This is a genomic window from Paenibacillus sp. LjRoot56, assembly GCF_964253335.1.
Classification (GTDB): Bacteria; Bacillota; Bacilli; order Paenibacillales; family NBRC-103111; genus Paenibacillus_E; species Paenibacillus_E allorhizoplanae.
In genome coordinates, this window is the sequence record NZ_CAXURV020000004.1 from 288,358 (window position 1) to 346,028 (window position 57,671).

General features: G+C 43.7%; 55 protein-coding genes, 1 pseudogene, 1 riboswitch and 2 other annotated features (2 of these 59 only partly in view). Of the genes and pseudogenes, 12 read left to right on the top strand and 44 right to left on the bottom strand.

The window, feature by feature from the left end; all coding sequences use genetic code 11:
* From ACSQ8O_RS26970 to ACSQ8O_RS27000, 7 genes are all read right to left on the bottom strand, one after another.
* A protein-coding gene (locus tag ACSQ8O_RS26970; RefSeq protein WP_436244179.1) for a response regulator transcription factor crosses the window boundary here: on the bottom strand, positions 1-565 show its 5' portion. 896 nt of this gene lie to the left of the window's left edge; 565 of the gene's 1,461 nt are visible here — the first part of the coding sequence; its start codon is at positions 563-565; its stop codon lies off the left edge, out of view.
* Positions 543-2,333 carry a cache domain-containing sensor histidine kinase gene (locus tag ACSQ8O_RS26975; RefSeq protein WP_436244180.1) on the bottom strand — a complete coding sequence of 597 codons (1,791 nt, stop codon included), beginning with the start codon at positions 2,331-2,333 and terminating at the stop codon, positions 543-545. Before ACSQ8O_RS26975 ends, ACSQ8O_RS26970 begins: the two co-directional genes overlap by 23 nt.
* A 269-nt stretch (positions 2,334-2,602) precedes the next feature.
* Complete coding sequence (locus tag ACSQ8O_RS26980) at positions 2,603-3,712, bottom strand: GNAT family N-acetyltransferase (protein WP_436244181.1); 1,110 nt, start codon at positions 3,710-3,712, stop codon at positions 2,603-2,605.
* A 47-nt stretch (positions 3,713-3,759) separates the two neighbouring features.
* Positions 3,760-3,840: riboswitch (ZMP/ZTP riboswitch) on the bottom strand.
* Positions 3,841-3,911: 71 nt separating this feature from the next.
* Positions 3,912-4,520, bottom strand: coding sequence for a LysE/ArgO family amino acid transporter (locus tag ACSQ8O_RS26985; RefSeq protein ID WP_436244182.1), 609 nt, complete (start codon positions 4,518-4,520; stop codon positions 3,912-3,914).
* Positions 4,521-4,564: 44 nt separating this feature from the next.
* Positions 4,565-5,470: an aminoglycoside phosphotransferase family protein gene (locus ACSQ8O_RS26990; protein ID WP_436244183.1), complete on the bottom strand. Its 906-nt coding sequence runs from the start codon at positions 5,468-5,470 to the stop codon at positions 4,565-4,567.
* 50 nt (positions 5,471-5,520) lie between these two features.
* Positions 5,521-5,703, bottom strand: coding sequence for a hypothetical protein (locus ACSQ8O_RS26995; RefSeq protein ID WP_436244184.1), 183 nt, complete (start codon positions 5,701-5,703; stop codon positions 5,521-5,523).
* The gene (locus tag ACSQ8O_RS27000; RefSeq protein ID WP_436244185.1) at positions 5,693-6,127 is read right to left on the bottom strand and encodes a DUF3221 domain-containing protein; all 435 of its coding nucleotides are present in this window, start codon (positions 6,125-6,127) and stop codon (positions 5,693-5,695) included. The genes ACSQ8O_RS26995 and ACSQ8O_RS27000 overlap by 11 nt, the downstream gene beginning before the upstream one ends.
* A 155-nt stretch (positions 6,128-6,282) precedes the next feature.
* Here ACSQ8O_RS27000 and ACSQ8O_RS27005 point away from each other — a divergent pair, with 155 nt between their 5' ends.
* Positions 6,283-6,711, top strand: a complete 429-nt coding sequence (locus tag ACSQ8O_RS27005; RefSeq protein WP_436244186.1) for a DUF1801 domain-containing protein — start codon at positions 6,283-6,285, stop codon at positions 6,709-6,711.
* A gap of 101 nt (positions 6,712-6,812) precedes the next feature.
* Here the strand turns inward: ACSQ8O_RS27005 and asd are convergent, their stop codons facing one another.
* The 3 genes from asd to ACSQ8O_RS27020 form a co-directional block, all read right to left on the bottom strand.
* On the bottom strand, positions 6,813-7,898 hold the full coding sequence (asd, locus tag ACSQ8O_RS27010) for an aspartate-semialdehyde dehydrogenase (protein WP_436244187.1): 1,086 nt from the start codon (positions 7,896-7,898) through the stop codon (positions 6,813-6,815).
* A gap of 158 nt (positions 7,899-8,056) precedes the next feature.
* Positions 8,057-8,317 (bottom strand) — a binding site (T-box leader).
* A gap of 66 nt (positions 8,318-8,383) precedes the next feature.
* Positions 8,384-9,466 carry a hypothetical protein gene (locus tag ACSQ8O_RS27015; RefSeq protein WP_436244188.1) on the bottom strand — a complete coding sequence of 361 codons (1,083 nt, stop codon included), beginning with the start codon at positions 9,464-9,466 and terminating at the stop codon, positions 8,384-8,386.
* 116 nt (positions 9,467-9,582) lie between these two features.
* Entirely contained in the window at positions 9,583-10,029 is a 447-nt protein-coding gene (locus ACSQ8O_RS27020; RefSeq protein WP_436244189.1) for a hypothetical protein, read from the bottom strand.
* A 6-nt stretch (positions 10,030-10,035) separates the two neighbouring features.
* Between ACSQ8O_RS27020 and ACSQ8O_RS27025 the strand changes: the two genes are divergently transcribed.
* A complete protein-coding gene (locus ACSQ8O_RS27025) occupies positions 10,036-10,164 on the top strand; it encodes a hypothetical protein (RefSeq protein ID WP_436244190.1) in 129 nt (42 codons plus the stop codon).
* A 64-nt stretch (positions 10,165-10,228) separates the two neighbouring features.
* Here the strand turns inward: ACSQ8O_RS27025 and ACSQ8O_RS27030 are convergent, their stop codons facing one another.
* From ACSQ8O_RS27030 to ACSQ8O_RS27065, 8 genes are all read right to left on the bottom strand, one after another.
* Positions 10,229-10,912 (bottom strand): TetR/AcrR family transcriptional regulator, encoded by a 684-nt coding sequence (locus ACSQ8O_RS27030; protein ID WP_436244191.1) that lies wholly within the window; start codon positions 10,910-10,912, stop codon positions 10,229-10,231.
* Positions 10,902-12,059, bottom strand: coding sequence for an FAD-dependent oxidoreductase (locus tag ACSQ8O_RS27035; RefSeq protein WP_436244192.1), 1,158 nt, complete (start codon positions 12,057-12,059; stop codon positions 10,902-10,904). Before ACSQ8O_RS27035 ends, ACSQ8O_RS27030 begins: the two co-directional genes overlap by 11 nt.
* A gap of 165 nt (positions 12,060-12,224) precedes the next feature.
* Complete coding sequence (locus tag ACSQ8O_RS27040) at positions 12,225-13,505, bottom strand: serine dehydratase subunit alpha family protein (RefSeq protein WP_436244193.1); 1,281 nt, start codon at positions 13,503-13,505, stop codon at positions 12,225-12,227.
* A gap of 152 nt (positions 13,506-13,657) precedes the next feature.
* On the bottom strand, positions 13,658-13,966 hold the full coding sequence (locus tag ACSQ8O_RS27045) for a hypothetical protein (protein WP_436244194.1): 309 nt from the start codon (positions 13,964-13,966) through the stop codon (positions 13,658-13,660).
* Between the two features lie 277 nt (positions 13,967-14,243).
* On the bottom strand, positions 14,244-14,789 hold the full coding sequence (locus tag ACSQ8O_RS27050; protein ID WP_436244195.1) for a VanZ family protein: 546 nt from the start codon (positions 14,787-14,789) through the stop codon (positions 14,244-14,246).
* Positions 14,790-14,826: 37 nt separating this feature from the next.
* A complete protein-coding gene (locus ACSQ8O_RS27055) occupies positions 14,827-15,696 on the bottom strand; it encodes a M15 family metallopeptidase (protein WP_436244196.1) in 870 nt (289 codons plus the stop codon).
* A 101-nt stretch (positions 15,697-15,797) separates the two neighbouring features.
* Entirely contained in the window at positions 15,798-16,883 is a 1,086-nt protein-coding gene (locus ACSQ8O_RS27060) for an ATP-binding protein (protein ID WP_436244197.1), read from the bottom strand.
* Positions 16,876-17,571 carry a response regulator transcription factor gene (locus ACSQ8O_RS27065; RefSeq protein WP_436244198.1) on the bottom strand — a complete coding sequence of 232 codons (696 nt, stop codon included), beginning with the start codon at positions 17,569-17,571 and terminating at the stop codon, positions 16,876-16,878. The genes ACSQ8O_RS27060 and ACSQ8O_RS27065 overlap by 8 nt, the downstream gene beginning before the upstream one ends.
* A gap of 200 nt (positions 17,572-17,771) precedes the next feature.
* Here ACSQ8O_RS27065 and ACSQ8O_RS27070 point away from each other — a divergent pair, with 200 nt between their 5' ends.
* Entirely contained in the window at positions 17,772-18,965 is a 1,194-nt protein-coding gene (locus tag ACSQ8O_RS27070; RefSeq protein WP_436244963.1) for an MFS transporter, read from the top strand.
* A gap of 150 nt (positions 18,966-19,115) precedes the next feature.
* On the opposite strand, the gene ACSQ8O_RS27075 is transcribed toward ACSQ8O_RS27070, so the two are convergent.
* From ACSQ8O_RS27075 to ACSQ8O_RS27095, 5 genes and pseudogenes are all read right to left on the bottom strand, one after another.
* Positions 19,116-19,880, bottom strand: coding sequence for an SDR family oxidoreductase (locus ACSQ8O_RS27075; RefSeq protein ID WP_436244199.1), 765 nt, complete (start codon positions 19,878-19,880; stop codon positions 19,116-19,118).
* A 218-nt stretch (positions 19,881-20,098) separates the two neighbouring features.
* A complete protein-coding gene (locus ACSQ8O_RS27080) occupies positions 20,099-21,157 on the bottom strand; it encodes an Atu2307/SP_0267 family LLM class monooxygenase (RefSeq protein ID WP_436244200.1) in 1,059 nt (352 codons plus the stop codon).
* A 247-nt stretch (positions 21,158-21,404) separates the two neighbouring features.
* Entirely contained in the window at positions 21,405-21,896 is a 492-nt protein-coding gene (locus ACSQ8O_RS27085) for an SDR family NAD(P)-dependent oxidoreductase (RefSeq protein ID WP_436244201.1), read from the bottom strand.
* A 107-nt stretch (positions 21,897-22,003) separates the two neighbouring features.
* A pseudogene (locus ACSQ8O_RS27090) lies at positions 22,004-22,093 on the bottom strand (SDR family oxidoreductase); the annotation flags it as partial.
* Positions 22,094-22,294: 201 nt separating this feature from the next.
* Entirely contained in the window at positions 22,295-24,004 is a 1,710-nt protein-coding gene (locus ACSQ8O_RS27095) for a hypothetical protein (protein WP_436244202.1), read from the bottom strand.
* A 207-nt stretch (positions 24,005-24,211) separates the two neighbouring features.
* Here ACSQ8O_RS27095 and ACSQ8O_RS27100 point away from each other — a divergent pair, with 207 nt between their 5' ends.
* A complete protein-coding gene (locus tag ACSQ8O_RS27100; RefSeq protein WP_436244203.1) occupies positions 24,212-25,246 on the top strand; it encodes a YheC/YheD family protein in 1,035 nt (344 codons plus the stop codon).
* A 50-nt stretch (positions 25,247-25,296) separates the two neighbouring features.
* Here the strand turns inward: ACSQ8O_RS27100 and nasC are convergent, their stop codons facing one another.
* From nasC to nirB (ACSQ8O_RS27125), 5 genes are all read right to left on the bottom strand, one after another.
* The gene (nasC, locus tag ACSQ8O_RS27105) at positions 25,297-27,432 is read right to left on the bottom strand and encodes an assimilatory nitrate reductase catalytic subunit NasC (RefSeq protein WP_436244204.1); all 2,136 of its coding nucleotides are present in this window, start codon (positions 27,430-27,432) and stop codon (positions 25,297-25,299) included.
* 4 nt (positions 27,433-27,436) lie between these two features.
* Positions 27,437-29,818 carry a nitrite reductase large subunit NirB gene (nirB, locus tag ACSQ8O_RS27110; RefSeq protein WP_436244205.1) on the bottom strand — a complete coding sequence of 794 codons (2,382 nt, stop codon included), beginning with the start codon at positions 29,816-29,818 and terminating at the stop codon, positions 27,437-27,439.
* A gap of 62 nt (positions 29,819-29,880) precedes the next feature.
* Positions 29,881-31,059 carry an MFS transporter gene (locus tag ACSQ8O_RS27115; protein ID WP_436244206.1) on the bottom strand — a complete coding sequence of 393 codons (1,179 nt, stop codon included), beginning with the start codon at positions 31,057-31,059 and terminating at the stop codon, positions 29,881-29,883.
* A 19-nt stretch (positions 31,060-31,078) separates the two neighbouring features.
* Positions 31,079-31,414, bottom strand: coding sequence for a nitrite reductase small subunit NirD (nirD, locus tag ACSQ8O_RS27120; RefSeq protein WP_436244207.1), 336 nt, complete (start codon positions 31,412-31,414; stop codon positions 31,079-31,081).
* A gap of 14 nt (positions 31,415-31,428) precedes the next feature.
* Positions 31,429-33,861: a nitrite reductase large subunit NirB gene (gene nirB, locus ACSQ8O_RS27125; RefSeq protein ID WP_436244208.1), complete on the bottom strand. Its 2,433-nt coding sequence runs from the start codon at positions 33,859-33,861 to the stop codon at positions 31,429-31,431.
* 607 nt (positions 33,862-34,468) lie between these two features.
* On the opposite strand from nirB (ACSQ8O_RS27125), the gene ACSQ8O_RS27130 reads away from it, so the two are divergent.
* Positions 34,469-34,930, top strand: a complete 462-nt coding sequence (locus tag ACSQ8O_RS27130) for a GNAT family N-acetyltransferase (protein ID WP_436244209.1) — start codon at positions 34,469-34,471, stop codon at positions 34,928-34,930.
* An 84-nt stretch (positions 34,931-35,014) separates the two neighbouring features.
* Here ACSQ8O_RS27130 and ACSQ8O_RS27135 read toward each other — a convergent pair whose 3' ends face one another.
* Positions 35,015-37,165: an alpha-galactosidase gene (locus tag ACSQ8O_RS27135; protein ID WP_436244210.1), complete on the bottom strand. Its 2,151-nt coding sequence runs from the start codon at positions 37,163-37,165 to the stop codon at positions 35,015-35,017.
* A 107-nt stretch (positions 37,166-37,272) separates the two neighbouring features.
* On the opposite strand from ACSQ8O_RS27135, the gene ACSQ8O_RS27140 reads away from it, so the two are divergent.
* Positions 37,273-38,148: an AraC family transcriptional regulator gene (locus tag ACSQ8O_RS27140; protein ID WP_436244211.1), complete on the top strand. Its 876-nt coding sequence runs from the start codon at positions 37,273-37,275 to the stop codon at positions 38,146-38,148.
* Between the two features lie 106 nt (positions 38,149-38,254).
* Here the strand turns inward: ACSQ8O_RS27140 and ACSQ8O_RS27145 are convergent, their stop codons facing one another.
* The gene (locus ACSQ8O_RS27145) at positions 38,255-38,584 is read right to left on the bottom strand and encodes a hypothetical protein (RefSeq protein WP_436244212.1); all 330 of its coding nucleotides are present in this window, start codon (positions 38,582-38,584) and stop codon (positions 38,255-38,257) included.
* 107 nt (positions 38,585-38,691) lie between these two features.
* Positions 38,692-39,300 (bottom strand): transglutaminase-like domain-containing protein, encoded by a 609-nt coding sequence (locus ACSQ8O_RS27150; RefSeq protein ID WP_436244213.1) that lies wholly within the window; start codon positions 39,298-39,300, stop codon positions 38,692-38,694.
* Positions 39,301-39,630: 330 nt separating this feature from the next.
* On the opposite strand from ACSQ8O_RS27150, the gene ACSQ8O_RS27155 reads away from it, so the two are divergent.
* Together ACSQ8O_RS27155 and ACSQ8O_RS27160 are read left to right on the top strand one after the other, a co-directional pair.
* Positions 39,631-40,062, top strand: coding sequence for a DUF1641 domain-containing protein (locus tag ACSQ8O_RS27155; protein ID WP_056621524.1), 432 nt, complete (start codon positions 39,631-39,633; stop codon positions 40,060-40,062).
* A 21-nt stretch (positions 40,063-40,083) separates the two neighbouring features.
* Entirely contained in the window at positions 40,084-41,265 is a 1,182-nt protein-coding gene (locus tag ACSQ8O_RS27160) for an NAD(P)/FAD-dependent oxidoreductase (RefSeq protein WP_236284500.1), read from the top strand.
* Positions 41,266-41,339: 74 nt separating this feature from the next.
* Here the strand turns inward: ACSQ8O_RS27160 and ACSQ8O_RS27165 are convergent, their stop codons facing one another.
* The 6 genes from ACSQ8O_RS27165 to ACSQ8O_RS27190 all read right to left on the bottom strand — a co-directional run bounded on the left by ACSQ8O_RS27165 (position 41,340) and on the right by ACSQ8O_RS27190 (position 47,935).
* Positions 41,340-42,326: a phosphotransferase gene (locus tag ACSQ8O_RS27165; protein WP_436244214.1), complete on the bottom strand. Its 987-nt coding sequence runs from the start codon at positions 42,324-42,326 to the stop codon at positions 41,340-41,342.
* Between the two features lie 163 nt (positions 42,327-42,489).
* Entirely contained in the window at positions 42,490-43,788 is a 1,299-nt protein-coding gene (locus ACSQ8O_RS27170; protein ID WP_436244215.1) for an NCS2 family permease, read from the bottom strand.
* Between the two features lie 36 nt (positions 43,789-43,824).
* Positions 43,825-44,967, bottom strand: coding sequence for a GerAB/ArcD/ProY family transporter (locus ACSQ8O_RS27175; protein WP_436244216.1), 1,143 nt, complete (start codon positions 44,965-44,967; stop codon positions 43,825-43,827).
* Positions 44,968-44,999: 32 nt separating this feature from the next.
* Positions 45,000-45,209 (bottom strand): hypothetical protein, encoded by a 210-nt coding sequence (locus ACSQ8O_RS27180; RefSeq protein ID WP_436244217.1) that lies wholly within the window; start codon positions 45,207-45,209, stop codon positions 45,000-45,002.
* Between the two features lie 25 nt (positions 45,210-45,234).
* On the bottom strand, positions 45,235-46,416 hold the full coding sequence (locus ACSQ8O_RS27185) for a Ger(x)C family spore germination protein (RefSeq protein ID WP_436244218.1): 1,182 nt from the start codon (positions 46,414-46,416) through the stop codon (positions 45,235-45,237).
* A 16-nt stretch (positions 46,417-46,432) separates the two neighbouring features.
* Complete coding sequence (locus ACSQ8O_RS27190) at positions 46,433-47,935, bottom strand: spore germination protein (RefSeq protein WP_436244219.1); 1,503 nt, start codon at positions 47,933-47,935, stop codon at positions 46,433-46,435.
* Between the two features lie 284 nt (positions 47,936-48,219).
* Between ACSQ8O_RS27190 and ACSQ8O_RS27195 the strand changes: the two genes are divergently transcribed.
* On the top strand, positions 48,220-48,438 hold the full coding sequence (locus ACSQ8O_RS27195; protein ID WP_436244220.1) for a hypothetical protein: 219 nt from the start codon (positions 48,220-48,222) through the stop codon (positions 48,436-48,438).
* 19 nt (positions 48,439-48,457) lie between these two features.
* Here ACSQ8O_RS27195 and ACSQ8O_RS27200 read toward each other — a convergent pair whose 3' ends face one another.
* From ACSQ8O_RS27200 to ACSQ8O_RS27220, 5 genes are all read right to left on the bottom strand, one after another.
* A complete protein-coding gene (locus ACSQ8O_RS27200) occupies positions 48,458-49,525 on the bottom strand; it encodes a Gfo/Idh/MocA family protein (RefSeq protein WP_436244221.1) in 1,068 nt (355 codons plus the stop codon).
* A gap of 93 nt (positions 49,526-49,618) precedes the next feature.
* Positions 49,619-50,257, bottom strand: coding sequence for a class I SAM-dependent methyltransferase (locus ACSQ8O_RS27205; protein ID WP_436244222.1), 639 nt, complete (start codon positions 50,255-50,257; stop codon positions 49,619-49,621).
* Between the two features lie 152 nt (positions 50,258-50,409).
* The gene (locus ACSQ8O_RS27210; protein ID WP_436244223.1) at positions 50,410-50,595 is read right to left on the bottom strand and encodes a twin-arginine translocase TatA/TatE family subunit; all 186 of its coding nucleotides are present in this window, start codon (positions 50,593-50,595) and stop codon (positions 50,410-50,412) included.
* 33 nt (positions 50,596-50,628) lie between these two features.
* Entirely contained in the window at positions 50,629-51,828 is a 1,200-nt protein-coding gene (locus tag ACSQ8O_RS27215; protein ID WP_436244224.1) for a ZIP family metal transporter, read from the bottom strand.
* Between the two features lie 20 nt (positions 51,829-51,848).
* Positions 51,849-52,898, bottom strand: coding sequence for a multicopper oxidase domain-containing protein (locus ACSQ8O_RS27220; protein ID WP_436244225.1), 1,050 nt, complete (start codon positions 52,896-52,898; stop codon positions 51,849-51,851).
* A gap of 330 nt (positions 52,899-53,228) precedes the next feature.
* Between ACSQ8O_RS27220 and ACSQ8O_RS27225 the strand changes: the two genes are divergently transcribed.
* Positions 53,229-53,402 carry a hypothetical protein gene (locus ACSQ8O_RS27225; protein WP_157257061.1) on the top strand — a complete coding sequence of 58 codons (174 nt, stop codon included), beginning with the start codon at positions 53,229-53,231 and terminating at the stop codon, positions 53,400-53,402.
* 75 nt (positions 53,403-53,477) lie between these two features.
* Complete coding sequence (locus ACSQ8O_RS27230; RefSeq protein WP_436244226.1) at positions 53,478-53,816, top strand: hypothetical protein; 339 nt, start codon at positions 53,478-53,480, stop codon at positions 53,814-53,816.
* 51 nt (positions 53,817-53,867) lie between these two features.
* Here the strand turns inward: ACSQ8O_RS27230 and ACSQ8O_RS27235 are convergent, their stop codons facing one another.
* Entirely contained in the window at positions 53,868-55,067 is a 1,200-nt protein-coding gene (locus ACSQ8O_RS27235; protein WP_436244227.1) for a CapA family protein, read from the bottom strand.
* A 137-nt stretch (positions 55,068-55,204) separates the two neighbouring features.
* Entirely contained in the window at positions 55,205-56,917 is a 1,713-nt protein-coding gene (gene argS, locus ACSQ8O_RS27240; RefSeq protein ID WP_436244228.1) for an arginine--tRNA ligase, read from the bottom strand.
* Positions 56,918-56,970: 53 nt separating this feature from the next.
* Positions 56,971-57,192 (bottom strand) — a binding site (T-box leader).
* A gap of 289 nt (positions 57,193-57,481) precedes the next feature.
* Between argS and ACSQ8O_RS27245 the strand changes: the two genes are divergently transcribed.
* On the top strand, positions 57,482-57,671 hold the beginning of the coding sequence (locus tag ACSQ8O_RS27245) for a glycosyl hydrolase (RefSeq protein ID WP_436244229.1). The gene runs 1,484 nt beyond the window's last position; the window shows 190 of its 1,674 coding nt (coding positions 1-190); it begins with the start codon at positions 57,482-57,484; the stop codon falls past the right edge of the window.

A 57,671-nucleotide genomic window follows, 5' to 3' on the forward strand; every position in this document is an offset into this window, starting at 1 on the left:
CGAAGAAATCATCTCGTGTGTAGGTTGGTTGCCCGTGTTGTACCGCGATGACACTCAAACTGCGTCCATGAACACCAGGAACCTCAAGCTCGCTTCCCTTTATTTCCGGGTACTCGGCTCCCCCGGGCATTAACTTCCACAGTTTATGCAGCAACGCTTCAGCTTCCCGTATTTCGACACTTCTGCGGTCGATAAGCTCTTTTTCTACCTTACTCATTGTCTCTGCTAATGTCTCTTGATCCATATAAAGCTTGAGCATATAACTGGACGCGCCGAACTCCAGCGCTTGCTGAACGTTCTCGAAATCACTCATAACAGTCAGCATGACGAAACGACTTGTGAAGCCTTCCTTCCGCGCTTGTTTCAACAAGTCCACACCATTCATCAGCGGCATGACAATATCTGTGATGACAACGTCAGGTTGGCATTCACGAATTTTCTCCATCGCCTCTAAGCCATTACCTGCTTCCCCAATGATGGTGAAGCCCATTTCCTTCCAAGGCATCGTTTCTCTCACTTTTCTTCGAACGAATACCTCATCCTCAACGAGTAGAACGGTCCACATGGGAATCACTTCCTTTCTGGTAAGGGGTGGACATAAGGAGAGGAAGCTGGATACGAACCATACAACCGTGTGATACCGGAACGAACGCAAGATTCGCTTCTTTCTTGAAAAGGAGGGCTAAACGCTCTCTCAAATTTTGTAAAGCGATGCCATTATGGTCCTTTTTGGACACTCCTTCACTGTTTACGAGACCGATGCCATTATCGACCACCTCAAGGATAAGATGAGATTCTTTCGTATAAACATGAATCGAGATGTGACCTTTCTCTTGGATCTGCGATATTCCGTGATAAATGGCATTTTCCACGATCGGTTGAAGGCTAAGTTTCGGTACGAGTGCGTATTTCAAGTCATCGGCATACACATAGTCAACTTGAAATTGCTGATCATATCGGAATTGTTGGATATAGACATAACCTCGGACGAGCTCTAACTCTTGTTCCAAATGAATGAGATCTACATCGAGCTTCAATCCTGCCTCTGTTAATCTTCCAAGCGACACACAAATTTTCGGAATCGCGTTGTCCCCTTTTTCCAAAGCCAGCCAGCGAATTGTGTTCAACGTATTCAACAAGAAATGAGGATTCATCTGCGAAAGCAGCATTTGGAATCGACTAGCTTCCTTCTGCCGTTCCTCAACTTTTAAGCGTTGTACGAGGCCGTTCATATCGACAATCATTTGATTGAAGGCTTGTACAATAGGCTGGATGTCCCCGCCGTATCTTTGATCAGGAAGTCTTACTTTCAAATCTTTACGAACGACATCGAGCATTTTAGCTTGAATGAGTCGAAGGGGACGCGTAACCGCAGATGCGATGAGAAACGTGATCATCATGAAGGCGATTGTGAAAACAATAAGTGTGCCCATATAGGCTTTCTGAATCGATCGAAGCTCAGCAAAGAGTACATTCGATGGCACTGTTTTGATTAAATAGGCATGGAAAGAGGGTACAACGGTATAGTTAATAAACGTACTACCATGTATGAAAAAGCCACTACTGGAACCGTCTGCAAGCAATCGATCGATGATCGGTGACTCCAATGCCATGGTTGACTTTTCTGCACCAGAGTGAACGATCTCGATTCCTCTTTGATCAATCAAATAATACTGATCGGAGGTTGGACTTCCGTTAGTAGCTGATTTAAACCAGCTTTCGTAATCCACCGCGATGTGTATGATCGCTCGAATGGTACCATCTGCGTCCCTTATAGGAGTAGAAATGGCAACTAGCTGCGGGCTTTTGTTAACATCAAACAGCACTTCATTACTTTCCAACTGCCATTGATACGGTGCAGAAGCAGTTAAAGCACTCTTAAACCAAGGCTTTGCCTGTATCAACTCATAATTTAAGCGCTGCGCTGGCGGGAATGAGGTATACACATTACCGAGTAAATCAGCAATCGTATAGAAAACGGGTGGACTAGAGATGAACAGACTATTCGTTACCGAACGAAAACGTTCTTCAATTTTACGTTGATTCACGATTTGATCGACTACTTCTGGCTGCTTTAACACGGAAATGACGGATGAATCTTGCTCGAACATCGTAATCGTCTTAAACGTCGTAGCGAGCAGACTTTCAAGTGATTCATTCATTTTGTTCATTTGTACAAGGCTTTGTTCACTCGTTTTATGTTGTAAATTGAGCTTCACTTTTTGAAAATTATAAATATCCAAGACAGAGAACGGCAGAAGAATAAGTACGATGAACGCCAGAAAAAGGCGATTTTTTAAAGTTAAAGATGAAAACCAGTTTAGTAACGGCACGTGAATATCCCTCGCTTCAGCTGTTCATTGTCAAATATTTTCTTAGTCTATCATAAAGGAATCTGGAAAGAGAACAAACCGGAGGAAGCCCCCTCTCATTCTAAGAACTTCCACTCAACCCTTCAAGAAACAAAATCCGCTATTTCATAGAACGATTTACTGATTTATCAGATCATTGATGGAGTATCTCATGTGCAGAAAGTAAAAGCTGCCCTCAAAGTAGAAAATTCTACTTGTAGGACAGCCTTATTAAAAAACGATTACCTTGCTTATTCAATTTCTCGTTCATATAAATTAGCGCCCCAACCGCGACCATCGAATCTCCCCCGATGAATGAATCCAAGGCTACGATAGTAGTCATTCAATGTGGGGTTATCTGCCATACAATCTAAACGCAACCAGCCTTTACCTTTGTTCTTTATATAGTCCTCTGACCAAGTTAATATCCTGCTGCCGAAACCCTCCCCTTTATATTTTCGCGCGACAACTAAACGGTGTACGTATCCAGCATCATCATGGAACAAGTCTCCCCAAATCTCTTCGTACTGCCACTGGATGGAAAAACAACCAATTATCTCACCGTTCTGACATGCGACAAATACTTCTTGATCATGAATGAAAGATGTTACATAGGTTTTGGTAAACGAATCCTCTCTCCACTGTGTGAATCCCTTTGACAATTGAATCCATTGGGCTGCTTCAACAAACAATTTTTGAATGTCATCTAAATCTTCTATTTGAGCTTTCCTAATACTAAATACATCGTTTTGTTGCTGCGCTGCTGTTTTCTCATCTTTGTGCCAATGATACTCAATTTTAGCAGCGGTTGCGAGAGCTCTTTCTTCGCCAAATAGCCTAGCAACGACATAGAGCGCAGCATCGAATCCCGCGGTAACCCCAGCGGACATCACAATCTTGCCATTATCCACATATCGAACATCCTCAACGATCACAGCACTAGGTGGTGCATTTCCGCGCAATAAATCAAATGCATTTCGATTGGTCGTCACTCGTAAACCGTCAAGTATGTTTGCCTTCGCCAATAAGAGCGCACCTGTGCAAACTGATAGAACGATTTCCGCACTAGCAGCAGTTTGGTTAATCCATGATGTAATCGTTGTGTTGTTCATTTCAGTGCGTGAGCCTAAACCACCGGGTACAATCAAAATGTCTGGCAAAGGGCAATTGTCGAAGCTGTATTTGGGTTGAATCGTAAGGCCGCTGACTGTGTTCACAGGACTTTGCTTTTCGCCTACCGTATAAACCTTGAAATCTTTGCCCCAATTACTCGATACCCCAAACACATCGAATGGACCTGCTATATCCAATAAATCTACCTTTTCATAAATGAGGACCGCCACATTTCTAGCTCGTTCCATTCCATTCTCCTCCTCGAAATAAAAAAAGCATTTGATCGATTGATCAAATACTTTGCCCAGGCGAACGGCTGTTATGGAATATGTGCTCCCCCGTAGTGATCTACGTTTCGCCAGTTACACATACCAAATATTCCCTTTATTATAGTCCGACATATCTGTGAAAATCAAGAATAAATTCTTCAGCCATGCCCTATGTTGTTTAAACTAATTGTGTAATTAAATAAACGGCAGTCACCCACATGATCAATGCTGATGCTTTATTGAGATAATTCATAAATGTGTTCGATTTATCTAATTTCCCAACCTGTCTCCCCACGACGGCAAGAGTAAAAAACCAAATCCATGACACGAGTATACAGGCAATTGCAAATACCAATTTTTCTTTTCCTACATAATGGATAGAACTGGTCCCTATGACTCCAATCGTATCCAAAATCGCATGAGGATTTAAAAGCGAAACCGATGCAGCAAATGCGATCTGCTTCTTAGGTGATAACGCTTTTTCATCGGATGACGTGGCGGCAGGTTTACTTTTCCAAGTCACAATCCCCATATAGATAAGGAACAGGATACCTAATATGAAAAGCACGAACTTAATAGCAGGTATCGTAACGATAACGACGGAAATGCCTAAAATAGCCAAAGTAATAAGTGCCGTATCACAAAGTGATGCTGTTAGAACGACCGGTAACGCCCTAATTAACCGTGGTTGTGTCACACCTTGATTAAAAACAAATACATTTTGAACACCTAACGGCAAGATCAGACCTGCTGATAAAAGAATTCCTTGTAAGATGGCACTAAGCATGATGTATTTCTCCTATCTACAAATCATTGTGAACTTAAATTCTTTTATTCGTATAGCTTCGCATGCTCGCTAAGCACCTCATCAATCGCGCGTCGCGAAATGGCCGCAAGCCCTGGATTCTTGTCTATGTAGTAAGCGTAAGCGATCAATCCGAAGGAAAGTGCCCAGCCGCGCCCTCGCGACCATGTTGCTTCATCGACCGTTAACAAGCTGCGGAAATCCTCTCGGCTCTCCGATGTTAGAAATGTCCATGCCACCATAAGGTCACAGGCAGGATCACCCACGCCTAAGGTACCAAAGTCAATCACAGCGCTAAGTTCGCCCTGTTCAATGAGAAGATTCCCCGGGTGCAAATCTCCATGGATCCAAACACCTTGTCCTTGCCATACGGGAGTTTGAAGGGCCATGTCCCATGCAGCCTCTGCCACGACAGGGTCGATGATTTCTTTTAAACTCTCGATAGCATCTCGAACTGCCGTATCACGCAGCGCTAGTGGTTCGCCCCTGCCAGAATTGTGGGAACCTGGGGCGGGCCCGTCAGTAGGATCCACGGTCTGCATTGCATTAACGAAATGCGCCAACACTGTTGCTGCTTGGTTATAGCTGTCTAATTGTCCAACTGTCGCATTCTCGCCATCCAGCCAACGATACACTGACCAGAAACATGGGTAGTCTTCCGTGGGAACACCCTTTGCAAGTGGTACTGGCATGGATACCGGGATCATCGTGGCTAGCTTTGGAAGCCAACGCTGCTCTTTTTCCACTTGTCCAATAGCCCATTCTGCTCGAGGTAATCGAACCGCCATATCATCACCAAGGCGATAGATCGCATTGTCTGTTCCAGCTGAATCCACAGGCTGTAGGCGCAGCTCTGCCCATTGTGGAAATTGTGAACGGATCAGGTGTTGCACCAGTTTTAAGTCAATAGCAATCTCTTTCGATTGGCTCATTCGAACACTTCCTTTTGCCTAATTCAAGATTGAATGAATTGCCTCCGCCTCTAACTATCCATGACGACCTTTGTCACAAATTTCTCATTACCGAAATCATAACCTGCAAACCAAATTTTCACCTGTTTACCGACTGTTATATCAGAGAATTGTACGGGGCTGCTTCCCTTTCTTAGTTGTGCAATCGGAAGCAGTCTATGTTTTACCCCATCGATTTCAATGCTACGTTCCACATTCGCCAGTTGTAACTAACGCTGTGACCTTACCACTTGCATCACCGGCACCATTATCCAGTGCTATGATTTCAAAACGAAACCCTGTTGCTTGACCTGGATAACTCGTCAGCATCATTCCGTCCGTCCATACTTTAACGGTAGATCCAATCTGGACTTCATTCAGTTGTAACTTTTTCCCCTTGAACTCGATGCGTGCATGATCTGCCATACTATACCATGCAGCATCAGGCATTTTCATGTCTTGACCAATGAATTTATCGGGTGATACAACCAAAAAACTTCCCTTTTCATTAATCGCCGTGATTTTCCCGCTTACTTCGACTTGCTCTTCTACTACCTTTCGATCACCACAACTTGTAATCAGGACACCTATAAGAATCGTACATAGAACCATCGGAGACCAATATCGCTTTGTCCACATGAAATAACCCACCTTTGTTCCACATGATAATACGCAATTCCTGTTGTATGTATTAGACGATCATTTCCAGACGAATGTTTCTATTTCAAACAATTCTTTGGTAAAATAATCATGACTCGCCATCACATCGGTATCATCGATAAGGAGTGTTTTCAATGGCATACGAAGCCAAAATGAAAGAGACGGATAACAGCGTCCTTGAGTTTATCGAAAATGTGGAAAGTGTTAAAAAGCGTGAAGACGCTTATCAATTATTAGATATTTTTGCAGAGGCAACAGGTTATGAAGCGAAAATGTGGGGTCCAAGCATTATTGGTTTTGGCACTTATCATTACAAATATGCATCCGGTCACGAGGGCGATGCTCCGCTAGCTGGTTTCTCGCCGCGAAAAGCCAAAATCAGCTTGTATTTTGCTACAGGCGATACCGATCGAGAAGAATTATTGAAGCAGCTTGGCAAGCATGAGGCTGCAAAAGCCTGTGTATACATCAATAAAGTAGCAGATATCAATGTGGATATATTAAAAGCTCTAATCAGCCAATCGGTTACATTCCTGCAGGAACGTTACCCGAGTCATATCTAAAATAAAAAAAGGGGCCGCCTCCGTGTAGATCTATCTACGCGGGTGCGGCCCCTACTTGCATGTTAAGGGAATAGCCAAGTTCAGGCTGAGCCTATGGGGCTTTATTTTGCTTGAATATAACCTTCTGCTTTAAGCAACTCAGCGATTAGAACCGCACCACCTGCTGCACCGCGCAACGTGTTATGCGACAATCCCACAAATTTATAATCAAACATGGAATCTTCACGCAAACGCCCAACGGAAACGCCCATCCCGCGCTCAATCTCGCGATCTAGCTTCGTTTGAGGTCTATTTTCTTCTTCAAAATAAGTGATGAACTGTTTCGGAGCACTAGGCAGATTCAACTCTTGCGGACGTCCTTTGTAGTTCAACCAGCGAGAAAGAATTTCTTCTTTCGAAGGTTTATTCTCGAAAGATGCAAACACAGTTGCCAAATGTCCGTCCGTTACTGGAACACGAATACATTGCGTCGTAATTAGCGGAGAACTCGCTTTAACGATTTCATTATTTACGATATTGCCCCAGATACGCAGCGGCTCTTGCTCACTTTTCTCTTCTTCCCCACCGATGTAAGGAATAACGTTATCCAACATCTCTGGCCAATCAGTGAAGTTTTTACCTGCGCCTGAGATCGCTTGATACGTCGAAGCAACCACATTCGTAGGTTTAAAATCTAACAAAGCATGAAGCGCTGGTACATAGCTTTGGATCGAGCAGTTCGGTTTAACAGCGATAAAACCTGTCGAAGTGCCCAGACGTTTTCTTTGCGCAGCAATGATTTCAATATGACCTGGATTAACTTCTGGAATAACCATCGGAATATCAGGTGTCCAACGGTGAGCTGAGTTATTTGAGATAACTGGCGTGCCCGTTTTGGCGTAAGCTTCTTCTAACGCTTTAATTTCATCCTTTTTCATATCAACGGCGCAAAAAATAAAATCAACCCCAGTGGCAACTTCCTCCACTTTTGATGCATCTTGCACGATAATTTGTTTCACATTTTCAGGGATTGGTGTAGCCAGCTTCCATCTGCTTTGAACAGATTCTTCATACGTTTTACCAGCAGAGCTGCTGCTTGCTGCTATGGCAGTTACTTCGAACCATGGATGTTGATCCAGCAATTCAACGAATCTCTGGCCAACCATGCCAGTTCCTCCAACAATACCTACTTTTAATTTTCTCGACATTCTATATTCAAATCCTTTCATATTCGTATGATACTGATGATAAGCATCTTAATAGTAAATTCAAACTGATTATTTTTCGGTGTGTCTAATATTATAGCACGTGCGCAAAGTTTCTTACGCAATAACAAAAAAATCCCACCCCCAAGACTATTGCCAGTCTTAGGGACGAGATTCATATCCTCGTGGTACCACCCAGTTTCACCAATATGTCGCCATATCAGCCTCTTCAAGTACGACAGGCCGAAGCCTTGCGTATACTTTAGCTCTATAACAGGAGCTCCTGTCACACCATCCCCCTCAATTGGTTCCGATGTGCTGCTCTGAGGCTTTGTTCAATAAAGTTCTCTTTACTCCTTTTCAGCGGACGGAGCTCTCTGTGAAAGATTTCATTTATTTACTCTTCTCTTCAACGCATTTGTTATTGCGATAATATTATCAAATTACGAGAGGTACGTAAACAATAAATTTTGGAAACTTCATTATTTTTATTGAGTTGCTCCATGGGGATTCCTGATCCATCTAGGCCCTACCCATGTTTCAATTAGAAAACTCTCAGCGAATTTGCTGCGGAAAAGCCCAATGACATGAACTTTTTGCGGCGAGAGTGCGAACGAAAGCGTACTGTCAGGGTGAGGCGAATCTTGAAGTGAAGTTGACTGCTGGAGAAGCAAATTCGTATCTACTTGTTCAAAGTTGCCTACCTGTTGCAGCTCCAACTGAATCCATTGGGGTCCAAGCCAGGTTGCAACTTGAAACCACTTCGTATCTGTTACATGGCCATAAGTGAGCCAATCCTCTTGAACTGCAACGATACGAACATTCTGCGGTGAGATCATCCCATTCAATCCCGTAGATGTATCCTTAGAGCTATACATAGGCGTATTCTCAAATAAGGTAATAACACTTGGAAATCCAGGTTGAGATGGCGGTGTTATTTTCGATGCCTCTTCCTCGTATCTACTCATCACTTTGTACATAATCGAAATGGCTTCAGCGTTCGTCAGATTCTCTTTCGGCCGAAAATTGGTTATCGTTGCGCTGTCTAACAAGCCCTCCCGATAGGAAGTTTGAACAAGCCCTTGATGCATCTCCCTAATGTCTTTGAAATCTAAGAAATCTTTACTCGCATCCAGTTGCTTGTTATCCGCACTGCCTTGTACAAGGCTAAACGACAGCAATTTAATTAATCCACCTACTGCCGTCTCGCGATTCACTTGTTGCGCGTACTTCGGAACCAGATCATAGATATAGCCGGCAATCAAATCGTCTTCTTTGCCTTTTGGCAGCTGTACTCCCATCTTGATCATCGTTGCCCAGTTTCCAATATCAATCGGCTCGTCATATCGCGCTGGGTTAAGAACATAGAAGTAGAACGAGTTCCACTCTTCCCTCGTGATCGGTCCTTCCATCGAGCTGCCGTCCTTATACGGCACGATCTGCTGTTTATAGCTCTTTTGTTCGGGTTCAACCCAGTGCGACTCTGCCGCGAATGACGGTAATGGAAGCATAACTAGCATGAGTGCCAACAGGATCGTTACTTTGTGCAAAAATAGACCTGCTCTTTTCATACGCATCACTCCAAACGTTATTTACTACTCAATTAGACGATATGATCCACCAATAGTTTCCATTTCAAGCAATGAAATATTGAAAAAAGGACTGCCCAGAGGCAGCCCTTCAAATCCTAATGTGAAGCCGAATAGGCTTCCAATTCTGAAGCAGGATCGAATTTCTCTTTACCCATCGCGAATGCAGCCACAAGTGCGATAACGGATGGAATAATTGCCCATGCAAAGGTATGAACGATCGATGAGGACAAAGCCTCTGTAATTTTATCAAGAACCTGAACGGGGATGAGTTCCCGGGTTTCTGGTGTCAATATTTTACGCGGGTCACTAAGATCCACACCTTCTAGCATTTGACCACCTGCACGGAACATACCAGCTAATTGATTGGCAAAATGATGGCTTTGAATGATACCAAATACAGTTATCCCCAGCGTCATCCCAAGTGAATGCATGAAATAACCTACTACAAGAATAGCTAATGTCGGAATCATGATGGAGCGGTATTTGAACTTAGCGAGCATGGAACCACCACCCGCGGTAGTCACGACTGAACCGAGCATCATGGGTAGATGGTGAAATTGGCTTCCTCTTATACGGATGAAGAGCTTGCGTTCATCACGAAGTTTCTAGACCAAGCTAGTCATGTGCTTGATGAGCAAATTGATCAACTCAGCGCAAAGCTTAGCAGCAAATCATGATCTTGATGCAAAAAAAGGACAACACCTTTAAGTCCTTGTGACTTGGTGGTGTTGTCCTTTTTAACTAATTAGAACTCGGCTTCCCTTGCAATATACCTTGCAGAATCACTTCCAACCCCCAGCGAAAACGTTCTTTACCTTCCGCTGAGGTCATCTCCTCTCTCAACCCGAAAAGCAACGGGTATCGCTTGGCATCCAGAGATTGATAAGAATCTTTTACTGTTTGTAGAGTTGTTCCAACTTGATTTCGAGCTGTTTGTTCGAAAGCAACGGAGGACACATAGAGAAGAAGTAAATCAACACCCCATGCCGCAGATGTGGCACCGACACCAGCTTCTTGCAGTTGCTGAAGCATATACTCTGTAAGGCCTAATGAGTTATGTCCAACCGGAATTGTTGTAAGCGCGAGCTCTGCGATTCCTGGGGCGTCGAATAGAACTGTTAAGTACGAGTCTAACACATCGAATAGCCGCGATTGCCAAGTTCCTGAATCTGACGTTGGAAGAACCACTTCCGCAAGCCCAGCATCCAATACATAGGCACTCAACTCCTGTTGGTTAGTTACATACACATATAAGGATGATGGGCCTGTATCCAACGCCTTTGCGATTTTCCGCATGCTTAGTCCAGTTGAGCCTTCTGACTTTACTAATACCAATGCTGTTTCCACGATCAGTTCTTTACTTAATGGCTCCTTAGCCGGGCGTGCACGACGGCTTATAACCGTTCGACTTGGTTTATTGGTCATGATACTGATTCATCAGCTCCATTAATTTAGGTGCGGCATCCTCGCCAAAACATAGCGCGAGATTATCATCGGACATTTTAGCAGATTCTGCCGTGTATTGATACATGTTCTCTTCATAGGCTTGAACGGCAGCACTCAAATCCTGATGCGCAACGATGGACAATGCCAGTTCAGCAGCATCAAGCATAGCCAGATTCACACCCTCCCCTGCAAATGGAGACATCAAATGCGCGGCATCACCGATCAGTGTAACACCTGGTTTGTGTGTCCATGTAAGCCCGACAGGCAACATATAAATACGTCTCGGCACGATTGGACCTTCCGCGGAGCTAATATATCTTGTTAGCGATTCATCCCAGTCGCCAAAAAGTTTCAACAACTGATGCTTCGCCTCCTCAGGCTGACCAAACGGTATACCACTTGTATCTAGCCAATCTTGTTCCACTTGAAAAGCTGCATACACACAAAGTCGACCGTCGCCATTCAACTGTCCCAAAATACCCTTATGATCTGACAAAGCAAACAACTTTCCACGTCGATTAAAAGCAGCAATCTCTGGATGCTCCTCAGCTACATTATTAAGATATAGTTCAACCATACTAAGTCCTGTATACGTTGGTACTGCATTAGTCAGTAACGGTCGTATACGAGAGAAGGCACCGTCTGCGGCCACAACGAGATCAACGATATCCACATGTCCATTATCGAAATGAAGCTCATGCTGGCCATTATCCTTAGGTATGGCATGGCTTAGATTGTAGCCCCAACGGATACAAGATGGGTCGATAGCGTTCAGCAATAGTCCGCGGAGCGTGCCACGATCAATTTCGGGTCGATCTCCCTCTTTTGAATCTGCCACTTCGTCTAGGTATACCTTGCCGGTTTTATCAAGTAGACGGAAATCTTCCCCTTCATAGCGAGCTAATGCTTGGAATTGTTCAATTAAACCAGCTTCTCTAAGGGCTCTTTGCCCCGATTCCGGGTGTATGTCTAAAGAACCGCCTTGCTGACGACTTGTTGGTGATGTTTCACGTTCATAAACGACCGTCTTCACGCCATGCTCCTGCAGAATTCTAGCAAGTGTTAACCCGCCAGGGCCAGCGCCTATAATTGCTATACGATGTTGTTCATTTCTATTTGTCATCATGGTGTGCACCTCGGAATTAGATTTGGAATGTCATGATCTAGTTATACCATAACGAACACTGTTCGTAAAGTACACTGTTCTTTAATCTTTTTCCAATTGTGCACACGCCTATCTCATTCTTCAATAAAATGAAAAAAATCCGCCTCTCGGCGGATCCTAAACTAACTATATGTTTTTATTTAACATCATTTCAAGGACAAGCTTATCGATATCGGATGTGGCTTCATTCCCGATCCGACAGAAGTTATCAATCGTCTTTTCAGCGTCATTTTCGATAAAGCCATTTGTGGAGGATATGGTCATTCCCTTCGAAGAGAGAAGCGCAGATTGAACCGCTGCACTCGTACAAGTGGCCACTTTCATCGCACAGCCGCCTTTAGCACCATCACACATCATCCCTGTTACATTGCCGAGCATGTTTTGGATCGCGGCTTTAATCTCGTTCTTCCCACCGCCGAGCAGATAGGTAATCCCACAGCTAGCACCTGTCCCAGATACAGTGACCCCGCATAAAGCGGACAATCGACCGAACTTGGATTTGATATGAATCGTAACTAGGTGACTTAACGCTACAGCACGAATGAGTTGTTCCTCCGATGAGCCAAGCTTCTCAGCTGCTGCAATAACAGGATTCGTCGCGGCAATACCTTGATTTCCACTGCCAGAATTCGCCATAACAGGCATGCTCGAACCCGCCATGCGACCATCCGACCCCGCAGAAGCAAGCGCCATCGCGTGAGAGATTAAATCATCAGACAAAATGCCTTTTTTCACATTCTCTTTAATCGTCTTCCCGACTTGGAGACCATAGTCATTCGCTAAGCCATCTAATCCCGCTTTACGGTTCAATTCAATACTTTGCTTGACCAATTGGAGCTCAGCTAGATCAACTGTATTTACGAATTCTACGATGCCATCGACCGTAAGTTCGCCACGTTCCTCTTTCGAACTCTTGAAGCTCGCGTTGGCACAGCCTCCTGATTCAACGACCTTCCCATCAACCTCAATTAAGGTGATATTCGTGTGGTTATCTGTGATAACAACCTTTGCATAACTTTGCTCTGTGTTAACGATGACCTCAATATATAATTTTCTGGTCGTATCAGCGAGATGAACCACCGATAAGCCCTGTTCTACCATGTCCTGCGCCATAACAACATCACCCGGTTGAATATCAGCAAGCACTTCTAATTGCTTGTCCGCATTCCCTGCGATTGCTCCCAAAGCCGCGACAAAATCAATCCCGGTTACATTCGTACCTGGAATCCCAACTGCTAGAGCATTTTTGATGATCCCTGCGCTGGCATAAACGGTTACTTTTTCAATAGGACCCTTCACATAACTTCGTGCCTTCGCGGCAGCTAAGGCGATCGCAACAGGCTCTGTGCAGCCTAGCGCGACGACGAGTTCTGTTTGTAATATGTGAATGAATGTATGTGTATGCAAAGATGCCCCCCCTTAATCCCCTAGTTGTCTGTGATCCTCGAATAATAAATTAGCTTGTCAGCTAAGTTCAACTACTACTATAGCGTAAATGTATGTGGAGAGTATGTTGAAAATATTAGATGAATTGTGTGTAGATCAGAAACATCACAATTTTAACCTTCAGCCACATCGGCTCCCAATTCACTTGCTACCTCTAGCATCTTAGGAATGACGGCTTCATTCGTACCCGAAACATAAATATCTCCCTGATAATGCCGAAAAGGAATCTTGATTTCGCCACAGCTCCACATGAAGAAATCCCCCTCGATCGACATGCTGGTGGCACCCTTCACTGTAAATACGGATGAATAAGTGAAATCCGGTTGTGTAGAAAAGTATTGTTTACACTCTTCCAATGAAATGGATGGTTCGGCTTGTTCATTTTGTTGAAAAGCTCTCGTAATGCGATAACGTTGACTCATTGTATGCCCTCCGTGAATGTATAATCTCATCTGATAAATAACGGCTTGAAGAACTCTTTGTCGTCGTTCTGGACACAAAGCCCTGTATAATCTTCGAACACTCTCTTATGATAGGACAAATTTAGAAGAATGCCAACTAGAGACAATGGAGCGTGGTAACAAGTGGGTAAATGGAAATCAGGAACAGATAGCCATTCACCTCCTCGTGAACGCGAATAGGCTGTCCTCAAGTAGATTGATTTACTTGTAGAACGGCCTATTCTCGCCTGTCATCACCTTAGGTGATGTTACCTTCTTTTGAAAACGTCATGTGTTGAGAATCGAACATACGTATGATAATTGACTTGCATTTTATGGACAGCTTAAAAATAGAATACCCGAGTAGACCACCTAACCCATTTAGAATGAGATCATCCACATCAAAGCTCCCCATTGAAAGTACAACTTGTAAACTTTCCAAGCATAAACTTAACCCCACAGACCTCAGGAGTGCACCGAACAATGAAATCTTCTTATGCCGCCACATCAAGACTAGAAACATGCCGTAAGGCATGAATACCGCGATATTCCCAAACAAATTTACGAGATCATGCGGAGATAAACTTTGAATATTATTCGATATTGAAACGAAAGGCTTGAAGTTCGCAAATTCTAATCGATTTTGGATATGTTCAGGATTATCGATATTCCGCTGAAGTTGTTGCCACAGAGAAGGTAAGTCAATGGAACTGAATTTAAATAATATGACCTTGAACAGAACATATAGATATAAGGCGAATAAAGCCGACAGCAGCATCTCATTCCATATTTTCATTTGTTTCATACCGCAAGCTCACTCTCCCTAATTAATTAGTTACACCTTATGGAAACAAAGTTATAATAACGCCATCCATATTGTTGCCCGATAGGTGGTAGGAACGATTGGTAGGCACTTGGATCGTGCTATTTTGTGTGATCGGACTGTAAGAAATCTCGTAGATCTTCCCTTTTACCTTCGTTGTAATGTTCTTTTGTTGTTTCAAATAAGCCAAATATTCTTCTAACGTTAAGTTCATCTGCTGCATAATCAGACTGTGTGGTAAGCCTACATAACGAAAATGCCAAGGTTCATATTGAATGCCAGTAATAGCTGTTTTATCCTTGGGATACCGTAAAATAAACCCATATTCCGCGGCATTCCGGGTCAACCATTCTCCCTCAGGCGCTTGATTCATATCAGTTTGTGTAGAACCAATATCAAGAGCCAATCCTAAGTTATGTTCACTATATCCCGCAGGTAATGCATAATTAGATCCCATATCTTTATAGAGCTGACCTTGCTCTTGATTGTCTCGGTAACCACTATTAATCATAAAATGACGTACACCGTCTTTTTCTGCAGCTTTCATCATCGTTGTAAAGGGTTGAATGATGCTTTGTGACAATCGGATCGAGTTATCTAGCAAACCAAATCCTTGGACCAACTCTTTATGTTTAAAAAGATTGAGCACATCCGTGTGAATCCCCACTTGATGAACCGGATTCTCTTTATTGATTAAGACTAGATTCCCTTGGTATATCTGATCCTTGGTCAGTTTAATCACAAGATCCTTAGCTGGAGACATCACCACATGAGGACTCATTTCTACTTCCGTTTGGTCAACTTGACGATCTGCTTTTGCTGAATGCTGCTGTATAGCCTCATAACTGAGAAGAACGGCTATTACAAGCCAAAAAACCCACTTCTTCATAACTAATTTCCCTCCTAAACCTTGCTTGCATTTAGAATAAAGAAAACTGTTTAAATTAGAAGTGGGACAAATATAAAATTTTTCTTAAACTTCGGTTATTCTCATATCGGTAAACGCACTTCAAAAAGCGTGCGAATCACATTACTTTGAACTGTAATCGTTCCACCGTGCTGTTCTACAATATTTTTGGCAATGAATAAACCAAGTCCCGTACTCCCTCCCTGATGAGTTCGAGCCTGGTCACCTGTATAAAACATTTCAAATAGATGTGGAAGCTCATCTTCAGGTATGCAATTGCCATAATTGATCACTTGAACGACGGCTTCTCCCCCGTCCCTCTGGCCTTTAATATCGACAAACTGACCATCTTTTCCATAGCGATTGGCATTGGTCAATAGATTTTCAAATACACGGGCAAGCAACTCTCCATCAGCCAATATTTCCAAGTGCGGTAAGATGTCCATTCGGCTTATCAAATTACTCTTTTCAAAAACAGGATACAATTCCTCATTTAATTGGATAAGCAGCTCGCTTAAATCAATTTGCTTCTTTTCAATGGTCAACATGCCATATTTCATCCGCGTAATTTCAAATAATTCATCAATAAGCTTCTCTAAGCGTAGCGATTTGTTATAAGCGATGGTCGTATAATGTATCATTTGTTCCCTCGACAACTGCTCGTCCTGGAGAATAAAATCCAAATAACCAATGACCGAGGTGAGCGGCGTACGTAGATCGTGAGCTAAGTTCAACACGAGCTGATCCTTACTATTTTCTGCAAAATCCCCACGTTCAACCGCTTGCTGCAGCTTCTCACTCGCCATATTAATATCATCAGCAATATCCTTGAACTCGTCATTAGAATCAATGTGAATACGGCTGAGGAAGTCACCACCAGCAAGACGATGAATTCCCGTCGAGATCTCGTTAAAATATGTGGCATAGCGCTTCGTTAGGAAGAAGAAAAACAAAATAGAAAGCGGAACAAACACAATCAAGAAAAAGTTTAAATCCCCAATTGTATTCACAAAATGACGTAATTTAGCTACAGGATCTTCCCTTCGAACACCTGCATAATAAAGCTTCAATACGCGATAAAGTATAAAAGTAAATGTACCGGACAATAGCATGCTAAGCCCTAATAAACCGATCATTTTAGATCGAAAGCTGCGTAATAAATTAGCCATTGAATGTATATCCCACGCCCCATACTGTTTTGATTAATTTGTTTTTATTGCTATCTTCACCGAGTTTTTTGCGCAGCGTACGAATATGTACCATGACCGTGTTACCACTTTCATAGTAAGCTTCCCCCCACACATGTCCAAAAATATGTTCTGCACTGAACACTTTCTTAGGGTGACTCGCTAAAAGGTACAGAATATCAAATTCTTTCGGTGTAAGCTCGACTTTCTCTCCATATAGAAGAACGGACCTTTGATCCACATCGATGGTCACGCCTCCCACGTCCAATACGGGACTGCTTGCTGCTGCCGGCTGGCTCAACTGAATAGAGCGCCGCAGCTGAGCATTCACCCGAGCGACCAGTTCCATAGGGTTGAACGGTTTCGTCATATAATCGACTGCGCCCATAACTAACCCGGTAATTTTATCTAAATCAGAGGATTTGGCACTCAAAAAAATGATCGGCAATGGATAGCGCTCTCGAATTTGCCGCGTCACTTCATACCCATCCATCTTCGGCATCATGATATCCAAAATAGCTAGATCAATGGCATGCGACTCAATGGCTTGAATGGCTTCCTTTCCATCGGAAACTTTGATCAAGTGATACCCTTCTTTTTCCAAATGTAACGCAACCAAATCGGCGATCTCCGCCTCATCATCTGCGATTAAAATCGTCGTACGTTTCATTCTTATCGCACTCCTCATAATACTTGTAACTGTCGTTTACAATTCATTCCTATTATAACCGATTCGTCTTCTATGGGTACCTCTCTTCCAACTTTTCTCAATGGACAAGCATAACACCGTATCTTTCAAGCATTAGATGGGAAAATATAAACGAATTGATGTAGGGGTAAACTCGACTAGTACATAAAGGAGGAAGCTTTATCATCAAAGTTAGCGATAATAAAGATCCCAAACTCGTCTTTCGTCAAGTATTTTGGGCTGCCGGGTTTGGTTGGTTATTTGATGCCATGGATGTCGGTTTGTTATCTTTTATCCTTGTTGCACTTCGCAAAGAGTGGGCGCTTACGGCTCAAGAGGCGGGGCTTCTTGGTTCGGTCAATTTGATTGGCATGGCTATCGGAGCAGCATTTGGCGGATACCTTGCGGATAAAATTGGTCGTCGTCCCGTGTTTTTACTGACCTTAGTATGTTTTGGTGTATTCAGTTTTGGCAGCGCGTTTGCGGGCGGATTAGGGAGTATGCTCATCCTGCGTTTCTTCATGGGGCTCGGGCTCGGTGCTGAGCTTCCTGTAGCTTCTACACTTGTTAATGAATTCGCGCCGCCCGATAAAAAAGGGCGAATTGTTGTGATGCTGGAGAGTTTCTGGGCTGTAGGCTGGATTATAGCCGCTGTTCTCGCTTACTTTGTGATCCCTCCATTCGGCTGGCGAACAGCTGTAATGATCGGAGCAATTCCCGTTTTGTTTGCTTTCTGGGTCCGACGAGCGGTTCCTGAATCTCCGCAATTCGGTAATCACCTCGGGCAACCGATGAAGTTAACGAAGTTGTTCACCACGTATAAAAGAGAGACCATTGCGCTTTGGGCTGTTTGGTTTGCCATTGCTTTTTCCTATTACGGGATGTTTCTTTGGCTTCCTTCCGTTTTGGTCGATAAAGGTTTCTCGATGATTCAAAGCTTTCGTTATGTACTTCTAATGACACTAGCCCAACTACCTGGTTATTTTGCTGCCGCTTACTTGGTGGAGAAATGGGGCCGCAAGCCGACTTTATCCATTTTTCTTGTTCTTTCTGGGGTGATGTCATTGGGTTTCGGATTAAGCCATAGCATTTCCATACTTTTATTGTTCGGCTCGTTACTGTCCTTTTTTAATTTAGGTGCTTGGGGAGCGCTGTACGCGTACACACCTGAGAATTACCCGACAGAAATCAGAGCAGTTGGAACTGGATTTGCGGCTAGCTTCGGTAGAATAGGTAGTGTGATTGCACCATTTTTGGTGGGCGCAATGGTACAAAAGAACATTGGCTACGCATCGATTTTTGGCATGTTTGCAGTCGTAATTTTGTTGGGTACAGGGATACTTTTATTATTCGGTAAAGAAACCAAAGTTCGCTGAGTCCAGCGTCCTGCCCAAAATAAAGTAACATAAATGACAAGAACATTATCCCATTCCATTCCCGTAAAACTGCCTCGAAAAACACGAAAAACCACCCTGTGAGAGCACAGGGTGGATTGCTGGTGGATACAACATTTGCACATATTTTGCTTAATTTCCTTGGGTTACAGAGCGATTCAGCCAATCATGGAAACGTGTTGTAGTGATTCGTGCACTGCTATCATTCGGAACAAGCGATTGATCATTCACTTCCACTGAACCGAAGTATAGTGCATTCTCATCTGTGATTACTTGACGTGCGTCTTGATTGGCACCCAAGAATTGTCGAACAAGTTCGTCAAGGCCAATTTGATCAGGACCAGCCACATCGACAATGCCATTCACAGGTGCACCAAGGGCGAAATCAGTCACCACGGCCGCGACATCATCTGAAACAATTGGCTGTGTAAGCGCGGAAGGTAGCCGAACGATATCCCCTTCCGTAGCCACATAAGCGATGCTGCCAATGAATTCAAAGAACTGTGTAGCGCGGACAATTGTATAAGGAATTGGGGAAGCTTTGATTAGCTCTTCTTGGGCCAATTTGGCGCGGAAATAACCGCTTTGTAGAAGACGTTCGGTACCCACGACCGATAGTGCAACGTGATGACTTACACCTGCCACTGCTTCAGCAGCTAGAAGATTCTTATTCGACGTCACGAAGAACTCCATAACGGCCTCATCTTCAAACGAAGGCGAGTTAGTCACGTCCACGACAATCTGTGCACCGCGCAGTGCTTCCGCGAGCCCTTCACCTGTAAGCGTATTGACACCTAAAGAAGGTGATGCCGGTACGACTTCATACCCAAGCTCACGAAGGTTTTTTACAACTTTGGATCCAATGAGTCCACTACCACCAATAACTACTATTTTCATATGAATTCCTCCTAGTTTATAGCCCTTTAAATAGGCTAGAGATGTGTAATTGACTACCTCAAATTTGTTTGACATGTATAAGACAATTGGCGTCTTCTAAGTGTGACAAAAAAGTTCTGGTTAATTTCACCTCCTTGATTATCAGGAAAGTAATAGCAAAAAGGCCGTTGATTATTATCAACGGCCTCCTCATTCAATCTGGCAAACTATTATATCTTTTAGAAATTTCTTTCCTCAACATCCAACCTAGCGACTTCTTCCCGGACTCGAGGTGCGACTTCCGTTCCCAATAGTTCAATGGCTTTCATCACATCTTCGTGCGGCATGGTGCCTACAGGCAAATGAAGGAAAAATCGCGAGAAGCCTAAATGCTTGTACATGTGAATTATTTTGTTCGCTACCGTTTCAGAATCGCCAACATATAATGCGCCTTCTAAGCTGCTCGCAGCATCGAAGCTTGCGCGGCTGTAATGCCCCCAACCCCGCTCTTTCCCAAAATAATTAAACGATGCTTGAGTAGGAGGGAAATACTTGTCTACCGCAAGTGAAGTACTTTCCGCAACGAACCCTAGGGAGTGAACGGCTATCTTTAATTTTGAAGCATCATGTCCTGCACGAGTAGCTGCTTTCTTATAGAGTGGCACAAGTGGAGCAAATTGCAATGGACTTCCGCCAATAATGGCCAGAACAAGAGGCAGTCCAAGTACCCCGGCCCTTATGACTGATTCCGAATTTCCCCCGCTGCCTAGCCATATCGGTAATGGGTCCTGAACTGGACGCGGATACACACCAAGATTCGTAAAGGCCGGTCTATGGCCACCTTTCCAGGTTACCTTTTCTGAGTCTCTTAGTTTTAATAATAATTCCAGTTTTTCTTCAAAAAGTACTTCATAGTCTTTTAAATCATAACCAAACAAGGGGAATGCATCGACCATAGAGCCTCGACCCGCGATAATCTCAGCTCGCCCATTTGAAATACCATCGAGCGTGGCAAACTGCTGAAATAAACGAACTGGATCCGCGGCAGAAAGTACAGTTACCGAACTGGTTAAACGTATCCTTTGTGTAACGGCTGCCGCTGCCGCAAGTATAACCGCAGTAGCAGAATCCCCGAATTCCTTACGATGATGCTCGCCGACCCCAAATATATCCAACCCAACCTTATCAGCTAGGACAATTTCCTCTACGACCTGTCGCAATCGCTCCGCATGACTTATCGTCTCGCCTGTTTGAACATCCGGCGTTGTTTCGACAAAAGTATCTACACCTATTTCCATTTTCGAATCCTCCTATATATAAAACAAAAAACTAATGATATTTAAAATATTATTATATATTCTAAATATAGGATATATTTATTCTTTGTATTTGTCAACAAGGATAAAGGCAAGAAACAATGGTAGCAGCTTATAGAATGGGAAGAATTGAACTAGAAAAAACAAAAAAAGAAGCTGCTATGAAACAAGCTCCTCCATTATTGATTTTCATTCGCATTATGTCGGAATGAGTATGAGTAATAACCTCTTACCAAGCTGACGCACCGCCGTCGACCGGGAAGTTGGTGCCTGTGATAAAAGATGCTCGATCAGAAGCGATGAAAGCTGCGAGCTCCACGAGCTCTGCAGGTTGACCAAAGCGCTTGAGAAGCGTCTTTTGGGTTATTGCATCCCGGGCCGCCTGTATGGTCACCCGCCAGTCTTCAATAGAGAAATCGGGCATCGGACCAAAACGTTGAATCGCTGCGTTATTGTAGACGACGTCTAGTCCGCCGTAAGAAGCCACAGCTTCCTCAACCATTTTCCGCGCCTGTTCGGGGTCAGTAAGATCGAATGGCGCGATACCATTCATTTCACCCTCGGAGCGTCGTACTAGTTCAACTGTCTCGTTGTTTGCATTAACGTCGATATCACACCCAAATAACTTTGCCCCTTCTCCAGCAAAAGTAATCGCCGCGGCGCGCCCCAGTCCTCCTCCTGTGCCAGTAATCAGTACGATCTTATTGTCGAGTATTCCCATAGCTTCCTCCTAGCCTGTAGCTTGACCGTGGAACAACGAATCGAACTGACCACTTTATTAAACTCTTTTGGATATTTTTCATTATCATTTTCAAATTTTAAATATGTATCTACGGTTATTTCTGCTCCCTGCACAAAGGATGAGTCATCGGAAGCGAGGAACAAGGCCACACTAGCAATTTCCTCTGGATCCCCCATATCCTACTCCTTTTTTATACGGCACAAGAAGGTAGCCAGTAGAAATACAAGTCCAAACGTTCAAAAAATAAAATACGGGGTAAGATTCCCTTACCCCAAGACCACTAACATATAAACTATGTTAAAAAAGCTGCACAAGGAAGCCTGTTGGGTTGCTCATAAACCTACAGAATCCTAACGTGATTTGCGGTCACGTTGTTATTAACTAGGAGTATAAGATAGACTAGCACTAAACGAGAGTTGAGTAATATCAGCTGCTGAAGGATTAGACGCTACATTCGTCCTTATACGAATACCAATACGATCACCTGCTACGACACCTAATGTTCCGAGATTAATATTCGTTGCTGCATAGAAAGTACCGGCAATTACCGTATTACCAGGACCTCCAAAAGTAAGTGAGCTAGTCAGCGGAGTTGTCAAGTATTGTGAAGCAAGATGACTAACCCCATTATTAGGAAATGAAGGTGCTCTGAAAACTGTGAAATCATATACAAGTGGTGTCACATTTATAGAAGCCACTGAAGCAACCAATAAATCTGCGCTTATTTGTAAATTTCGAATAATTCCATTAAAGGGAATTGGGAATGCAAAACCACCTGCTTCTGGCGGCATCGTTGATTCTCCAGCTCCATTAATAACTTCAACCGTGTGATTACCAAAACCCATTAAAATTGGAGCAGCTGATACAACTGTAGCGCCACTGAGGATGATACCTGTTGAAAATGGAATTAATCCTCCAGCACCTGCTGGTCCTGCTGGTCCTGTAGCTCCAGTTGCCCCTGATACTCCCGCTGTACCTGGCGCTCCAGTTGGTCCTGTTGCTCCAGTTGCCCCTGCTGCTCCCGCTGTACCTGGCGCTCCAGTTGGCCCTGTTGCTCCGGTTGCACCTGCTGCTCCCGCTGTACCTGGCGCTCCAGTTGGCCCTGTTGCTCCGGTTGCACCTGCTGCTCCCGCTGTACCTGGCGCTCCAGTTGGCCCTGTTGCTCCGGTTGCACCTGCTGCTCCCGCTGTACCTGGCGCTCCAGTTGGCCCTGTTGCTCCGGCTGTACCCGTTGCTCCGGTTGGCCCTACTTCTCCCGCAGTCCCCTGTGCTCCTGTTGGTCCTGTTGGTCCCGCTGCTCCCGTTGGCCCAGGTGGACCACCCGCTGGTCCTGTTGCCCCCGTAGCTCCTACAGCTCCCGTAGCTCCTGCACCTGTAGCTCCGGTTGCACCCACTGCTCCAGCTGCTCCCGCTGATCCGGTTGGCCCTGCTGCTCCCGTTGCTCCTGTTGGCCCCGGTGGACCACCTGCTGGTCCGGTTGCTCCCGTAGCTCCAGCAGCCCCCGTAGCTCCTGCACCTGTAGCTCCGGTTGCACCCGCTGCTCCCGCTGGTCCTGTTGCTCCCGTAGCTCCAGCACCTGTAGCTCCTGTTGCACCCACTGATCCCGCTGTTCCCGTTGGTCCCATTGGTCCCACTGTTCCTGATGGTCCCGTCGGCCCTGCAGGTCCCATTGGTCCCATTGGCCCCATAGATCCCACTGCACCCGCTGTTCCTGTTGGCCCTGCAGGTCCCATTGTTCCCGTTGGTCCCGTGGATCCTGCTAGTCCTTCTGGTCCTCGTTGTCCTTCTGGTCCTCGTTGTCCTTCTGGTCCTCGTTGTCCTTCCGGTCCTTGAAGACCTCGTGGTCCTGCTGGTCCCTCTGGCCCTTTGGGTCCTCGTGGACCTTCAGGCCCTTCTTTCCCTTTGTGACCTCGTGGACCTTCTGGCCCCGTAGCTCCTTTTGCTCCCGTCGCTCCTGCTGGTCCTGGTGCTCCTACTGGTCCTGGTGCTCCCGTAGGACCTGCTGCCCCTGATGTCCCCGTAGGACCTTGGGGCCCCCGTGGTCCTTCTGGCCCTGGAGGACCTGGCGGGCAATTACATTTCCCCATACTAATCTCATCTCCCTATTTTCAAGCGTATTTCATCATATTAAAAGCCTAAATAGATAGACACAGTAAATGCCTACCAAATTAGTAAAAGTGGAAAATAAAGCTAATTATTCAACAAAAATCAGCTCTTTTATGTGATTGTCCCATACCAAAATGACCGCGCTAGCATTCATTATTAAAGATGGATGATGGCAGGGAGTGATAGGAATGGACAAGCGCCTATTAATAGGTATTATGGTAACTAAAAGGATTAGTAGAAAAAGTATATTGGGTCTTTGTCAACGTTATCAAAATCAAAACCTGAGACTTTATGCTTTCACTCCAGCAGATATACGGTGGAAAAAGCAACGTATTATTGGACTTAGCCTGAAAAATGGCAAATGGATACAACGTATGTTCCCTTTCCCTCGTGTCGTCTATAACCGTTGTTATAACAAAGACTCAATGACCATTCAAAGCCTAGAGAAAATAATAGGTAAGAATAAGTGTTTCAATTCAATCAATCATTTCAATAAATGGGATCTTCATAACCAGCTACACCAATCAAATCTTTCGGAATATATACCCGACACATTTCAATATAATGAAGTGAACATATCAGAACTATTAGACAAAAGTAATCTTCTCTTTATAAAACCAATTTATGGATCTAAAGGGGCGTCTGTCTATCGAATTGAACGTCTGGATAATGACGATACTCACATTTCCTTACACAGTCTAGCTCCAAGAGTTATTTGCAGGAAAAATGAAAGCATTCAGGAAAAGTTAGATGTTCTCCTCGGACGAAAGAACTACTTGGTCCAACAAGGGATTCAAATGAGTCAACTCGATCGTCAATATTTTGACATCCGTGTCCTTGTTCAAAAGGGGAATGTTGGTCAGTGGATGATATACAACATCACTTGTAGAGTGGCATACGAACGTTACTTTAACACAAGTATGTGTGAACGTGTTTATGAGGCAGCAGAAATTCTCAATCGAATACTTTCGCCTGAAAAAGCAACTGAAATCCTACAGTCTCTGAACGAATTAAGTGTAATGGCCGCTCAAGAAGCAGAAACTCTTATGGGATCATTGGGAGAACTGAGTGTGGATTTTGTTTTGGACAAACAAAGTAAATTATGGATTATTGAACTGAATGGGAAACCTCAAAAAAATATATACGAGGATCTAAAAGGCTTTAAACATAAGGATCTTTATCGTAGACCAATGGAATATGCTTATTATCTTACTCAAACATAAAAAAACCGAACTCATCGCTGCAAACGATCGACGAGTTCGGTTTCTTCATTTTATACATATTCCGATACTAAGGGACTTACCTTTACCGCACATACTTTAAACCCTGGCATTTTGCAAGTTGGATCGAGCGCATCATTCGTCAATTTATTAACGTTTTGCGTATCGCCCCAATGCATAGGCACGAACACGGTATCTTCGCGAATAGCGTCACTATAGCGACTACGCACATAAATTTCACCGCGTTTGGAGGTCAACTTCACAAGTGTAGCATCTTTGATATGGTGCTTTTTCGCAGTTCTAGGATGGATCTCCATGAAGGATTCCACATCTCTCGCGGCTAATGATGGACTTTTGCGGGTTTGCACACCTGTAAGATAATGCACGAGTACTCGGCCAGTGGTCAAATACAGTGGGAAATCCTCGCTAGTCTGTTCCTTGGGCAGATGATTCTCCACAGTAGTGAGAAGCGCTCTTCCTGCTGGAAGTGGAAATGAGGATTCGAATAAGCGTTTTGCACCAGGATGCGCTTCTTCTGGACAAGGCCAATAGACGCCTTCTTCCTTCCGCAATCGCTCATAGCTAATGCCATAGTAGTCAGCTGTTCCACCGCGACTTGCAAGTCGAAGCTCATTAAAGACATCTTCCACCTGTCCGAATGGAAAGAACTTCCCTCTCCCAAGCTTCTCGGCGAGCTCACAAAGAACCTGCCAATCATGCTTAGCTTCTCCAGGTGCAGGACGACCAGCCTCTCGTAGAAGCACGCGTCCCTCCAAGTTAGTTAACGTCCCGCCATTCTCTAAATAGGCCGTTACCGGTAAAATCAGATCAGCTAACTGAGCCGTTTCGGAGATAAGAAAGTCTGCAACCACAAGGAAATCGAGCTTCTTCAACCCTTCTTCAACGAAGTTTGCGTTGGGGTTCGAGACGAGTGGATTCGAGCCCATCACGAATAACGCCCGAATCTTCTGTTCGTGAACCTTCTCCATCATTTCATAAGCAGATACACCTTTGCCTGGCAGTTCACTCGGATCTATGCCCCACACATTCGCCACATAAGCGCGATCCTCTGGATTTTCAATAAGCCGGTAGCCTGGAAGTTGATCCGCTTTTTGACCATGCTCCCTTCCGCCTTGCCCGTTCCCCTGACCTGTGACAGCCCCATAGCCGCAGCCAGGTTTGCCGATTTTACCTGTAAGAAGTACGAGATTCAGGAAGTTGCGAACCGCCATATGGCCATCCGTTTGCTGCTCCACGCCTCTAGCTGTAAACACCATGCCAGTTTTCGCTTTCCCGTAACTCAATGCGGCCTTACGAATCAACTGAGCTGGCACTCCGGTTAAGCGGGAAATTTCTTCCATATCAAGCGAGTCAAGATGCGCTTTCAGTTCCATGAAGCCTGTAGTCCGATTAGCTACGAATTCTTCGTCTAAGCAACTCTCCTCAAGCAGAACTTTGAGCATCCCATTGGCCAAAGTCGCATCCATGCCAGGCTTCACACGTAAATGAATATCGGCGATACGCGTAGTTCCCGTTTCACGCGGATCAATTGCTATGATGATAGCACCCTTCTCTTTGGCTCTTGTAAAATAAGGCATCAACGTCGGTTGACACTCCGCAATGTTCGTACCTGCCAGTATGATACACTCGGCTAATTCAATGTCCGATAGTTGGTTCGTTAATCCTCGATCCATCCCGAATACTTTAACACCAGCTGATGCAGCGGCTGACATACAGAACCTGCCATTATAATCAATGTACTTCGTTTGCAACGCAACACGCGCGAATTTGCCTAATAAATAAGCAGATTCATTCGTGAGCGAACCGCCGCCATATAACCCTACTGTGTGATTACCATACGCTTCGCGGAGGCTGTTAAATTGACTTGCGATCAGCTCATAGGCGTCATGCCAAGTAATTTGCTCGAACCGACCATTTCGCTTTACCATCGGATGGAGCAGTCGTTCTCCTGTTAGCACATGCTGATAGGCGTTCATTCCTTTGATGCAAAGACGGCCTTCAGATGCTTGATTTGGCTTAGGCACAATAGAATATACAGACTTTCCATCAGATGCGCTGCGATCTTCGATGACTTGCATTTTGCACTGCACACTGCAAAAGGGGCATTGCGTATCAATCACATGTAAAGAATCAGTAACGACTTGATCTTGCTGTGCAAATAGACTCATAAGCTCACCTGGCCAATGCAGCTGTCGGCTGCGAATTTACTTGCTGATATTCGATCATCTTGCTCTCTATCTGCCATCTACTAAGTAGTTCCATACGTATTGTAAGATTGAATATATGTTCACGAAGCTGCGTAATCCCTTTACGTTCAACCCATTGACCTGTCGTTTCACCGAAATTCGCTTCTTCACGGTACCATTGAAGAATTACGGTTGCTAGATCGAGCACTGTCTCCTCATTGGGTTCCATACAGAATAACTCAGCTTGACGAAGCTTCGTACCTCCGCTGCCTCCAACATAGATTTCCCAGCCACCTGGGACACCTACAAGTCCTAAGTCCTTGGAAAGTGTGCCCGCTCGGTGCAAGGGACTCGCGGAAACCGCAACACTTACCTGTGTTGGCATTTGCAATCCTTCCAAACGCTGTTCAAGCCTAATACCCATATGAATGGAATCTTGAAGTGCACTTCGATCGTAATCTTTTCCTGCGCATGTTGCAACAGAGGTGATCATTCTACCGTATGATGGGGCAGTCGATGCCCGGTGGCCAATCTCAGCACCGATGTCATTGACTTGCTCCTTAGGAATACCTAGTAGATCGAGATGCGCACCGCCTGTTAGTTTCACTAACGGGACGCGATATTTATCGATCAAATCGGCAAGAAGCCTTAATTGTTCGGCGTTCGTGACGCCGCCATACATGCGCGGCGTGATGGCATACGTGCCATCAGCGAGCAAGCTCGCTGATGAATCCAACGACAACGATTCAGCACTAACCTTATCGGCAGCAGCACCACGTGTCTGGCCGATGTAATACTGCACAGCCGGACGGCATATCGCGCATCCGTCCACCTTGCTCCAACCTAGCGCCTGCATAGCTTCATGCGCGGTCTCGAAGCTTGCGCTGCGCACAGCGTCGCGCAGCTCATCATGGCTGTGCGATGTGCATCCGCACACCGTTTCCTTCGGCTCAGCCGGCGCGTCCTGGCTCTGCAGCGCCAGCTGCAGCATCGCCGATACGAGCGGCTTGCAGCCACCGCAGGTGCTCGATGCCCGCGTGCATGCGCGAATATCCTCGACAGTCGCGCATCCGTTATCACGTACCGCATCGAGGATGCCGCCCTTGGTTACACCGTTGCAAGAGCATACGGTTGCCGTTAGCGCCAATGAGGACGCATAGGCTTCGTCTGCTCCGCCACCTACTGCCGACGCTTCCTCCAACACAGACACGTCCGCTTGTTGTTTAATGTAGCCGAGCAGTTTGTTACCCTCACTGCTGTCTCCGAAGAGGACGGCTCCAACGATTTTGTTATTACGTACAGCAATCTTCTTATACGTGTTTTTAATACCATCTATCACTTTCAGTGACGTTGTAATTTCGGAATCACGAATTTCTCCTGCTGAGAATACTTCTACACCTGATACTTTTAATTGGGAATACAATATGGACCCTTGATAGCCTTCGGTTTCTAGGCCGCATATTTTCTTAGCGAGTACTTTACCTTGTTCATATAAAGGAGCTACCAGTCCATATACCATATTACGATGCTCTGCGCACTCCCCGACCGCATACACTCCTGGCACATTCGTTTCCATATAATCATCAACCATGATTGCACGATTCGTATCTATGCCACTGTCTGCCGCAAGCTTAATATTGGGACGTACACCAACTGCTATGACGATCAAATCTGCCTCGACTTTGCTTCCATCTTTGAATAGGAGACCTTCTACTCGTTTCTTACCCAGAATTTTCTCAGTCTGCTTCTCAAGTAGAAATTTCATCCCTTGTTTCTCCAACTCTCTCCGCAACATCCCTGCTGAAGTCGGACTTAGTTGGCGCTCCATCAAATGGTGGTATATATGAACGACATGAACATCCATCCCCAAATTAAGCAAGCCGCGAGCTGCTTCAAGACCAAGTAGGCCACCGCCGATAACAACGGCTTTCTTATATTTTTTGGATGCTTCTACCATTTTATTGCAATCATTAATATCGCGGAATGCCGTCACACCCGGTTTATCTGCACCAGGTAAAGGAAGCATGAATGGTAACGAACCCGTGGCAAGAATCAATTGATCATAATCAACTGTCCGCCCTTTTTCGCTCACGACTCTTCGTTTGGAGGTATCAATACTTATCACGGGATCCCCAGCGTAAAGTGTAATCCCTTTATCTTCATACCATTGCCAATCATTAATGGTAATGTCATTGATAGCTGTACTTCCTTGAAGCACTTTCGACAACATAATCCGATTATAATTGGGATGCGGTTCACTACCGAAGATTGTGATTTCGAATCGATCTGGCGCAAGTACGAGAATTTCTTCCACACAGCGAACGCCAGCCATTCCGTTTCCTATTAAGACAAGTTTTTGTTTCCCCATAGCCTAATGACCTCCACATTCCCATGCTGAAGTACTCATGTTCCTATCCGTAGATAACCCCGCTACGATGCTAACGTTCGTTGTTTGTTCAACACCATGCGTCTCGTTGCAAGATTCATCCAAAGACAAGCGCACGCGAATACCATAAGCAAGACAAATCCCAACGTATAAGCACCTGATAAATCTTTTACAATCCCTAATACAATTGGCGGGAAAAATCCACCTAAACCGCCTGCTGCACCAACAATTCCAGTAACAGCTCCCGTATTACCCGAAGAAACTTCGGGAACCATTTTGAACACGGCGCCATTCCCAATACCAAGCAAGGTAGCCGCTACTAGACAACAGACACTAAAGAAAGTGAATTGATGCAGGGACGCTGACAATGCAATCGAAGTTATGATCATACCTGTAAATACCACTACAAGTACACTACGTGATCCAATACGGTCTGCTAGATAGCCACCTAAAGGACGAATGAGCGTCGCAATAACGACAAATCCTGCCGTTTTCAATCCTGCATCCGTGGCTGATAAATGAAATAGATCCTTGAGAAACGTAGGCAAGTAGGCGCCAAATGCAACGAACCCACCGAATGTTAGAAAATAGAAAAATGATAAATACCAGGTTGATTGATCCTTCAGGACTACCATCGATTGTTTAAATGTCTTCTTTTGAGGGGGAGCGGGTAAATCCTTCGTTCCGATCCAGAAGATAGCCGTTACCAGCACGATCATGATTGCGAGACTCCAGAACACCCATTGGAAACCGTATTGGTTAAACACGAAGGGCAATGAAAAGCTCGCAGCCGCACCGCCTAGATTACCTAGGCCCGCTAATCCAAGTACCAAACCTTGTCGTTCAGGAGGAAACCATCTAGAAACATATGTAAGGGAAATGGCAAAGGTCGTCCCCGCCATCCCAATAAAAAGTGCGCAAAGCAGCAACATCCAGTAAGAGTGCACAAAACCCGCAAACAGAAGTGGAATCGTAAGAAAGAGCATTGTGATCGTGAATACACGTTTACCACCGAAACGATCTGTATATATCCCCATCGGGATTCGCATGATGGAACCGAGCAGCACAGGCGTTGCGATTAAGAAACTTTTTTGTATCGTGCTTAACTGAAATAATTCTTGAATTTGTCCAGCTATAGGTGAAAAAACGCCCCAGATCACAAAGGATGCCATCATAGCTAACGTGGATAATCCTAAAGCAACTGCTGATCCATTATGTCGCATGATTCCGTACACCCCTTTGCTATGATGCCAAGATACTTTCTTCTGAAATATGCAAATACATTTCTCCACTCACTTCTTCGATCTCAACCTCGAATTTGGCCACACAGCCATCATCCGGTGCCTGAACAAGTCCGTTGTGCAGATCTATCTTCCAATCATGCAAGGGGCAAAATACATGATGATCACAAACAATACCTTCGGAAAGCTTACCCGCTTTGTGCGGGCAGCGATTTTCAATAGCTTTGATGACTCCGTCTGAAAGTTTGAACACAGCAATTTCTAAGTCGCCGATTCGTACAACTCGCGATCTTTTTACTGCAATTTCTGAAATATGGCCAATGTGTACCCTTTTCATATGCCTCATCCCTTCTATTTCAAAATCGACGCTGCCGATTGCTCTTCAATGGGTGAAAATGTTTGACGGAGTGCCTTTTCTTCAATAATCTCTTTCCAAGGATCTTTCAGCAGGGATAATGCTTTATTAATGCGGTCGTTGAATGCAGCGCGATCTTCGCTTGACGAAAGTGTTGTCTTAATGGTCTCTAGACCTACGCGCTCCAACCATTCCGATGTGCGCTCATTGTACTTCCCGGTTTCCCGATAGTATTGCAGGTAAGCACCAGACCATTCGAGCACTTCCTCTTCCGTCTTCACTTTGCATAAAAGATCAGTTCCACGCAGCTTCGTTCCTCCGTTACCGCCAACATGGAGTTCCCAGCCACCATCAATGGCGACTACACCAAAATCTTTGATTGTCGCCTCCGCACAGTTACGCGGGCAACCTGAGACAGCCATTTTAACCTTAGCTGGTGTATACAGCCGTTCGAACTTCTTCTCAAGTTGAATGCCCATGCCGATCGCATCTTGTGTACCAAAGCGGCAGAACGTGGAGCCCACGCATGTTTTCACTGTACGAAGTGATTTACCGTATGCATACCCTGAAGGCATATCTAGATCAGCCCACATGCCAGGCAGGTCCTCTTTCTTCACACCGAGCAAATCGATACGCTGTCCGCCTGTCACTTTCACTAGGGGAACTTCATATTTCTCAGCGATTTCAGCAATTTTCTTTAAGTCCTTCGGAGTCGTTACGCCACCATACATTCTCGGAACAACAGAGTACGTGCCATCCTTCTGAATGTTCGCGTGATTACGCTCGTTCACGAAACGAGACTCTCTTTCGTCCTCATGCTCTTCTGGCCACACCATTCCCAGATAGTAATTCAATGCTGGACGGCACTTGGAGCAACCTTCTGTATTGGACCATTCGAGAACGTTCATCACTTCTTTCGTCGTCGTAAGCTGCATGGTGCGGATCGCTTCAACAACTTCGTCACGCCCGAGCGTTGTACAACCACAAATCCCTTCCTTGACGGTCTTCACACCGTCTGCTCCAAGGACATAAGTAAGCACATCAGCTACTAGCGGCTTACACCCTCCGCAAGAAGCGGAAGCTTTGGTACAAGCTTTGATATCATTAACGCTGGAGCAGCCTTTCTCTTGAATCGCTTGGACAATGGCCCCTTTGGAAACACCATTACAGCCACATACGATTTCATCTGCGCTCATGCCAGCAACTAGATCAACACCTGACTTCGTCTTGCCTCCACCATCGCCAAGGAGTACCGTCTTTTCTTTGCCCGTTACATCCTCACCATTGCGAATCATTGCGAACAGTCTGGAACCATCGCTGATGTCACCGAACAAGACAGCCCCGATCACTTTCCCCTCACGAATGACAACTTTCTTATAGATGCCATCAAAATCATCTTGTACACGCACAGCACGCGTACCTGGTTTATCCGCATATTCACCTGCGGAGAAGACGTCAACACCAGAAACTTTGAGCTTTGTAGAAACGACGGAACCCTGATAGCCATCTGTACTAACACCTGCTAAACGCTTCGCTAGAACTGCTCCTTGCTCATATAGCGGTGCCACTAGACCGTATGCAACACCTCGATGCTCCGTACATTCACCAATGGAGTAAATATGTGGGACACTCGTTTCAAGGAAATCATTGACTACGATGCCTCGATTGATCTCAATGCCACTGTTCTTCGCCAGTGCCATGTTAGGTCTAATCCCAACAGCCATCACGATAAGATCAGCATCTACCTCTGAACCATCCGTGAAGCGAAGTCCAGTAACTCGTTTCTTACCTAAAATGGTTTCACTATTTTTCTTAAGCAGGAACTTCATCCCTTGTTGTTCTAATTCTTGTTGCAACATCGTGGATGCGGTTCTGTCGAGTTGAAGATTCATTAAATATTCGTTGATATGAACGACGGAAACTTCCATATTCAAGTTCAGCAATCCGCGCGCCGCTTCAAGCCCGAGTAGACCGCCTCCAATAACTACGGCTCTTTTGTAATTCTTGGCGGTTTCCATCATCGTCTCGCAATCTGCAATGTCGCGGAATGCAATCACACCTTCTTTGTCTGCACCGGGCAGCGGCAACATGAATGGCAGCGATCCAGTTGCCAGAATCAATTCATCATAGGCTACCGTGATTCCATGATCTGTACTAACGAGCTTGCGTTCTGTATCTATCTTGTTAACGGTATGACCCGTGTGCAAGGTAATGTTGTTATCCGTGTACCAAGACCAATCATTAATGACGATATCCTTCATATCTGCATCTCCAGCCAATACAGATGAGAGCAGGATACGGTTATAGTTTGGATGCGGTTCTTTCCCAAAGATCGTGATTTCATATGAGTTAGGTGCAAGTTTTAGCAATTGCTCAATACAATTAACACCAGCCATACCATTTCCAACCAAAACTATTTTTTTCTTCATCCTATGTCACGCTCCCATTCGAATTAAACTAACATGATGAGTAATGTTATATCTAAATTGTGTTGTAAAATGAATAATCGCTTTTTCATGTAAAATTATCTAACATTTATTTCTTGTTACCAATATACGCTGTTACATCGTTTTTTTCAACAAAAATTTGCCAATTCGTTGTAAATAAGCACATCGAATTTGAAAAACACGAACAATTACATATATTTCATTAATTTTCATACGTCTTTAGATTGATGTTTCCGCTTCCACTTCATTCAACCTTTAATTTAAACATCGATAAATTAACTAAATATCAACCATAATGTCATGTTATATAACAAAAATGAATGTGGGATTATTCATTTTTACAGTTATGTCATCTAATTCACCATAAAAACAAACTCAACTTCGCTGATTTCTTAAAGACACATTTGTTATGCTCTCATTAGAAATCTCATCCAACTGCAATCCCATGTCAGTTATCGCTATGTTTTCGTCAGATATATTCAAAATAATATGATAACCCATAAGAAAAGGTTATTTGTTATCAGTTTTACGTTAGTTTATATTACATATATACCTATTATGAAATTTATGGAAAGAGGAGGTACACTTTATGATTAAAACGAGGCGTTACTCCACGTTGGATACGGATGATTTATGGCGGATTCATTTATTAGTCATCTCCGAGGCAAATGTAGAACCTACTCATCAGCATTACCATGATATTTTACATATCCCTGAACAGTATTTGAAAGATGGCGGTGAATTTCTGGTAGGCACCGGATTAGACGGTAATGTGTTGGCCATGGGTGGCTTAAAGCTGCTTAAGGATGGCAAAGCCGAAATTAAGCGTCTTCGTGTTCATCCTAGTCATCAGAAGAAGGGATATGGTCAACAGATTCTCTCGCAATTAGAGGAAAAAGCTAGAGAACTCGGCGTCAACCAACTGATTCTTGACACGCTTTCTAATCAACTCGGTGCCCAAAAGTTATTTGTGAAAAATGGCTACCAACAGAAAGGTCCAGCTACCATCGATGGTTTCCACGTCTTTCTATATGAGAAGGCACTCGTATAAGCGAGATAACAAAAGAGGTTAGCCCTATGTCATTGAAGACAATGGGCCAACCTCTTCTTTGTTGCTCATCCAATAAGCCAATAATTAGGAAATCGATGAAATGTCATACCGATACATAATGAAAGTAAATGGCGCTGGTCGAGTAACTACATATTCTCCTTGCTGTGTAGATTCCCAGACCACTTGAAGCTGCGTTTGCGGAATTAACACATCATCTTTTATATCCATTCGCAGCAACTCGGTGACGTTTAACTCACCACTCAAGCCCCACAGTTTCATAACTGCGGTGTCGGATTCGTGCAGCTCGCGGAAGATGATGAAATAACCGTGCATTGGGCTGCAAATACTTTGCAAACCTGTCCATCTAGCACCCGATGGTTCTTCACCTATAGGTAACACTTGTCCAGCTAAGATCTCAGCATGATAAGGCTTCATCGCCTGAACGATCTTAGACAAGCAAGCCATTTGCTGATCTGTTAATCTCATTAGTTCCATCCAGGCTAATGGATTCGAGAACGCTGTTGCTGCGAAAGCATAGACTTGCCCGCATGCATCCGGAGCTAAAGGATCTTCCGCATAGTTATCCATGTTGCGATTCACATTCAAGAATTCCATTTGCAGTCTCGAAGATGGTAAATAAGGAGCTAACATCCAAAGATTGCGCAGCGTCCAGTGAGGATAATAATTTTTCCAATCCGTGTAGCGATTTTCAAGATAAATACTTCCATATTGGGTTTGCCCAAAGTAACCTAGTCTCTTCTGAGCAGTCGTATCGATATTGAAATCAACTTGCCCATTGGTCGCTTTCTGAACGTAACGCATCATATTCAATAAACGAATCTCGCCCAGCTTAGATCGTATCTCAATCCCATCTAATTTAAACGCACGAATATTGTAATTTCGATGGAGATGCAATAAGGTAGCAATATCCCTCTCCCAATTCATATAGTCATGGACTGAGTCTGGAGAGTACCATAAGCCTAAGGCAACCCCCAGTTCCTTGGCTAGTGCAACGATGGGTGCGAGTCCGTTCGGAAATCTGTCCGGGTGAATCTCCCAGAAATCCCCATCACCACTATAATAATCGCTCCACAACCCTCCATTCGCTTTCGTTGCTGCATGCACAGAATTACTCGTTACCCCTTTCTGCCAACCGTCATCAATTTGCATGATGCTTAGTCCAAGGCCGGCTGCCGCCTGCAATTCTTTGATCAAAAACGACTCGCTTATGGCGCCATCTTTCGAGCGATCCCCCCATGTATTGCTCATTATGAAGCTATCTCTATCCGAATTGTGCGGACGCAGATTCCGATGGTACGTTTCAAGCAAGTTATATCCACCGAGCATAGTCCCATCGTAAACACCAACAGTTACGCCATAAGAGGTGATGTCTTCTTTTTGTCGTAGATTTTCTTCAGCGATCCCCGTCCCTTCCAGGCTCAAACGTTTCCCGCGAAATTGAAATTCCATCTGAGAGTTACCGAATATCCCCAATTGTGTTGGACCTTCTTTAATAATTAACAAACCGCTTTCATGCAGTGTTTTCGTAAGAAACAGCAGATTTCCTCGTAAGCTTCGCTTCTCATTGACGTATAACAACCCAGTGTCGCGACTTACGAGATTATTATTCGTATCCGTCTGATCAAGAAATTGAATAGATGTCCATCGGCAATGAAGATCTCGAAGTACCATATGTTCACAATAATCAGCCAGCGCAGCGTGATGTTGCTTATTATTCGTGTCAAGTTGAAGTGCAGGAGTGGACAGATTGCTATTTGCTTTGAAATCATCTTTTCTCCAGACAAGGGATCGCTCCATATCTGATGAGAGATAATTGCTTTGGACAGTACTGTCTTGAATCACAGTTATCTCATGTCGAATGAATGGTGCTTCAGGATAGATCTTCAATGTCAATCGTTGGATAGCAGACATATCTTCAACGTGAATATCTACATTCGTTTGTAAATAAGGCTGAGATACGCCATAGTCATTCTCAACGAAAGTTGAGATGAAAATGGCATGCGGCTGCTGGTCATTAAACATTCCTGGAATTTGAAACATCGGAGTATCGGATTCAGCTGTGAGCCATTCCTGATTAGTATTTTTATCTAGAATAGAGACATTAACTGGACAGCCGCCGGCAAATGACCAACACCGTTCAATCTTGGCATTCCCAATCCGTAAATACATCCCTTCGACACGAACATAACAATCCAGCCATTCCTTAAGCAGCATATCTTCAGCAACCTCCATTATGGTAATATATTATCTAATACGGACATTATATATCCTAGAAAGAATAGAAAATATAGTAACATTTTGAAGAATGGTGGTAAAATATTGTGCATAAATCTTATGGCTTTAGATACACAGAAGATGCGAATCGCCATCTGTTTAAGCTACTCTCGATCGGACACAGCTCGGTGACTGACGAGAACTACCAATGGAATGGACTAAAGCGCGGCGGGCAAGGGGTCATCTTTCAATGGACAATAAAAGGTGCAGGTAAACTTCGGATTGGGAAAGAGCATTACACCGTCCCGAAAGGTCATGCATTTGTGGTGACTATCCCTAACGATCATGAATATGCATTCGATGCGTCATTGTGCGATCAATGGGAGTTTATTTGGATACGTTTCGAGGGGTTTAAAGAGGAATGGTTGCGACAAGATTTGCCTCAAACGTATGGGCCTGTTTTTGAAATCCTTCCTGATGCAGCTCCTCTTCAACTTCTATGGCGTCTGTATTCAGATACAGCTGAGAACAAATTAAATGATCGATTTGATCTCTCACTTCGCATTTATGAATGGATGCTTTCGCTACATCGTTGTTTATTGGATGGAAACGTGCCAACAAGTTTAGAAATCCCCTCCGCCTACAAGCGCGTTGCCACTTATATCCAGGAACATATTGCTGATGACCTTACTTTGGATCGGTTAGCAGAAGTCGCACAGCTCGATAAATATTATTTATGTAAAATGTTCCCCCACTACTTCCGCATAACCCCGATGGACTATGTTCGGAACCGACGAATCGAGAAAGCGGCAGAGCTGCTACGCGATCATGGACTGTCCATTACAAACGTTGCAGCACTATGCGGCTATACCAGCTTGAGCTACTTCGGGAAGGTATTCCATAAAATGGCGGGACTATCCCCCCTTGCGTTCCGCCAATTGGAACTCAGTGAGAGCGAAGATTACTTACGATTCTTGGAGTGATTGCGCTTCGGGCTCCCACGGCAAGCAATAAGGCCCTTTTTTTGCCTTATTGCTGCGGTAGGTTTATTGTCATGCACAAATACAAAAAAGAACCCCGAAGGATTCTCTAAGTACTGCTATTTGTTCCACTATCACTGCTGCCACCGCTATCAAATCCGCCACTACTGCCGCTATCTGAACTCCAGCTGCTACCGCTGTCCGTACTTCCTGTACTACGATCGTCACAATTCTCACTTTTGTAATCTGCAGAGTTGCCATTCGAATCATAATTACCTGATTGATTGTTATCCAAATGAAGTTGATGATGATTATCCATTGGCATGGGATTCATGGTAGTCGTAGGGTTGTCGAAATTCGACTGAGACTTGCGGTGCCCACCACCTGATCCAGCACCTGTTGTAACAAGTGAGGCAATAATGCCAATTATAGCTACCAAGAAAAATAGTCCAAGTATCATCGTGAACGACCTTCCTCATCTACAACATATTTTACAATTAATGTATTCGCTGTAAATGAGAGATATCCTTTGCATCTCACTTTTAACTACAAAGAAGTAGGCAAACCAAGCTGATACATCGTGAGACAATCCGTACTTTGTTTTAATGATTGAATGGTTTTTGGATTCGGAGCTGCATAAATGTGCAAATAATCCATTTCGCCATATTCATCGCGGATTGGAAATGCCAATTTCTCTTCAGTTAGTGAGAATTCCGCATGTATGCCTGGTTTATTCCCACGTGCATCAAGTCGAATCCATTTGCCAATTGTATGTAAGTAAACAGCATTTAACGCATGGACACAATAACCTGTATCAGGAGTATCTCCTAATGTAAGTCTCTGATAACAGAAACCCGTTGGTATTCCGTTACTTCTTAAAATAGCACATAACAAATTCGATTTCGCATAACAGATGCCTTCGCTAAAATGGAGGACTTCAGAAGCATTACAAGTAATTCGAGAACTTTGAATATCCCAAGAATGTGCAATGCTGTCACGGACAAAAACAAAGGCTCGCTTTACAAAGTCAATCTCGTTAAGAGATCCTGCGTGTAATTCTTCAGCCTTCTCTTTAATCGTTATGTGGCTATAGTTTACTTCCTTCGATTCAACTAAATAATCTTCAATTACGTTCGATTCACATAACAAGTGCATCTTACATTCTCCTCAACAAAGACTTTAACTTTGTAATAATTATGCAATATTATGCATTAATATTCAACCAAATAGAAAGGGACGCCCTTCTCTAATCAGCTCCTTTTATCTATCCAGTGATGGCTATGTATTTGATCCAACAATTTCCAATCAAGTTAACAACTTCAGTATAAAATCAATCTGAAATAGTTAGACTGAGCTAATTCTAGGTCGAGTTGTGTTTTATATAGGAGTTGTTCACCAATTTGAAATATCTGCCTTTATAAATTTATTGTCAAAAGGTGTAGAATAATGTAATACGTTTTCTTTACGCAAAGGAGGATTTGTCATATGTCTCAGACATCAACTATTCAAGAAGCACCCGTTTCAATTGTTACTGAACCCAAATCATTAGACGTACTTGACCAATTACTGAAGCCCGAGGTGCAAGAATCGTTAACACTTCTGGTGGATAATCTCCCTAAATTAGCCGAAATGGTTAACATGCTAACCAAAGCCTACGATTTTGCACAAAACGTAGCGACTGACAAAGTACTCATCAATGATTTTGCTCAAGGTATTGGGGAATTCGTAAAGCCAGTACAAGAGACAGCAAAAAACATCGCATCGGCAGCTATTGAAGCTGGTGAGCGGTCGCAAGCTGACGTTGGTACAACCATCGGTCTATTCGGTATGTTGAAAATGCTGAAAGACCCTGAAGTACAGAAAACACTTCGATTTGCTCAAGCATTCTTGAACGTACTCGCTGAACGAAAAAATTAATCCGGACAAGGGATGGTAACGATGGCTAAACAAATACTAATTCTTGGCGGCGGGTACGGTGGTCTCTTGACTGCGTTAACCGCACGTAAACATTTATCAGCTTCAGAAGCTAACATTACGATCATCAATAAATTCTCAACGCACCAAATCATTACCGAATTACACCGATTAGCAGGCGGCACGATTAAAGAACAGGCCGTTGCACTTCCTCTTCAAAAACTATTAGGCGATAAAAATGTCAATATCGTGGTTGACACGATCCAAGAGATTAAACCAAATGAGAAACAAGTTCTTACAAGCAGCGGTGCTGTACATAAATACGATGCGCTAGTTGTAGCGCTTGGCAGTGAAACGAACTACTTTGGCATTCCGGGATTGGAAGCGAACAGTTTAATTCTGAAATCAGCTTCTGACGCTAACCGAATTCGTGCTCATGTTGAAGCTCGCTTGGACGCTTATAAAGCTTCTGGGAATAAGGCGGATGCAACGATTGTCGTTGGTGGCGGTGGTTTAACTGGTGTTGAGCTCGTCGGTGAATTCGCAGATAAGCTTCCTGAAGTATGCCGTGCTAAAGGAATTGATTTCAATGATATCTCCATCTACTGTGTGGAAGCAGGTCTTTCCATTCTTCCTGTATTCCCATCTGTTCTCATTGAGCGTGCTGTCACAAGTCTCGAGAAGCGTGGAGTTACCTTCTTGACGGGTGTTGCCATCACAGAAGCTACGAATAATTCGGTTTCGTTGAAAAGCGGACAAACAATCGAGGCAAGCACGATTATTTGGACAGGCGGCGTCAAAGGCAACCAAGTTGTCGGCAGCTGTGGCATCGCAGAAGATCGCGGCCGTGCTACAGTAACTTCGACACTGCAATCCACATCTCACGAGGATATCTTCTTGGCAGGTGATTGCGCAGTTGTCTTCCCTGAAGGAAGTGAAAGACCTTATCCCCCTACTGCACAACTTGCTTGGCAAATGGGTGAGACGGTTGGTTACAATTTGTCCGTTCAACTTAAAGGCGGCGTCATGGAGAAATTCGTACCTGTGTTCTCCGGAACACTAGGCAGCCTTGGACGTAAAGATGGTATTGGTACTATCGGCGGTAAGAACACACAGTTGAAGGGCTTACCAGCTACACTAATGAAAGAAGCAAGCAACGTTCGTTATCTTTCACATATTCATGGCCTATTCGCTTTAGCTTATTAGTTAACACAGATGTCTCCCAACCTATATGGTTTGTGAGACATCTTTTTTTATTCTCTACACATTGTTGATCGTTGCTATTGGTTGAGATACGACTCGATCATATATTGCGTCTTCTCCTTGTCTTTCTGCAATAACTCATTGATTTGATTCACAGTCATACGACTGAATTTGCCACAAATCAGATTGCGGCACAGATTGTGAGGAAACGCCAAATCCAGATAGAGCACCTTCATTTCTCGCTTAGACAACAAGTTCCTTTTCAGATAGGCTCGCATTACCTTAAGAAAAGCTTGATGATTCCAAACTCTCGACTTCTTGATCATGGCGTATAGCAATCGATTCATGTCCCTGGAAGGCAAATCATATCGAACAAATTCCCAATCAATGATATAAATCTTTCCTGCTTCATCCAGTAAAATATTTTGAGTATGAAAATCATGATGGCTTAGCACGACTTGAATGTCAGGTTCCCCCCAGGACATGCAACTCCCCTGTTGCTTCAATTGTACCTTTACAAACTCACCCGTTCTCATGTAAAAATCAATATAAGCAAATACTGCTTTACGCCAAGGTTCTTCAACGCATGCATTGGATTCTCTCCATTTTCCCAAAAAGTGAAGAGCTTCTTCATACGCTTGCTCCCACTTTGCTCCCCCCATCCGGATTTGACTATGAGAATCTTGAAACTCTTTGGATATCGCATGCATCCTGCCCAATAAATCAGCTAACCGAACTACTTGGTCTAAGTTAATCAGTGGATAAGGTACGGCACAAATCCATTCCTGAAGGACATAGAAATAACCTTTATACTTCACGTAATGCTTGTTCTCATTTGTCTGATAAACGGTCGGAATATGAATGCCCCGGCATCTAAGAAATTCTTCGGTATTTACCATGAACTGCAAGCCGTGCTCCTCCATTTGCATCCTTTTCAATATAAAACAGCCTTGGTGCGCAATGATTTTCATAACATAAGAACGTGAAGTTTTACGAATGAGTTCAACCTGTTGAATTGACAAATCATATTTGATCGCAATTTCTGCGAGTAGCCCTTTCCCCATCTGCACCACTCTCTCACTATAGTAGTTCTAGATAGTTTATGTTCCTTGTCCAGAAAGGCATGGTATGAAAGCGGATCATGTTTTGCCCAATTGAGAGATGATAGAAAAACTAAAAAGCAGTACGCCGCGGCGCCTGCTTTACGACATATTCATTCATTTATAGTTAATGAGTGAAAAATACGATTTGAACAAAAAACAACATCGCAAAAAGATAGAAAATAGGATGTACGTCCTTTCTTTTGCCGCGAATGACTTTGAGTATCGGGTAGACAATGAATCCAATGCCAATCCCCGTGGCTATACTGTAGGTCAATGGCATCAGAACAACGATCAAAAATGCTGGAAACGCCTCCTCCAGGTCCTGCCACTCAATTTGTCGCAACACATTCATCATGAGGAAACCCACAATGATTAAAGTAGGTGCCGTTATGGCCGGTATACTCGCAAGAACAGCAATAATCGGTGAGAACAATAAGGTCAACGCCAATAGCAGACTTACAATAACAGCAGTCAATCCTGTTCTTCCACCAACTGCGACACCTGAACTGGATTCGATATAAGCGGAGGTTGGACTTGTACCCAGTAATGCCCCCGTTGTGGTGCCAACCGCATCTGCCAGAAGAGCACCTCTCGAACGAGGAAATTTATTCTCTTTAAGAAGGCCAGCCTGCTCAGCAACACCTAACATGGTACCTGTCGTATCAAATAATGTGATCAACAGGAATGTGAAAATAACCGCATATAACCCACTTGTAAAAACACCCTTGATATCAAGTTGAAAAGCCGTAGCCACTAATCCCGTTGGAGCTGCCACGAAGGTATCTGGCAAAGCTAATAGCCCATATATCCATGCAAGTACGGCAGTGATCAGCATGCCGAAGAATAAATATCCGCGTACCTGATACGCCAGTAATACAAGTGAAATGATGAGTCCGATCAAGGTAAGTGCCGTCATGGGCTCCCTCAAATTGCCTAACGTGAGTAAGGTTGCTGGAGAGCTCACAATAATTTTCGCATTTTGTAAACCAATGAAGGTGATAAAGAGTCCAATTCCTGCAGTAATGGCGTGTTTTAGGCTAGTGGGAATCGCATCGAGTAATACATAACGAAAAGAAGTGAGCGACAGTACAATGAACAAAACTCCAGCGATAAAAACAGCTCCTAATGCGATTTGCCATGGCACCCCATTCCCTCCCACAACAGTAAATGCAAAATAAGCGTTTAATCCCATACCTGGTGCAATCACAATCGGATAATTGGCAAAGAGCCCCATAATCAGTGTTGCTACAATACTTGCAAGTACTGTAGCCATGAAAACACCATGGAAATCCATCCCCGTTGTGCTTAATATCCCAGGATTTACGATCACGATATAAACCATCGTTAGGAATGTCGTCACACCCGCCATTAGTTCCATTGCTACGGAAGTCCCGCGTTCTTTCAATTTGAATAGTTGATCCATGGTCGTCCTCCTGAGATTAGGTTTTGTTCAGTGTCATTATTCAGGCCCCAACTTCGTGTCGTTCCGTGGTACCTTTTTTCGTTTATCTCGGAGATCACAGATATAAAACATGATCAGCAACACAGCGGGAATCATGACACAAAAAGAAATGTCAAACCAAGCATAGTAAGACTCAAGAATCGCATTATATTCTGTAATATTAGGCGTACCCACAACTGTTCCTACGAGTAGCAGCATGCCAATTGGTATTGTTAGCATATGACTCTCCTTCAACTGAAACAGTTCTGCAAGACCTGATGTCAAGGAGAAAAAGAGGAGCAATGTTTTGTAAAACACCGTTATGAACCACAGAAAAGCCATAACTGCCTCTAACCGCTCCAAGAAATGTCCTATCGTTATTTTCTGTGCGAGTACGAAGGTCGGATAATATTTCGTTTCCATTAAATTTGGACCTAACACAAGTACACATAGAATCACAATGACAAATAAAATGGCACCACCAATTGCGTAACCTATTAAGATTGGTTTAGTTAGTGTTGTAGAACCGACAACATTGGATACTAGCATGAGAAGTACAATCATTTCTGTAAAAGCAGTTACAAAAGCCATGATAGCTCCCTTGAAAATGACGCCCATTCCTTCTGCCGCAATAGGTTTTAAGTTTGAGAATTCCACTTGAGGCAGTAATAAAACAAAGAGAACTAGAAATAAAAGCATAAACACAGGAAAGAGAAGCTCTCCCATTCGTGCAAACGCTTCGACACCATACCTGTAGGCGATAATAATGACCAAAATGAATACAACGATGATGGCATTTATAGGCGTTTCAGGCATTAATTGCGTTGTCATAAACTGACTCATCTCACTTAACAAAGTAAGTGAACACATATAGAATTCGAACAGAAATAAAAAGATGAACAAACTCCCAAACCAAACACCCAGATTTAGTCTGATTAGATTAAAAAGTCTTCGCCTACGAAGCTTGTTTGCAATACTAGCGAATATACCTGCCACAACAAACCCAAGGCATATGGCTAACAACATTGACAACCACGCATCCTGTTTGGAAATGGCCGCGAGGATGGTCGGCAGAATGAGAATCGAATCTCCAATAACGCCAAGAATGATTAAAATCGTAAATTGGCGTACGGATATGGTAGCATTGTCAAATGTTCTCATTCGAACCTCCTTGTCCCTGCATCCAGCCTAATTTAAACAATCCAACCGAACATCCATTCAATAATTTTGAATGGATTTGGTAGTACAAATTCTAATGTTAGCAATACATACAAGCCACTTGCTATCAGCAGAAGCATAGTGAAAATGACAAACTCGCGTCTATGATTTTGACGTAATAATTTAGGTGCTTCTAGCCAGAACGTACCTGCGGCTAATGCAAGAACAGTAAGTACTGACGCCATCCACGACCAAGTCCTCTCTCAATCCCTATTGCATGGTTGAATTCCCAATTGTACCCGTTTTTCTAATAAACAATTCAATCTTGTAGTTGACATTTGTTTGAAGAAACATGTCATCATTCCAAGTATCTTTAACTTCTTTCCAATACGCAGGCTGATCCTTTCCGAGCTGACTACCAAAACCGAGTATATCCGATTTCATTTTCTTAGCACGTGAAACGACAGCTTCCACATGTGCTTGAATGATTTGTTTCGTTTCTTGCTCTAGTCGTTTGATCGTTTGAGGATCCGTCAAATCGACATCTCTGCATTGTCTGCCCACGATGTTCGCTTCCGAACGAATGGACACATCTATCACAGGTTTGCCGTTCTGAACGCTTGCTTTTAACTTAGATTCCGATGATGTAATTTCAATTCCCATATATTTCTGTTCAGCACAGGGAATCTCAACAGATGTACTATCCAATTTGTTTGTTATGTCTGTATATCCTTTACTTTCCTGCTCATTCAACCAGCCAATTAACTTGTCTTCTTTAAAAACTGCGATACCCGTGTAGCGGAACCGGCTGGGAGGTTGAAAAAATTCTACATTCATTTTCGATTTACCCATAGAAGGATCACCAATTAATTTAATACCTGTTAACGCTAGTTCGAAACCTTTGCCAGACAGCTTATTCAACGCTTCATCCATCGTCATGGCTACCGTCGGTGCCCATGACTTTTGTGAGGTTTGTAGTGATTGCTGCATACTATAACTAGGTAATTTCTCGACGGGTGTAAATAGTTTCAAAATATTCTCCGCCATATCTCCTCTTGCTACAACAATGTTAAAATCCATGCGCAATTCATTATCACGGACGGAATTATCGAGAAAATCTTTAACCCCTCGCTTCGCCAATTCCTCTCCAATGACATACAATTGCAAATGTCCCATGTACACTTTCCGTGGTGCCTCTGCTGTTAATGACCTGGCAGCCTCGAACATTGTCTTTCCTCTACCCTGATAGAGCGTGCTAGGCGGACGATCCCCCCCTCTTCGTTGGGCAGATATTTCACTTGGATTAACAACTTGAAAGGACACCAAATACTCGCCATCCTTCCAATCCACACCGACTCCAAGGACAATAAGCAACTCATTTAACTCACGTCTGCTCCAACACCCAGTTAGCATGAGTAAGCAAAGTATCAACACCGTTAATTTATATTTCACCCTAAAGCGCCTCCCTCTAACGCTTTCGTATTCGATCACTGCCTTCATCGAGTGATGTCTCAGGACGCTTAAACACAAGCCATCTCGGTAAACGAACCAGCGTATCCTCTAAATCTGCTTTTCGGTATGGTGAAAATGGAGACATAAAAGGCTCTCCGAAAGAACGAAGAGCACACAAATGAAGCAATAACACAAACATCCCCATGGCAATCCCGAATAACCCAAAACTTGCCGCAGCCCCCATAAATACAAACCGAAGCAGACGTACTGGAATAGACATGCTATACGCTGGCAGCGTAAATGTTGAAATGGCTGTTACTGAAACGACAATAACCATGGCTGCCGAGACAATTCCCGCTTCTACCGCAGCTTGTCCAATGACAAGTGTGCCAACGACAGACACGGCTTGTCCAATCGCTCGCGGCATGCGAAGACCCGCTTCTCGCAAAATTTCGAAGGTCACTTCCATGACAAGCGCTTCAACAAAAGCGGGTAGCGGCACCCCTTCACGTTGCGCCGCCAGCCCGATTAACAGTGAAGCTGGCAGCATATCGCGATGAAAAGTCGTTATTGCGATATAAATGGAAGGCAGCAGCAAAGAGATGAATACCGTGCTAAATCGAAGTAGACGAAGCAGAGTTGCATAATAGGCTCTTTGATAATAGTCCTCCGCTGATTGAAAAAAAGTAACGAGTTGCGTAGGTACTAGTAAAATATTAGGTGTGCCATCTACAAGAATCGCTACCTTCCCTTCTAACAATTGGGCCGCCGTGGTGTCTGGGAGCTCAGAATTGAAAATAGTTGGAAAAAGTGAATACTTATTATCCTCGATTAATTCCTCAATATAACCGCTGTCCAAAATGCTGTCGATATCAATTGCATTTAATCTAGAACGTACGAGTTCGATTACGGATGGCTTGGCAATCCCGTTCATGTACATGATCGTTACGTTGGTTTTTGTCATCCGACCGATAGACATCGTCTCCAGCCACAGCCTTGGGTCTTTTATTTTACGTCTAATTAACGAAGTATTGGTGCGCAGTGTCTCGGTAAAACTTTCCCTAGGTCCACGTACGGACGTCTGGTTCGTGGATTCAGTAACATCTCGTCCCTTCCACTGACGAATGTCTGCGCGATACGCGTAATGCTGCTGATTAAATAAAATAATAGCCTCGCCTGAAAGTAAATTCGCATACATAGCTGCCATATCCGCTACGGTTTGAATGGAACCCAATCCAGTTAGCAGCTCTTTGGCAATTGTTTCTGCAACCGAATTGTCTCCATGTGCGTCCTGTGTGACATTCCTAACCATCATTTTTAACACATCGAAAATATACGTATTAATGGCCAATGTATCGGAAAGTCCATCGATATACACTACTGCGGCCGCTACTATCAAAGTGCCATCATCTTGTATTTCACGTATGACGACATCGTCGCTTCCGCCTAAATCCTTCATGATTCGTTCAAGGTTTATTTCAACATTCGGGTCAATAGGAATCGTTGCATCATCTGGCATGATGTGAATCCCTCCTTATTCTCATCCCTTCCCCATTATGACCATTTGACTTGGTAGATAAACGGTGATGAATGATTAGGCCAATTCTTGTTGGAACAACAAAAAGCCGTTACCAAAAGGTAACGACTAGAATTACATAGTAGAATAAGAAAGAACATATCTCGCTAAATTCGCATTTCGTTGATAACTACGAATATACTCAAGTAACAACGGAACGATTAAGAACATTTCTTACGATTCAGCCAGCCGCCATGCGGCGGCGACCGAAGGGGAGGGCGATATTCATGATGATGACCTTGACATCCGATGGAGATCTATTTATAGCCGCGCTATCTCAAACAACGGTATCCGTGTGGCAAACAGATGAGAATGGTGTTTTCTGTGAAGTTGATCGCGGTATCATTGAAGAGTTCACAAGAATATCCATTCGAATGAGTACGATCACCGATGAGATTGCCTTTTATTTTCGCGACGATGGGACGGAATTTCGAGTTGAAACCTAAAACCAAATCTGCCTGATTGTTATAGATAACTAATTCGTTTGCCTGATCTAGCCGATTCGTACACATCCATAACGAGATTGAATGCTTTAAAGCCTTCAGGCCCATTCAAACCGTAGCTACGATCCGATAAGAGATGGTCATAGAAATCAGCAATTTGAGTCCCGTGGCTGATGCCCCAGTACGATTTGGCCCCTAGATTCGTCGTTTCTGGTGAAGTCAGCATCGTTTGCTCACCATCCATCACGCGATACAACGTATCACCTGTGAGTACGAGTTTCCCTTTTTCAAAGACAAGCTCAATCTCAACAGGGGAATTTACCCCATATGAGTTCGTTGCATAAAAGATAGCCGTTGCTCCACCTCGGTACGTAAGGTGTGCATGAACGGTGTCTTCTACTTCAATAATTCCCTCAAGTGAATCTGTCGACATGGTTCCTTTAATACTAGCTACTTCGCCGCCTATCCATTGTAGTAAATCTAACGTATGAATGGACTGGTTAATCAGGACGCCACCGCCTTCTGTGGCCCATTTCCCTTTCCACTCCGTTTGATAATAGGAAGCATCTCGGGACCAAGTGACAATTCCTTTTAGACAAAGTAACTTCCCTAGTTCACCGGATTGGGCGGTTTTCTTCATGATTTGGGAGGCCGGATTATATCGATTTTGGAAAATAACACCAAGCTGTACATGCGGATTCGCTTCTGCTGCACGTAACATCGTTAGCGCTGCTTCTTTCGTTTCAGCCAACGGCTTCTCTGTAAGAACATGCTTACCCGCATGAAGCGCATCAACCGCCATTGGCGCATGTTGGTAATGTGCTGTACATATGTGAACGACGTCAATATCAGGATTTTTCAACATTTCGAGATAATCCGTGTAATACGCACAGTCATACGTTTCTGCTGTTTGAGCCGCTAACTCGGCGTTCGAGTCAACTACGGCCACGAGCTTCGCTGTTGGTATTTGTGAAATAGCTTTCAGATGTACGCCGGAAATCGCCCCGCAACCAATAAGTGCAATGCCAATCTGTTTCATTGGAATCCCCTTTTCTGCTTCGATATAATGGTCCAACTTGATGTTATACATGTATATATTAGAGGTTCGCTCATTCCACACCAAATCCTTTACGATTCTGCATGCGGAAATTGACCACTTATTGCTTTATCATGACTTTTCCGCTTACTTGCGTGGTTTTAGTGCAATTTCCCACAGCTTCTTCTTATTGGTATACCGATCCATTTCGTACTCCTCTATATGCAGGTAAGTCCACTTTTCTTTATCAAAAAATCGCTCTATCTCTTCTCGATCAAAAAACCTACGGTATATCCCTTCCGATTCCATTAAATATCTATCTATCGTTGGAATGACGTTTCCTTTATTGCTAATTTCATTGGTTGAATTCAACCTGCAAAGTAAAATACCATCTGTTTTCAGCACGTTATAGAGATCTCTGATGACTTCATGGGTAGTCGCTTCATTGAAATAATGAATACTGAGATCAGCAATGAGGATTTGTACAGAATCTTTATGAAAAGGAAGCCCCTCTGTCATATCCAAACAAAGCGTTTGAATATTCGGAAAGAATGATTTCAATGTATGGATGGCCACTTCAGAGATATCACAAGCGATTGGCGACAGCCCATGTTCTACAAGGTACTTAGCGTTATTACCAACACCACAACCAAGATCAACGATAAGATCTTCCTGGCTTGTTGTTGATACGTATTCATGCCAGTATTTGTCCAACCAGTTATCGAAAGTAGGTTTGAGGTCGGGCCTTTGATACGATTCATTCCAATATTGTTCTAGTGATTTCATTACTTAGCTCCATTCGTTATTCGATTTTCTTCCATATATACTACTGCAGCAAGAAGTAAAATCCAAGGTATGAATAAAAAATAAGCTGCCCAGTGAAGCAGCTTACGCTTCCTCTGGACAGCCCTCTTATACACTCCATTATCTCAGCAAAATCAATTAGAATCCTTCTGCTTATCTTTCGTCTCTTCTTCCTCTAATAATCCCTTCGTTCCTTGTCTAAACTCCTTGATCGTTGTTCCGAAAGCACGACCTAGTTGCGGAAGCTTCGTTGGTCCGAATAAAAGCAATGCAACTCCTACGATTACAATAAGACCTGGTATGCCAATACCTGATAACATATGAGTCACCACCCTTCCCTTCATTGAGAAAACTTAAAATTTCACCATTAACGCAGTTACATACATGATTAATATCCCTGCTGTAAGTCCACTGAAGTTTAACCAAGATACCGGAGATAATCCTTTTTTCTCAGACTCTTTAAGAATCATTTTCGAAATAACGTAAATGACCTGCAGAATCGCACCCGCACCGATACCGAAGAAGAGAGCAGCTAATGTATCGTTAAATATGAAACCACCCGCCCATGTACCTATTATAGCAGGTCCGCCGGCGATTAATGCTAATTTGACAAATGTCTTCCACGATGGACGATCTTTCAACAGCGGAGCTGCAATACCTACGCCCTCTGTAATGTTGTGAAGGGTGAAACCAATGATGAGGAAAGTCCCTAATGCTGCCTCCCCCACTGCAAAAGCAGAACCGATCGCAAGACCTTCTCCAAAATTATGAAGCCCGATGCCTGTTGCGATTTTGTTAGCTACACGTTTGCCAGCATATGTTTCACTGCTTAATTTACGCTCATTCGACTGGTCGACAGCGATCAGGAATAAACAGCTCAGCAAAGCACCGAACCACACTAGACCTGAGCCTTGGAAAACGCCTGGCGCTTCAGCAGCCATTTCAAAGCCTTCGCCAAAGGTATCTATGACTAAGAAGAACAACAGTCCAATGGTCAATGCAAGAATAGCATGCATGCCTCTAACCGAGAATCTACGAAGGAATGGATACCATAATAGGCCAAGCCCTACAGGAATTACCCCCACATAGAAGCCAATTAGCGCGTATTGCCAAAATAGCTTCCCATTCGCTTCAGGCGTAGCAGCTGCTGCTGCCACTTCTCCTACGAAAATCAATCCATTCGAAGTGATGAGTTTCACTTCATGCGGATCACCTTGTACCCACGGGTATGGGATATGGATCATGCCTTGTTCAAATCTTTTTAACGTATCACTAGGTGAGAAAGATGCATTCCAAAATGCGCCATCAACGACGACTTGGGCGATAGTTACTTCTTCTGGTCCAGAGTTCAGTACTTTCACTTGAATACCGTCATCATTTAATGTGATTTTCTCGACATTCAAGACTTCGATCGGAGCAGCAGGTTCGTTCTCTATGCCGGTACCTACTTTGGCAATCGTTGTGATAATGGCTAACAGCAAGATCAAGGGCAGAAGGCCCCATAGAATAGCTTTTATTGATGATGGCTTAGTGGTTTGATTGTCAATACTCATATGGTACGTCGCCTCCTTTCTTATTCAGCAATGAAGAATCCCATCCAACCTAGTTCTGCAAATTCGCTTTGATGCGCATGAAACATGTATCGCCCGGGCCCCGGAAACACAATTTCCAGAATCCCACGTTCACCCTGGCATTGCATAATGGTATCGGTATACGCAGGTCGAGCTTCAGGATCTGCCCCCGTTGCGTAATAGTTGAAAAAGTTCGCATGAAGATGAAACGAATTAATTAAATCAAATTCAGTCAGATTGCTTAAGTAAATACGTACAAGCTCCCCTACTTTCACTTTAATCGGTTCCTGCTGATAGGCAAAAGCATAGCCATTCACGGTGTAAATTTCATTTTCCCCGTCGAGATCCAGATCGTAGCCATTCATCAGCATGTTGAATTCCTTGGCAGCAGCTCTTGGTTTCTTCGGGTCAATGATGAAATTGCCGTAGAGACCTTTATGGATATGTCTGGCTAAAGGAGCCACGTGACAGTGATAGACGTGCATACCAGCTGGTTTGGCTTCAAATTCATACGTAAATGAGTCCCCGGAAAGTACAGATTCAAGACCATCCATATTCGTTGGGTGCATACCATGAAAATGAATAGAATGTGGATGCAGGGTTCCATTGGTAAATTTCACGCGAAGGACATCACCCTCGGTACAACGGATAGTTGGACCAGGTATCGTTCCATTGAACGTCCAGCCAGGAAACTTGATTCCCTTGGCAATCTCCACATTAGCCTCAAAGGCTGCGATCTCATATTCCCTAAGCGTTCTACCGTCAGGAAGCTTACTCACTTTGCCATAATCAAAAGCGGTCAGTGCATGTTGCGCAGCTTTAAACCCTTCTGTTACTTCGTTGCTTGGGACATAGCCATGCTTCATACCCTCATGTAATTGTTCTTTCATCGCATGGTGAATATCATGTTTATCTTGCGCTTGTGCGATCGGTGGCCTACCGAATAACGAGGAAGGATTCAATAATGCACTCCCTATCACAGCAAACGCTCCTGTCGTTCCTAGCTTCAAAAGATTACGTCTCGATAGCTTTTTATCTGATTTCTGAAACATCGCTATGACCTCCTATTATAAATTGCTTGTTTACAATATTTTTTACCTAGGGAAACATTTTGGGCGAAAATAAAGTTTCCAGTGGGACAAAAAGTTTACCAAAGGAAACACCGTGATTTAACTATATGCTGAATGGTCACGAAAGTAAACTACTTTGTTAAAAAATTCTATACATCTGCCAATTTCACAAAATCACATGCATATTCGACAAAAGTAGCCTAATTCTCATCGATGGTTTGACAAATATTTTCGTCTATTGAATTTATAATAAAGTAAGGTTTACTGTTGAGGTTCTTAACTATTGTGCATACATTTGGGAGGATGATCGACATGGACGAGCAGTTTATTAAAAGATTACATACACTTAATCGCCGCGATTCATTAAGGTCTTTACTGCTAATCGAAGGTGTTCGCCTCACTCTCAGACGTAAAAAACAAGTAAGCTTGTTCAAAAGGCTTTTTAATCGCAAAAAGCAAACCATAACTGCAAAAGGGTGGAAATAACGTATAAGATAATAAATTCATAGAGCTATTCCTCGCTTAGAGCCGCCTTTTATAGTAGAATGATGTCTCAGCTACATGAAATGGATACGGGGTGTAGGAATGGCCATTAGCTTTACGAAAACAATTGTTACTCAGTTAACAAAAGAAATTGCAGACCTTGAAAGCAAACAGGTAAACGCGAAGAAAAAGAAAGAACAAGCCCAAGCCAAAATTAATCAGATTGGGCGAGATATGAAATTAAGCCAGTCACACAGTGATTTGAGCAGCAAAATGTCACGCGTAAATAAGCTGAACGAAGAGATTAAGACAAGTGATCGTCTACAAAAAGATATCGCGAAAGAATTAGCAGCTAAGAAAGCTGCATTGAAGTTGAATCTCGCTAAAGCGACTCCGCAAGATGAATCCTCATCGTGATTGACAGCAAAGCAAAACACCGCCCTGCTAAGGAGCGGTGTTTTTGATTTCTCACATTGACGACTTAATGACCAGTTCGGGCATATTGGTTCGCATATGTTTTTTTATCATTTCATAGTGAGATTTAGCATGAATAAGTTGATCATTGGTTAACCTATCCATTGAAATAATTTGGAAATGACGACCTTGTTGACTGTACGTATAGGTTGGAAGAAAACTGGGCTTTATGAGCTCAATCTTTTTGGTATTCTCTTTAGTGGTTTTCAACACGTCAATAGTTGCCATGCCACCAACTTGCTTATATAAGTTGATTTGAGCGGATAGAAAGTTGCCCAGCGAATAAACAACAAAGGTACGATGCCCTTGCTTCCCCTCTACCCAAGCAGGCGGTTGTAAGACATGCGGATGGTTCCCAATGATGATATGAACCCCCATGTTCGCTAGCTTTTGAGCAAGACTAGTTTGGCTGGCATCCGGAAATCGTTGATATTCATTCCCCCAATGAAGTGCAACCACGATGACATCCGACAATTGTTTGGCTTGTTCCACATCTGTACGAATTTGCGAATCATCGATCCGATTGACCAAGAACGGCTTTCCCTTAGGTGTTGATATCCCATTCGTTCCGTAGGTGTAACTTAAGAAGGAGAAAGTAATCTCATTTCGCGTAACCGTCCGAATATTGTCCCGATCGTTCTGGGATTTAAATGCACCCGTGTAGGGAATCCCAAGAGTATCCCAATAGGTGAGCGCACTTTGAATCACTTTCTCGCCTCGGTCTAGCGCATGATTATTGGCAATCGTAACGATGTCTACTCCGGCTACTTTCAGGGCATCTCCAATTTCGTGAGGGCTATTAAATGTTGGATAACTGGATAGCCGCAGATCCTTGCCACCAATCATCGTTTCTTGATTAGCAACAAGGATATCTGGTGCTTGTAATAAGTTCGACACCCCGCTGAAAATACGTTTAAAATTATACGTCCCATCCTTCTGCTTTGCGTCTATATAAACTTTATCATGGATGAGGATATCCCCAATTGCAGCAAGCGTAACCTGAGAGACTTTGGTTTCTGATTCTGCTTGTTTCTTTGAGGTCGAATGATATTGTTGTATCGGTGGAGACGTCATCTGGACAAAGGGGGTGACTTGCTTCGCTTCCATGCTTGGATCTTTAGGCGTAGCCGTACTTCCTAAGCATCCACTTGCCAATAAGCATGTCGATACAATCGCAGCAGCTCGCTTTAGCACGACAAACCAGCTCCTTAAGGGTTAAACCTTGTGTTGCCAAATAGTATTCCCCCTAAGAAAATCTCTCATGAATGAGGATTTTTACCAATTCATTTCGCTAAGCCCATTTTAATTTATCACATTAATGATTAATGTCATTAAATTTCATGAGGAGCTTGCAATCCAATAAGTTTCAAGCCATTACGCAACGTAATTTGAACGCATTGAACCAGTGCTAATCGTGCTTCACGTAACTGTGCATCCTCCACTAAGATATAACAGGCATGGTAAAAGCGATTAAATGCTTGGGCAAGATCAATGAGATAACGTGAAACGATCGAGGGTTCGAGCTTTACCATGGCCTGCTCTACTTTTTCCGTAAATAAATAGAGCATTTTCACAACCGCCATGGCCTCTTTATTTTGCAAATTAGCTCCGTCTACCTCATTTGTTTGCATCGCATGTCTGTCAGACAATATCGCTTTCTTCAACACACTGCAAGTTCTTGCATAGGTGTACTGCACGTAGGGTCCCGTTTCACCATCGAAATTAAGGGCTTCGTCCCACGAAAAATCGATATCTTTAATTCGATTCGCACTCAAATCGTTAAATATGACTGCGCCAATGCCAACTTGCTCAGCAACTATAGCTTTATTCGCCAAGCTTGGGTTTCTTGCTTCGATGACATCCCTTATTTTCTGAATGGATTGCTCCAGCACGTTCTCCAGTCTAATCACATTACCCTTTCGTGTTGACAAGCTCCCTCCTTCAATGCTCACGCGGCCAAATGGGACATGCTCAAGCTTGGAGGACCACGCATAGTCCATTAATTCAACAACCTTAAACAACTGCTGGAAATGAAGATTTTGAGCATAATCCGTCACATAGATCAATTTCTCAAATTCGTACTTATCCGCTCTGTATATAGCTGCCGTTAGGTCACGCGTATGATACAGGGAGCTGCCGTCTTTCTTCAGCATTAATGCTGGAGCCATGCCAAAAGCATCTAACCTAACTAATAAAGCACCCTCGTCTTCTACCAAAAGCTGCTTCTCTTTCAGCTCCTGTATGACGGCCTCCATCTTGTCATTGTAGAAGCTTTCACCTTGGAAAGCGTCAAATTTGACACCTAGCAGGTTGTAAATCTTCTGAAATTCGGTAAGGCTGATCTCAATAAACCACTGCCACAAAGCTAGGGCTTCTTGATCACCCTGCTCCATTTTCGTAAACCAAGATCTAGCTTGATCTTCTAAAGCTGGATCTTTCTCAGCCTCCTCATGAAATTTAACATACAGATCGAGAAGCTCATCGATAGCTCTAAGGGTTACAGCCTCTTTACTACCCCACAGTTGGTAAGCAACAATCAACTTCCCGAACTGTGTCCCCCAATCGCCTAAATGGTTAATCCCCACACAGTTGTATCCAAGAAAGGCGTGGATATGATATAACGCATTGCCAATCACCGTGGATCTCAAATGTCCAACATGAAAGGGTTTGGCAATATTCGGAGAAGAATAGTCAATCACCACCGTCTTGCCATGTCCCAACTTCTGTGATCCATACCCTTCTCCAGCTTGACTTATATGACGAATAAGAGATTCTGCAAACGTAGACTTCTTGAGAAAAATGTTTAGATAACCAGATACGGCATTCATCTCGTCGATGTGCTCGTCTTTTAGGGTTGTTTTTAACTCTTCAGCAATGACTTGTGGTGATTTACTTAGGGTTTTGCTTAGTCGGAAGCATGGTAAAGATAGATCACCTTGATCCGGATTCGCTGGGTATTCCATCCATGCCATAATGTCTTGTGCATCGAAACCCGTGAGTAACGATGTAATTTTCTCTGCAAAATAATGCTTATAATTTAACATAGCGTTTCTCTCCTATCATTTTTCTAGAAAATATAAAAAGCCCCCGTCTCTATAAAAGAGACGAGAGCTGAAAATTCCCGCGGTACCACTCTAAGTGTTAAACCTCTGGTTTAACCCCTCTGTTTCGTAACGGTCGTAAGACCGGATTTACCTACTCCAATTTTCGGCAAACCATTTCCTGGGTCCGTTTCATTCTTAACATCCGTACCGGCTTCCACTGCCCCGGCTCGCTGCGACTGTCTGTTAGGAATTACTGTCCCAATCATTAATATTTCGATATGAATTTTTCAATATCTTACAGGGGATTTCGGGGAATGTCAAGCCCATATTCCTCGACTTATACTCAGCTTGAAGGTTGCAAGCGTGTACGAATATCCGAAGATCCATAACTTGTTTCCAAAAAAATTAGACTTCTTCCCCCTTCAAAGCATTTACAATTGTAACCATACTGCATCAGAGGAGGGAAGATAATAATTTAATTAAATGTAAACGTTTTCTAAACTGGCAATGCAACGAAGTCGAAACAGTTCACTAACACCAATCCAATCTAGGAGGAAATGACGAATGTTGAACACATGGTTGTCCAAATTACTTGCCGCAACACTCATTGTGGTCCTGCTCGGTTCCAGTTTACCTTCAATAGGTGGACCTACAGCTCATGCTGCAACCCCTGTTAATCCCAATGCGACGCAAGCTGTGCAAGACGTTCTGAATTATTTCGATACCGTCCAAACGAATAATCAAATCATCTCTG

Bases quoted from the DNA above. Each gene is read 5' to 3' on its own strand.
- ACSQ8O_RS27210 (WP_436244223.1), bottom strand. From the start codon at position 50,595: ATGTTATCAGGTATTGGCATACCAGGTCTTATTGTAATCGTAGGAGTT.
- ACSQ8O_RS27170 (WP_436244215.1), bottom strand. From the start codon at position 43,788: ATGGATCAACTATTCAAATTGAAAGAACGCGGGACTTCCGTAGCAATG.
- ACSQ8O_RS27175 (WP_436244216.1), bottom strand. From the start codon at position 44,967: ATGAGAACATTTGACAATGCTACCATATCCGTACGCCAATTTACGATT.
- ACSQ8O_RS27035 (WP_436244192.1), bottom strand. From the start codon at position 12,059: ATGATGACAAATAGAAATGAACAACATCGTATAGCAATTATAGGCGCT.
- ACSQ8O_RS27180 (WP_436244217.1), bottom strand. From the start codon at position 45,209: ATGGCGTCAGTACTTACTGTTCTTGCATTAGCCGCAGGTACGTTCTGG.
- ACSQ8O_RS27220 (WP_436244225.1), bottom strand. From the start codon at position 52,898: ATGTTTCAGAAATCAGATAAAAAGCTATCGAGACGTAATCTTTTGAAG.
- ACSQ8O_RS27025 (WP_436244190.1), top strand. From the start codon at position 10,036: ATGGTGAAATTGGCTTCCTCTTATACGGATGAAGAGCTTGCGTTCATC.
- ACSQ8O_RS26990 (WP_436244183.1), bottom strand. From the start codon at position 5,470: ATGAGCCAATCGAAAGAGATTGCTATTGACTTAAAACTGGTGCAACAC.
- ACSQ8O_RS27225 (WP_157257061.1), top strand. From the start codon at position 53,229: ATGGACGAGCAGTTTATTAAAAGATTACATACACTTAATCGCCGCGAT.
- ACSQ8O_RS27165 (WP_436244214.1), bottom strand. From the start codon at position 42,326: ATGGGGAAAGGGCTACTCGCAGAAATTGCGATCAAATATGATTTGTCA.
- ACSQ8O_RS27230 (WP_436244226.1), top strand. From the start codon at position 53,478: ATGAAATGGATACGGGGTGTAGGAATGGCCATTAGCTTTACGAAAACA.
- ACSQ8O_RS27205 (WP_436244222.1), bottom strand. From the start codon at position 50,257: ATGAAATCACTAGAACAATATTGGAATGAATCGTATCAAAGGCCCGAC.
- nirB (WP_436244205.1), bottom strand. From the start codon at position 29,818: ATGGGGAAACAAAAACTTGTCTTAATAGGAAACGGAATGGCTGGCGTT.
- ACSQ8O_RS27015 (WP_436244188.1), bottom strand. From the start codon at position 9,466: ATGAAAAGAGCAGGTCTATTTTTGCACAAAGTAACGATCCTGTTGGCA.
- ACSQ8O_RS27130 (WP_436244209.1), top strand. From the start codon at position 34,469: ATGATTAAAACGAGGCGTTACTCCACGTTGGATACGGATGATTTATGG.
- ACSQ8O_RS27005 (WP_436244186.1), top strand. From the start codon at position 6,283: ATGGCATACGAAGCCAAAATGAAAGAGACGGATAACAGCGTCCTTGAG.
- ACSQ8O_RS27055 (WP_436244196.1), bottom strand. From the start codon at position 15,696: ATGAAGAAGTGGGTTTTTTGGCTTGTAATAGCCGTTCTTCTCAGTTAT.
- nirD (WP_436244207.1), bottom strand. From the start codon at position 31,414: ATGAAAAGGGTACACATTGGCCATATTTCAGAAATTGCAGTAAAAAGA.
- ACSQ8O_RS27160 (WP_236284500.1), top strand. From the start codon at position 40,084: ATGGCTAAACAAATACTAATTCTTGGCGGCGGGTACGGTGGTCTCTTG.
- ACSQ8O_RS27050 (WP_436244195.1), bottom strand. From the start codon at position 14,789: ATGAAACAAATGAAAATATGGAATGAGATGCTGCTGTCGGCTTTATTC.
- argS (WP_436244228.1), bottom strand. From the start codon at position 56,917: ATGTTAAATTATAAGCATTATTTTGCAGAGAAAATTACATCGTTACTC.
- ACSQ8O_RS27075 (WP_436244199.1), bottom strand. From the start codon at position 19,880: ATGAAAATAGTAGTTATTGGTGGTAGTGGACTCATTGGATCCAAAGTT.
- ACSQ8O_RS27215 (WP_436244224.1), bottom strand. From the start codon at position 51,828: ATGAGTATTGACAATCAAACCACTAAGCCATCATCAATAAAAGCTATT.
- ACSQ8O_RS27200 (WP_436244221.1), bottom strand. From the start codon at position 49,525: ATGTATAACATCAAGTTGGACCATTATATCGAAGCAGAAAAGGGGATT.
- ACSQ8O_RS27065 (WP_436244198.1), bottom strand. From the start codon at position 17,571: ATGAAACGTACGACGATTTTAATCGCAGATGATGAGGCGGAGATCGCC.
- ACSQ8O_RS26985 (WP_436244182.1), bottom strand. From the start codon at position 4,520: ATGCTTAGTGCCATCTTACAAGGAATTCTTTTATCAGCAGGTCTGATC.
- ACSQ8O_RS27080 (WP_436244200.1), bottom strand. From the start codon at position 21,157: ATGGAAATAGGTGTAGATACTTTTGTCGAAACAACGCCGGATGTTCAA.
- ACSQ8O_RS27060 (WP_436244197.1), bottom strand. From the start codon at position 16,883: ATGGCTAATTTATTACGCAGCTTTCGATCTAAAATGATCGGTTTATTA.
- ACSQ8O_RS27155 (WP_056621524.1), top strand. From the start codon at position 39,631: ATGTCTCAGACATCAACTATTCAAGAAGCACCCGTTTCAATTGTTACT.
- asd (WP_436244187.1), bottom strand. From the start codon at position 7,898: ATGTCGAGAAAATTAAAAGTAGGTATTGTTGGAGGAACTGGCATGGTT.
- nasC (WP_436244204.1), bottom strand. From the start codon at position 27,432: ATGAGTCTATTTGCACAGCAAGATCAAGTCGTTACTGATTCTTTACAT.
- ACSQ8O_RS27190 (WP_436244219.1), bottom strand. From the start codon at position 47,935: ATGCCAGATGATGCAACGATTCCTATTGACCCGAATGTTGAAATAAAC.
- ACSQ8O_RS26980 (WP_436244181.1), bottom strand. From the start codon at position 3,712: ATGGAACGAGCTAGAAATGTGGCGGTCCTCATTTATGAAAAGGTAGAT.
- ACSQ8O_RS27095 (WP_436244202.1), bottom strand. From the start codon at position 24,004: ATGGGGAAATGTAATTGCCCGCCAGGTCCTCCAGGGCCAGAAGGACCA.
- ACSQ8O_RS27195 (WP_436244220.1), top strand. From the start codon at position 48,220: ATGATGATGACCTTGACATCCGATGGAGATCTATTTATAGCCGCGCTA.
- ACSQ8O_RS27115 (WP_436244206.1), bottom strand. From the start codon at position 31,059: ATGCGACATAATGGATCAGCAGTTGCTTTAGGATTATCCACGTTAGCT.
- ACSQ8O_RS27020 (WP_436244189.1), bottom strand. From the start codon at position 10,029: ATGATGCTCGGTTCAGTCGTGACTACCGCGGGTGGTGGTTCCATGCTC.
- ACSQ8O_RS27045 (WP_436244194.1), bottom strand. From the start codon at position 13,966: ATGAGTCAACGTTATCGCATTACGAGAGCTTTTCAACAAAATGAACAA.
- ACSQ8O_RS27135 (WP_436244210.1), bottom strand. From the start codon at position 37,165: ATGCTGCTTAAGGAATGGCTGGATTGTTATGTTCGTGTCGAAGGGATG.
- ACSQ8O_RS27085 (WP_436244201.1), bottom strand. From the start codon at position 21,896: ATGGGAATACTCGACAATAAGATCGTACTGATTACTGGCACAGGAGGA.
- ACSQ8O_RS27100 (WP_436244203.1), top strand. From the start codon at position 24,212: ATGGACAAGCGCCTATTAATAGGTATTATGGTAACTAAAAGGATTAGT.
- ACSQ8O_RS27000 (WP_436244185.1), bottom strand. From the start codon at position 6,127: ATGTGGACAAAGCGATATTGGTCTCCGATGGTTCTATGTACGATTCTT.
- ACSQ8O_RS27150 (WP_436244213.1), bottom strand. From the start codon at position 39,300: ATGCACTTGTTATGTGAATCGAACGTAATTGAAGATTATTTAGTTGAA.
- ACSQ8O_RS27030 (WP_436244191.1), bottom strand. From the start codon at position 10,912: ATGACCAATAAACCAAGTCGAACGGTTATAAGCCGTCGTGCACGCCCG.
- nirB (WP_436244208.1), bottom strand. From the start codon at position 33,861: ATGAAGAAAAAAATAGTTTTGGTTGGAAATGGTATGGCTGGTGTTAAT.